At 64.3% G+C, this 55,379-nt stretch carries 56 protein-coding genes (2 of these 56 running past the window's edge); 13 read left to right on the forward strand and 43 right to left on the reverse strand.

Annotation, left to right across the window (positions count from 1 at the left end; genetic code table 11):
• Together BLT98_RS14450 and BLT98_RS14455 are read left to right on the forward strand one after the other, a co-directional pair.
• Positions 1-623, forward strand: partial view of an autotransporter assembly complex protein TamA gene (locus tag BLT98_RS14450; RefSeq protein WP_092608952.1) — the final stretch only. Its footprint begins 1,291 nt before the window's first position; the window shows 623 of its 1,914 coding nt (coding positions 1,292-1,914); its start codon lies beyond the left edge, outside the window; it ends in the stop codon at positions 621-623.
• Positions 623-5,047 carry a translocation/assembly module TamB domain-containing protein gene (locus BLT98_RS14455; protein ID WP_092608955.1) on the forward strand — a complete coding sequence of 1,475 codons (4,425 nt, stop codon included), beginning with the start codon at positions 623-625 and terminating at the stop codon, positions 5,045-5,047. Before BLT98_RS14450 ends, BLT98_RS14455 begins: the two co-directional genes overlap by 1 nt.
• Before the next feature lie 106 nt (positions 5,048-5,153).
• On the opposite strand, the gene BLT98_RS14460 is transcribed toward BLT98_RS14455, so the two are convergent.
• Together BLT98_RS14460 and BLT98_RS29205 are read right to left on the reverse strand one after the other, a co-directional pair.
• Entirely contained in the window at positions 5,154-5,393 is a 240-nt protein-coding gene (locus tag BLT98_RS14460) for a hypothetical protein (protein WP_034753464.1), read from the reverse strand.
• A gap of 24 nt (positions 5,394-5,417) precedes the next feature.
• On the reverse strand, positions 5,418-5,570 hold the full coding sequence (locus tag BLT98_RS29205) for a hypothetical protein (protein WP_168208500.1): 153 nt from the start codon (positions 5,568-5,570) through the stop codon (positions 5,418-5,420).
• A gap of 221 nt (positions 5,571-5,791) precedes the next feature.
• On the opposite strand from BLT98_RS29205, the gene BLT98_RS14470 reads away from it, so the two are divergent.
• A complete protein-coding gene (locus BLT98_RS14470; RefSeq protein ID WP_092608961.1) occupies positions 5,792-6,310 on the forward strand; it encodes a CcdC protein domain-containing protein in 519 nt (172 codons plus the stop codon).
• A gap of 9 nt (positions 6,311-6,319) precedes the next feature.
• Here the strand turns inward: BLT98_RS14470 and BLT98_RS14475 are convergent, their stop codons facing one another.
• The 8 genes from BLT98_RS14475 to BLT98_RS14510 all read right to left on the reverse strand — a co-directional run bounded on the left by BLT98_RS14475 (position 6,320) and on the right by BLT98_RS14510 (position 16,039).
• Positions 6,320-7,129, reverse strand: a complete 810-nt coding sequence (locus BLT98_RS14475; RefSeq protein ID WP_092608964.1) for a hypothetical protein — start codon at positions 7,127-7,129, stop codon at positions 6,320-6,322.
• A 61-nt stretch (positions 7,130-7,190) separates the two neighbouring features.
• On the reverse strand, positions 7,191-7,796 hold the full coding sequence (locus tag BLT98_RS14480) for a nucleotidyltransferase family protein (RefSeq protein ID WP_348272732.1): 606 nt from the start codon (positions 7,794-7,796) through the stop codon (positions 7,191-7,193).
• Between the two features lie 149 nt (positions 7,797-7,945).
• Positions 7,946-8,971, reverse strand: a complete 1,026-nt coding sequence (locus BLT98_RS14485) for a DUF4424 family protein (RefSeq protein WP_034784350.1) — start codon at positions 8,969-8,971, stop codon at positions 7,946-7,948.
• The gene (locus BLT98_RS14490) at positions 8,971-11,802 is read right to left on the reverse strand and encodes an ATP-binding protein (protein ID WP_092608967.1); all 2,832 of its coding nucleotides are present in this window, start codon (positions 11,800-11,802) and stop codon (positions 8,971-8,973) included. The genes BLT98_RS14485 and BLT98_RS14490 overlap by 1 nt, the downstream gene beginning before the upstream one ends.
• Before the next feature lie 8 nt (positions 11,803-11,810).
• Entirely contained in the window at positions 11,811-12,557 is a 747-nt protein-coding gene (locus BLT98_RS14495; protein ID WP_070257725.1) for a hypothetical protein, read from the reverse strand.
• Entirely contained in the window at positions 12,550-13,920 is a 1,371-nt protein-coding gene (locus tag BLT98_RS14500) for a hypothetical protein (RefSeq protein WP_092608970.1), read from the reverse strand. The genes BLT98_RS14495 and BLT98_RS14500 overlap by 8 nt, the downstream gene beginning before the upstream one ends.
• 224 nt (positions 13,921-14,144) lie before the next feature.
• Positions 14,145-14,909, reverse strand: a complete 765-nt coding sequence (locus BLT98_RS14505) for a DUF3108 domain-containing protein (RefSeq protein WP_070257724.1) — start codon at positions 14,907-14,909, stop codon at positions 14,145-14,147.
• Positions 14,906-16,039, reverse strand: a complete 1,134-nt coding sequence (locus BLT98_RS14510; protein ID WP_244517497.1) for a DUF3108 domain-containing protein — start codon at positions 16,037-16,039, stop codon at positions 14,906-14,908. Before BLT98_RS14510 ends, BLT98_RS14505 begins: the two co-directional genes overlap by 4 nt.
• Before the next feature lie 149 nt (positions 16,040-16,188).
• Here BLT98_RS14510 and BLT98_RS14515 point away from each other — a divergent pair, with 149 nt between their 5' ends.
• On the forward strand, positions 16,189-16,893 hold the full coding sequence (locus tag BLT98_RS14515; protein WP_092608973.1) for a PhaM family polyhydroxyalkanoate granule multifunctional regulatory protein: 705 nt from the start codon (positions 16,189-16,191) through the stop codon (positions 16,891-16,893).
• A 21-nt stretch (positions 16,894-16,914) separates the two neighbouring features.
• Here BLT98_RS14515 and BLT98_RS14520 read toward each other — a convergent pair whose 3' ends face one another.
• From BLT98_RS14520 to BLT98_RS14570, 11 genes are all read right to left on the reverse strand, one after another.
• Positions 16,915-17,205 carry a hypothetical protein gene (locus tag BLT98_RS14520; RefSeq protein WP_244517498.1) on the reverse strand — a complete coding sequence of 97 codons (291 nt, stop codon included), beginning with the start codon at positions 17,203-17,205 and terminating at the stop codon, positions 16,915-16,917.
• Positions 17,195-18,925, reverse strand: a complete 1,731-nt coding sequence (locus BLT98_RS14525; RefSeq protein WP_092608976.1) for a response regulator — start codon at positions 18,923-18,925, stop codon at positions 17,195-17,197. The genes BLT98_RS14520 and BLT98_RS14525 overlap by 11 nt, the downstream gene beginning before the upstream one ends.
• Before the next feature lie 11 nt (positions 18,926-18,936).
• Positions 18,937-19,656 carry a sensor histidine kinase gene (locus BLT98_RS14530; protein WP_070279002.1) on the reverse strand — a complete coding sequence of 240 codons (720 nt, stop codon included), beginning with the start codon at positions 19,654-19,656 and terminating at the stop codon, positions 18,937-18,939.
• A gap of 156 nt (positions 19,657-19,812) precedes the next feature.
• On the reverse strand, positions 19,813-21,606 hold the full coding sequence (locus BLT98_RS14535) for a family 2A encapsulin nanocompartment cargo protein cysteine desulfurase (protein ID WP_092608978.1): 1,794 nt from the start codon (positions 21,604-21,606) through the stop codon (positions 19,813-19,815).
• Entirely contained in the window at positions 21,581-22,510 is a 930-nt protein-coding gene (locus BLT98_RS14540) for a family 2A encapsulin nanocompartment shell protein (protein ID WP_034784363.1), read from the reverse strand. Before BLT98_RS14540 ends, BLT98_RS14535 begins: the two co-directional genes overlap by 26 nt.
• A gap of 227 nt (positions 22,511-22,737) precedes the next feature.
• The gene (locus tag BLT98_RS14545; protein ID WP_034784364.1) at positions 22,738-22,962 is read right to left on the reverse strand and encodes a helix-turn-helix domain-containing protein; all 225 of its coding nucleotides are present in this window, start codon (positions 22,960-22,962) and stop codon (positions 22,738-22,740) included.
• 7 nt (positions 22,963-22,969) lie between these two features.
• Positions 22,970-23,965 (reverse strand): serine O-acetyltransferase EpsC, encoded by a 996-nt coding sequence (gene epsC, locus BLT98_RS14550; RefSeq protein WP_052140296.1) that lies wholly within the window; start codon positions 23,963-23,965, stop codon positions 22,970-22,972.
• A gap of 19 nt (positions 23,966-23,984) precedes the next feature.
• Complete coding sequence (locus BLT98_RS14555; RefSeq protein ID WP_080753547.1) at positions 23,985-24,482, reverse strand: rhodanese-like domain-containing protein; 498 nt, start codon at positions 24,480-24,482, stop codon at positions 23,985-23,987.
• A 213-nt stretch (positions 24,483-24,695) separates the two neighbouring features.
• The gene (gene mnmC / locus BLT98_RS14560; protein ID WP_092609918.1) at positions 24,696-26,327 is read right to left on the reverse strand and encodes an FAD-dependent 5-carboxymethylaminomethyl-2-thiouridine(34) oxidoreductase MnmC1; all 1,632 of its coding nucleotides are present in this window, start codon (positions 26,325-26,327) and stop codon (positions 24,696-24,698) included.
• The gene (locus tag BLT98_RS14565) at positions 26,327-26,890 is read right to left on the reverse strand and encodes a DNA-3-methyladenine glycosylase I (protein ID WP_034784387.1); all 564 of its coding nucleotides are present in this window, start codon (positions 26,888-26,890) and stop codon (positions 26,327-26,329) included. Before BLT98_RS14565 ends, mnmC begins: the two co-directional genes overlap by 1 nt.
• 38 nt (positions 26,891-26,928) lie before the next feature.
• Positions 26,929-28,413 (reverse strand): MocR-like pyridoxine biosynthesis transcription factor PdxR, encoded by a 1,485-nt coding sequence (locus tag BLT98_RS14570; protein WP_092608981.1) that lies wholly within the window; start codon positions 28,411-28,413, stop codon positions 26,929-26,931.
• Positions 28,414-28,519: 106 nt separating this feature from the next.
• Here BLT98_RS14570 and BLT98_RS14575 point away from each other — a divergent pair, with 106 nt between their 5' ends.
• Both BLT98_RS14575 and BLT98_RS14580 read left to right on the forward strand, forming a co-directional pair.
• The gene (locus tag BLT98_RS14575; protein ID WP_092608984.1) at positions 28,520-28,981 is read left to right on the forward strand and encodes an OsmC family protein; all 462 of its coding nucleotides are present in this window, start codon (positions 28,520-28,522) and stop codon (positions 28,979-28,981) included.
• Positions 28,982-29,635, forward strand: a complete 654-nt coding sequence (locus BLT98_RS14580) for an FMN-binding negative transcriptional regulator (protein ID WP_092608987.1) — start codon at positions 28,982-28,984, stop codon at positions 29,633-29,635. It begins immediately after the preceding gene.
• Here BLT98_RS14580 and BLT98_RS29210 read toward each other — a convergent pair.
• The 4 genes from BLT98_RS29210 to BLT98_RS14595 form a co-directional block, all read right to left on the reverse strand.
• On the reverse strand, positions 29,619-29,759 hold the full coding sequence (locus tag BLT98_RS29210) for a hypothetical protein (RefSeq protein ID WP_170846390.1): 141 nt from the start codon (positions 29,757-29,759) through the stop codon (positions 29,619-29,621). The two genes, BLT98_RS14580 and BLT98_RS29210, sit on opposite strands and share 17 nt — an antisense overlap.
• A gap of 144 nt (positions 29,760-29,903) precedes the next feature.
• Positions 29,904-30,857 (reverse strand): AEC family transporter, encoded by a 954-nt coding sequence (locus BLT98_RS14585; protein ID WP_034778494.1) that lies wholly within the window; start codon positions 30,855-30,857, stop codon positions 29,904-29,906.
• 100 nt (positions 30,858-30,957) lie between these two features.
• Positions 30,958-31,395: a CHRD domain-containing protein gene (locus BLT98_RS14590; RefSeq protein WP_092608989.1), complete on the reverse strand. Its 438-nt coding sequence runs from the start codon at positions 31,393-31,395 to the stop codon at positions 30,958-30,960.
• 166 nt (positions 31,396-31,561) lie between these two features.
• A complete protein-coding gene (locus tag BLT98_RS14595) occupies positions 31,562-32,119 on the reverse strand; it encodes a winged helix-turn-helix transcriptional regulator (protein ID WP_034753667.1) in 558 nt (185 codons plus the stop codon).
• 254 nt (positions 32,120-32,373) lie between these two features.
• Here BLT98_RS14595 and BLT98_RS14600 point away from each other — a divergent pair, with 254 nt between their 5' ends.
• Positions 32,374-32,610 carry a hypothetical protein gene (locus BLT98_RS14600; RefSeq protein ID WP_034778491.1) on the forward strand — a complete coding sequence of 79 codons (237 nt, stop codon included), beginning with the start codon at positions 32,374-32,376 and terminating at the stop codon, positions 32,608-32,610.
• On the opposite strand, the gene BLT98_RS14605 is transcribed toward BLT98_RS14600, so the two are convergent.
• From BLT98_RS14605 to BLT98_RS14620, 4 genes are read right to left on the reverse strand one after another with little or no spacing between them, the layout of a single operon-like run.
• Positions 32,607-33,614, reverse strand: a complete 1,008-nt coding sequence (locus BLT98_RS14605) for a Csu type fimbrial protein (protein WP_034778489.1) — start codon at positions 33,612-33,614, stop codon at positions 32,607-32,609. The two genes, BLT98_RS14600 and BLT98_RS14605, sit on opposite strands and share 4 nt — an antisense overlap.
• On the reverse strand, positions 33,614-35,965 hold the full coding sequence (locus BLT98_RS14610) for a fimbria/pilus outer membrane usher protein (RefSeq protein WP_139179266.1): 2,352 nt from the start codon (positions 35,963-35,965) through the stop codon (positions 33,614-33,616). Before BLT98_RS14610 ends, BLT98_RS14605 begins: the two co-directional genes overlap by 1 nt.
• A 57-nt stretch (positions 35,966-36,022) precedes the next feature.
• Positions 36,023-36,751, reverse strand: coding sequence for a fimbrial biogenesis chaperone (locus tag BLT98_RS14615; protein WP_244517499.1), 729 nt, complete (start codon positions 36,749-36,751; stop codon positions 36,023-36,025).
• Positions 36,752-36,763: 12 nt separating this feature from the next.
• On the reverse strand, positions 36,764-37,294 hold the full coding sequence (locus BLT98_RS14620; protein WP_034778485.1) for a Csu type fimbrial protein: 531 nt from the start codon (positions 37,292-37,294) through the stop codon (positions 36,764-36,766).
• Positions 37,295-37,643: 349 nt separating this feature from the next.
• Between BLT98_RS14620 and BLT98_RS14625 the strand changes: the two genes are divergently transcribed.
• Positions 37,644-38,447 carry a response regulator transcription factor gene (locus tag BLT98_RS14625; RefSeq protein WP_092608998.1) on the forward strand — a complete coding sequence of 268 codons (804 nt, stop codon included), beginning with the start codon at positions 37,644-37,646 and terminating at the stop codon, positions 38,445-38,447.
• On the opposite strand, the gene BLT98_RS14630 is transcribed toward BLT98_RS14625, so the two are convergent.
• Both BLT98_RS14630 and pnuC read right to left on the reverse strand, forming a co-directional pair.
• Positions 38,444-41,002 carry a TonB-dependent receptor gene (locus BLT98_RS14630; RefSeq protein ID WP_170846391.1) on the reverse strand — a complete coding sequence of 853 codons (2,559 nt, stop codon included), beginning with the start codon at positions 41,000-41,002 and terminating at the stop codon, positions 38,444-38,446. The two genes, BLT98_RS14625 and BLT98_RS14630, sit on opposite strands and share 4 nt — an antisense overlap.
• Positions 41,003-41,333: 331 nt before the next feature.
• Positions 41,334-41,924: a nicotinamide riboside transporter PnuC gene (gene pnuC, locus BLT98_RS14635; RefSeq protein ID WP_034778474.1), complete on the reverse strand. Its 591-nt coding sequence runs from the start codon at positions 41,922-41,924 to the stop codon at positions 41,334-41,336.
• Between the two features lie 229 nt (positions 41,925-42,153).
• On the opposite strand from pnuC, the gene BLT98_RS14640 reads away from it, so the two are divergent.
• The gene (locus BLT98_RS14640; RefSeq protein WP_244517500.1) at positions 42,154-42,909 is read left to right on the forward strand and encodes a substrate-binding periplasmic protein; all 756 of its coding nucleotides are present in this window, start codon (positions 42,154-42,156) and stop codon (positions 42,907-42,909) included.
• 6 nt (positions 42,910-42,915) lie between these two features.
• Here the strand turns inward: BLT98_RS14640 and BLT98_RS14645 are convergent, their stop codons facing one another.
• Together BLT98_RS14645 and BLT98_RS14650 are read right to left on the reverse strand one after the other, a co-directional pair.
• Entirely contained in the window at positions 42,916-43,617 is a 702-nt protein-coding gene (locus BLT98_RS14645) for an isochorismatase family protein (protein ID WP_208672447.1), read from the reverse strand.
• 66 nt (positions 43,618-43,683) lie between these two features.
• A complete protein-coding gene (locus BLT98_RS14650; protein WP_092609005.1) occupies positions 43,684-44,550 on the reverse strand; it encodes a pirin family protein in 867 nt (288 codons plus the stop codon).
• 119 nt (positions 44,551-44,669) lie between these two features.
• Between BLT98_RS14650 and BLT98_RS14655 the strand changes: the two genes are divergently transcribed.
• Positions 44,670-45,575, forward strand: a complete 906-nt coding sequence (locus BLT98_RS14655) for a LysR family transcriptional regulator (protein WP_092609008.1) — start codon at positions 44,670-44,672, stop codon at positions 45,573-45,575.
• A 46-nt stretch (positions 45,576-45,621) separates the two neighbouring features.
• Entirely contained in the window at positions 45,622-46,425 is an 804-nt protein-coding gene (locus BLT98_RS14660; RefSeq protein WP_092609013.1) for a metallophosphoesterase family protein, read from the forward strand.
• On the opposite strand, the gene BLT98_RS29215 is transcribed toward BLT98_RS14660, so the two are convergent.
• Together BLT98_RS29215 and bla are read right to left on the reverse strand one after the other, a co-directional pair.
• Positions 46,422-46,595 (reverse strand): hypothetical protein, encoded by a 174-nt coding sequence (locus tag BLT98_RS29215; protein WP_167468624.1) that lies wholly within the window; start codon positions 46,593-46,595, stop codon positions 46,422-46,424. The genes BLT98_RS14660 and BLT98_RS29215 overlap by 4 nt on opposite strands.
• A 301-nt stretch (positions 46,596-46,896) precedes the next feature.
• Positions 46,897-47,841 carry a subclass B3 metallo-beta-lactamase gene (gene bla, locus BLT98_RS14665; RefSeq protein WP_092609016.1) on the reverse strand — a complete coding sequence of 315 codons (945 nt, stop codon included), beginning with the start codon at positions 47,839-47,841 and terminating at the stop codon, positions 46,897-46,899.
• 85 nt (positions 47,842-47,926) lie between these two features.
• On the opposite strand from bla, the gene BLT98_RS14670 reads away from it, so the two are divergent.
• Entirely contained in the window at positions 47,927-48,784 is an 858-nt protein-coding gene (locus BLT98_RS14670; protein WP_244517501.1) for a metallophosphoesterase family protein, read from the forward strand.
• On the opposite strand, the gene BLT98_RS14675 is transcribed toward BLT98_RS14670, so the two are convergent.
• The gene (locus BLT98_RS14675) at positions 48,781-49,308 is read right to left on the reverse strand and encodes a dihydrofolate reductase family protein (RefSeq protein ID WP_092609022.1); all 528 of its coding nucleotides are present in this window, start codon (positions 49,306-49,308) and stop codon (positions 48,781-48,783) included. The two genes, BLT98_RS14670 and BLT98_RS14675, sit on opposite strands and share 4 nt — an antisense overlap.
• Positions 49,309-49,349: 41 nt before the next feature.
• Here BLT98_RS14675 and BLT98_RS14680 point away from each other — a divergent pair, with 41 nt between their 5' ends.
• Complete coding sequence (locus BLT98_RS14680) at positions 49,350-49,937, forward strand: TetR/AcrR family transcriptional regulator (RefSeq protein ID WP_092609927.1); 588 nt, start codon at positions 49,350-49,352, stop codon at positions 49,935-49,937.
• A gap of 7 nt (positions 49,938-49,944) precedes the next feature.
• On the opposite strand, the gene BLT98_RS14685 is transcribed toward BLT98_RS14680, so the two are convergent.
• From BLT98_RS14685 to BLT98_RS14715, 7 genes are all read right to left on the reverse strand, one after another.
• A complete protein-coding gene (locus BLT98_RS14685; protein ID WP_092609025.1) occupies positions 49,945-50,622 on the reverse strand; it encodes a type 1 glutamine amidotransferase domain-containing protein in 678 nt (225 codons plus the stop codon).
• Positions 50,623-50,644: 22 nt separating this feature from the next.
• Positions 50,645-51,802 carry an iron-containing alcohol dehydrogenase gene (locus BLT98_RS14690; protein ID WP_092609028.1) on the reverse strand — a complete coding sequence of 386 codons (1,158 nt, stop codon included), beginning with the start codon at positions 51,800-51,802 and terminating at the stop codon, positions 50,645-50,647.
• Between the two features lie 89 nt (positions 51,803-51,891).
• Entirely contained in the window at positions 51,892-52,491 is a 600-nt protein-coding gene (locus BLT98_RS14695; protein WP_034778440.1) for a TetR/AcrR family transcriptional regulator, read from the reverse strand.
• A gap of 151 nt (positions 52,492-52,642) precedes the next feature.
• Entirely contained in the window at positions 52,643-53,422 is a 780-nt protein-coding gene (locus BLT98_RS14700; protein ID WP_034778437.1) for an enoyl-CoA hydratase, read from the reverse strand.
• Positions 53,423-53,495: 73 nt separating this feature from the next.
• Complete coding sequence (locus BLT98_RS14705; protein WP_034778434.1) at positions 53,496-54,692, reverse strand: acetyl-CoA C-acyltransferase; 1,197 nt, start codon at positions 54,690-54,692, stop codon at positions 53,496-53,498.
• Positions 54,693-54,752: 60 nt separating this feature from the next.
• Entirely contained in the window at positions 54,753-55,199 is a 447-nt protein-coding gene (locus tag BLT98_RS14710; protein ID WP_034778433.1) for a PaaI family thioesterase, read from the reverse strand.
• A gap of 62 nt (positions 55,200-55,261) precedes the next feature.
• A protein-coding gene (locus tag BLT98_RS14715) for a 3-hydroxyacyl-CoA dehydrogenase/enoyl-CoA hydratase family protein (protein WP_092609031.1) crosses the window boundary here: on the reverse strand, positions 55,262-55,379 show its 3' portion. 2,282 nt of this gene lie beyond the right edge of the window; the window shows 118 of its 2,400 coding nt (coding positions 2,283-2,400); the start codon falls outside the window, past its right edge — the gene reads right to left on this strand; its stop codon occupies positions 55,262-55,264.

Consider the following 55,379-nt stretch of genomic DNA (forward strand, 5'->3'; position numbering starts at 1 on the left):
TCCTCAGCGAAGACAAGACCGTCGTCGGCCTGGAACAGACGCGCAGCAAGAGCTTGCCGCTGACCTATGCCATCACCAAGCGCAGCCTCGACAGCCTGCTCTTTCCCACCAAGGGCTATGTCATCAACGCCCAGGTGGGCGGCGCCCTGCTGCCCGTGCTGACGGACGAGCGCTTCGTGCGCGTGGCCGGCAAGGCTGTGTATTACCGTCCGCTCGGTGAAAAAGGCGAACTGATCGTGCGCGGCGAAATGGGCGCGCTGGGCTCGAAGGAAAAACGCGGCGTGCCGGCCGTCTACCTGTTCCGCGCGGGCGGCGACCAGTCGGTGCGCGGCTATGCCTACCAGGAACTGGGCGTCAAGGAAGGCGACGCCACCATCGGTGGTCGCTACATGCTCACCGGCAGCGCCGAATACCAGTACTGGTTCAAGCCGAAGTGGGCCATCGCCGCCTTCTATGACGCCGGCAACGCGGCCGATACCGTGAAAGCGGCCATGACGCCGAAATCGGGCTATGGCCTGGGCGGGCGCTACAAGAGCCCCGTTGGCCCCATCAATGTCGACGTGGCGTATGGCCACGCCGTCCACGCCTACCGTTTGCACTTCTCTCTGGGATTCACTTTCTGATGTCCGATATTACTACCGAGTCCCACGACGCCGCGCCGCCACCGCCGGCGAAAAAACCGCGCCGCTGGGTGCGCTATGTGCTGATCGCCGTCGCCAGCCTGGCCGTGCTGCTGGGCGGCGCCTTCTGGTTCCTGGGCCGCGAATCGACCTTGCAGATGCTGGTGCAAAAAGTGGCCAGCGCCAGCGGCGGCGAAATCGAAGTGTCGGGCGTGTCCGGCTCGCTGTACAACCGCATGCACCTGGGCCACGTCAGCTACCGCAGCAAGACGCAGCACATCACGGCCGACAACATCGATATCAACTGGTCGCCATTCCAGTTCTTCTCGGAAGGCATCGCCATCAGCGAACTGCACGTGGCCAGCCTGTCCGTGGAAAGCACGGCGCCGTCCGAAGAACCATCGACCATGCCTGCCAGCCTGGCCTCGCCGTTCAAGATCGGCATCAGCGACGCGCGCCTGGACAAGGTGACCCTGGTGAGCGCGGGCGGCAACACGGTGTTTGAAAAGATCCATTTCAGCCTGTCGGGCGACAAGACGCAATGGCAGCTGGAAGACGCTTCGGCCCTGACGCCCTTCGGCCAGGCCACGGCCAGCGCGACGATTGCCGCCACACAACCGTTCAAACTGTCAGGCAAGGCCGGCTTGACGCAGCTCACCCCCGCCGCCGGTGAAAAACCCGCCGCCCTCGCCTTGCAACTGAGCGGCGACCTGAATGTGCTGAACGTGACAGCCAAGGGCAGCGCGGGCGCGGCCACGGCCGACGCCCAGCTGGCGCTGGCGCCATTCGACCCTGTCATCATCCTGCGCTCGGCCAGCATCAAAGGCCGCAACATCAATCCGGGCAAGTTCGACGCCACCCTGCCGCAGGCGGACCTGAGCCTGGAACTCGATGCCGCCATCGATACGCGGCCCAACGCGCAAACCGTGTCCGGCAAGCTGGCCATCCTCAACCACGCCACGCCCGGCCCCATCGACCAGCAAAAGCTGCCGCTGCGCCAGTTCGAGGCGCGCCTGGGCGGCACCCTGACGGCCACCACGCTCGAGTCGGCCATCATCGATTTCGGCAACGCGGGCAAATTCACGGGTAGCGGCAAGCTCAACCGCGACGCCGTCGACGGCCCCATCGGCAACGCGCAGCTGACCTTGCACACCGACAAGATCGACTTGCAACACATTTACAGCAGCATCAACAGCACGAAGATCGTCGGCGACATCGTGCTCGACAGCGATGGCAAGACGCAGACCCTGCGCGCCAAGCTGGGCGAAGCCAAGCTGCGCCTGGACGTGGAAGCCACCCTGGCCGACTCGCTCGTGCAATTGCGCAAGGCAACCTTGCAAGCAGGCAAAAGCAGCGTGAATGCGACGGGCCAGATCAGCCTGAAGGACGATCAGCCCTTCAAGGCCGTGGCCAATGCCAGCCGCCTCAATCCCGCCGACTTCGGCGCCTTCCCCGTGGCCGACCTGAACCTCGACGTGCGCGCCAATGGCCACGTGGCGCCCCAGTGGCTGGCGAATGCGGACTTCACCGTACGCCCCAGCAAGCTGCTCGACCAGCCCCTGTCGGGCAAGGGCAAGCTGACGGCCGATGCGGCCCACTTCAGCGGCATCGACGTGCAATTGGCGCTGGGCAAGAACAACGTGACGGCCAAGGGCAACTTTGGCGGCGCCGGTGAAAAGCTCAACTGGAATGTCGATGCACGGCAACTTTCCGCCCTGCAGGGCGACTTGCTGGGCACCGTGCTGGCCAGCGGCGTGGTGCAAGGCACTATGCAGCAGCCGCGCACGAGCTTTGTTGCCGATGCAAAAGGATTGGGCCTCACCAGCGGCAAGCGCCCTGCGCCGGACAGCGCCATCCACGCCAGCGGCGACGTGGGCTTGACGGGACCGAAAAAGGAAGCGGAACTGAAAATGACGGGTTCCTTGCAAAAGATCAACCCAGCCACGTTTGGCGCATCACTGCCCAACGGCAACGTCAATGCGGATTTCAACGGCAACGGCCGCCTGAGCGGCGACTGGCAAGTGGCCCTCAACCTGGCCCTGCGCGAATCGACCCTGCAAAACGCCCCGCTGGCCGGCTACGCCAAGCTGTCGGCCAACGCGAAACGCATCGACAGCGTGGATACGGAACTGCGCCTGGGGCCGAACAGCCTGCTGGCCAAGGGCGCGCTGGGCGGCGCCACCGACAAGCTGACGTGGAAACTCGATGCGCCGCAACTGTCGACCCTGGGTCCGCGCTTTGCCGGCGTGCTGCAGGCAGCCGGCTCCGTCAGCGGCAAGATGGACGCGCCCGCCGCGCAACTGACGCTCGATGCCCGTGACCTGACCTTCTTTGGCGACCAGCAACTGAAATCCATCAAAGGCAGCGCCAGCGTGGGCGCCGGCCAGGGCGCGCTCGACCCCATGGTCAGCAGCCTGGACATCACGGGCTACAGCACGCCCACCTTCAAGCTGGCCAGCGCCCGCCTGGGCACGACGGGCACGCGCGGCAGCCATACGGTGAGTTTGGCGGCGCGCAATGACGATTTCGACGCCACGGTGCAAGTCCGCGGCAGCCAGAGCGGCGCCGGCTGGACGGGCACCATCGACAGCCTGCAAAACAAGGGCCGCTATGCGCTGGTGCTGCAAGCGCCCGTGCCCGTCAAGGTGGCCGGTCCTGCCGGCAGCGGCGTGGCGGGCCTCGGTCAGCCCGAGCAGATCAGCGTGGGCAACACCGTCATCAAATTGCCAGCAGGCAGCATCACCATGCAAAACCTGGTCAAGAACGGCCCGCGCTGGACCAGTTCCGGCCAGGCGGCCGGCGTGGCGCTGACCTACCTGGCGCAAGTGATCCCCGCGCTGCAGGCCAATGCGCGCAGCGACCTGACCCTGGGCGCGCAGTGGTCGCTCGACATGCAGGTGCCGACGGCCAAGCAGAAAGATCCGTCCCTGGCCGGCATGCTGCATATCTACCGCGAAAAAGGCGACGTGACGGTAGGCGTGGAACAGCCGCTGGCGCTGGGCTTGCGCACCCTCGATGCCCGCGTGGATGTCGCCAACCAGCAATTGCGCCTGGCCGTGAAACTCGATGGCGCGCGCGCGGGCCAGAGCGACATCAATGCCACCGTGCAAATGCTGGGCGGGCGCATCAGCAACGACAGCGCCCTCTCGCTGACGGGCACCACCAGCATCGATTCGCTGGCGTGGCTGGCGCCGCTGACGGGCCAGCCGGGCCTGGAACTGGGCGGCGCCCTGAAAATCGCGCTGGCCGGCAGCGGCACCATCGGCGCGCCGCAATTGAATGGCGACATCAACGGCAGCAAGCTGCTGGTGAACTGGGCCGACCAGGGCTTGAAGTTGCGCAATGGAGTACTGCAAGCCAAGCTGGCCGGCGATCAATTGCAATTGCAGCGCCTGAGCTTTGACGGCGGCGATGGCAAGGTGCAGGCAGATGGCTGGGTACGCTTTGCGAATGGCGAAGCGAGCCTGGAACTGAAACTGATGGCCGACCGCCTGCAGGCGCTGTCGCGCCCCGACCGTACCTTGATCCTGTCGGGCAACAGCACCCTGGTGCGTAACGACAAGCGCTTCAGCTTCGAGGGCAAGTTCAAGGCCAACCGCGCGCTGATCGAACTGGCGCCGCAAGACACGCCGACGCAAAGCAGCGACGTGGTGGTGCTGGGCAAGGAAGTCAAGGGCGGCAAGGAAGCGCCTTCGCTCCCCCTGAATATCGACCTCGAGTTCGACCTGGGCAATGCCTTCCACCTGCGCGGCATGGGCATCGATGCGGACCTGGCGGGCAATGTGCGCGCCAGGGTCATCAACCGCGCCGCGCCGCGCGTGACGGGCAGCATCCGGGTCGTCAATGGCCTGTATGCGGCGTATGGGCAGAAACTGGCCATCGAACGGGGCTTGATCGCCTTCACGGGCGCCTACGACAACCCGTCCCTGAATATCCTCGCCGTGCGCAAGCGCCCCGAAGGCGAAGCCTTGTCGGAAACGAACGTGGAAGCGGGCGTGGAAGTGCGCGGCACGGCCCAGGCGCCGACGGCCAAGCTGGTCTCCACGCCCAGCGTGTCGGACAGCGACAAGCTGGCCTGGCTCATCCTCGGTCACGGCGCGGAAACGGCGGCCGGCGATGAAATGGCCCTCTTGACGACGGCTGCGGGCGCCCTCTTCGGCGGCTCCGGCGGCGGCTTGCAGGGCAAGCTGGCCAGTTCGCTGGGACTCGATGAAGTGGGCCTGTCGCAGGCGCAAGGGCTGGAAAGCACGGTCGTCACCGTCGGCAAGCGCCTGTCCTCGCGCGCCTACCTGACGTTCGAGCAAGGCACGAGCACGGCGACGAGCCTGGTCAAGCTGCGCTACAAGCTGAACCGCCGCATCACCCTGCAATTCCAGACGGGCACGAACAATGCCCTGGACGTTTTATATACGTGGGCATTCGACTAGATCGAGCGTAGGTCGGATTAGCGGCGCAGCCGCGTAATCCGACGCCACCAGAAACAACAAAGGGCGCCTCGGCGCCCTTTTTCTTTGCTCTGCCGCAAAGGCGAGCTTACTCGGCCACGTCGAGCCCGCGCTCGATCATGCCTTCGACGTACGCGCGCAGGTATTGTTCCAGCGCGGGGCCGGACAGCACGTTGGCCGTCAGCGCGCCGTGCGGCGAGCCTTTCAGCACGCCGTCGTGGTACACGCGCGCAATCCAGGCCACGTCCGCGCCCTGGGTGTAATCGAGTTCATAGTCGAACGATTCTCCGCTGACTTTGCGTGTGTAGACTTCCTTGACAATTGCCATCTAAAACAGCCTTTCTTGACGAGATTAACTGGGATGCGGGTGCGGCACGGGATCGTCCTGCGGCACCGGATGCACGGGCCCCGGATGGTGCCCGGGCGCTTCTTGCGGCTCCGGCGCCGGCATGGGTTCATCGACGGGCGCCGGGTCGGGCGCGCGGTGGGCATGGATGACGGACATGGCTGGCCTCCCGGTGGACAAAAGAAGACCATACCACGAGATGCCCGCCGCCTGTCCATATTTGCCTGCCGGCCTGGCGTCCGCGGCCACGGCATGGCGTGACAGGGCATAGTGCTTGCATGCCATGTAAATGTCAACATGCAACTTTACCGTTTGACAAGCATCGCCGCCCGTCCCCATCTGGCTTACAATCGCTGTTTTACCCGTACCCGATTGCATACATGGAAACCACCACCCTCGCCCTGCTGTTACTGGTCCCGCTGCTGGTCTGGCGCATTTATTCGCGCCTGAAAAAACTGGTGGCGCGCCAGAAATCGCAGCTGTGGCGGCACTGGACCGTGGCGATCGCGTTTCCCGCGCTGCTGCTGTTCCTGGCGACAACGACGAAATTCGACATCCTGCCCCTGTCCAGCCTGGGCGCCGCTGCCCTGGCCGGCGGCTGGCTGGGCGTGCTGGGCTTGAAGCTGACGCGCTTCGAACACGTCGGCAAGGACTTTTTCTTTACCCAGCACCGCTACCTGGGCCTGACCATCACGATGCTGTTCATCGCCCGCTTGCTGTACCGCGGCATGCAAATCTACCTGAACTCGCGCCTCGACGTGCCCGTGCCGCCGCCACCGTTTGGCCAGAGCGCGCTGACCATGGCCGCCTACGGCCTCGTCATCGGCTACTACGCCGTGTATGCGTGGGGCCTCGTGCGCTGGCGCCAGCGCAACCAGCCGCTGCAGGCGCCCGAGTAAGTCATCCCGTCAATAGTACTGGCACAGGCCGGTACACGTCGTCACCGACAGCGCCTGGCGGATCGTCGCCAGCGCCGGCGCCAGGGCCGGATCAAGGTCCTTGTCCGCATCCGCCAGGCTGTTCAGCAGACGTTCGCGCAAGGGCGGCGGCATCAGGCCCGCGTTCGCCGTGGCGTGCTGCGCGGCCGCTTCCAGCATCATTTTCTTTTGCGCCACGTTCCAGAACGCCACCTGCACGAACTGCACCACGCCGGAGTAAGCCGTGCTCGATCCCTTGCTGAAGGCGCGCGCGCGCATGCGCTCGGCCCCGCTCACCTCCTGCCCCGGCTGGTGACTGAATTCCTGCTCCATTAGACGGATCAAGTGCGCATGGCAATGCAGGCCAAAGGCGAACATGGTGCTCATCTCATCGCCATAATTGGCCAGGTTCTGCGTCACTTGCTCCTTGCGCGCCTGCTGCAATTCGGCGCCCGACAGCGGCAGCGGCAGCGCGAGGCCAAATTGGTAATAGGCCTTGCCCACGTTGGTGGCCCGCTCGCACAGGGCCACGCTCTGGTTCATGTCCTGCAGCGCCGCGACGGGCGCCTGGAACAGGCGCGGCGCATCGGTCATCCGGGCAAACAACGCGGCCACGTCAGGGTCGCCCAGGCGCGGCAAGCCGCCTTGTGGCGTCGCCTTGGCCATCATCGCTTCCAGGCGCGCGCTGGCTTGCTGGAAATCGGTATAGCTGTCGGCCCAGGCGGCGGGCGCCACGAGGGCGGAGGAAAGGCAGAGCAGGCGGCCGATGCGGCGCAGCGGCGGGGAAATCGATAGGGACATCAGATCAGAAGAATACTATTGGATAATTGGTAATTATAGGCAATCTGTATCCATAGTGCATTTAATTGCGTTTTACACCATCATTTGCTTGGGAGATGATGGTGACGCGCGGCCAGCGCGCCGCATAGTCCTTGCTGGCCAGCCGCTGCGCATAGCCATCCAGGCTGATGCGCGCCGGGTTGCGCCGCACCACCATATTGAACAGGTCATCGAGGCCATGCGGCGCGACGATGCCGATCTCGCCGTCAGGCTGCAGATAGATGCCAACCGAGGTGGCAAACTCGGGCCAGGTAGCGATGGCGTCGTCGAGCGACAGCAGGGGCGGCACGGCGTAGCCAAACTCGTCTTCGAACCACAGGTGCACCCTGGCCTGGTTGCACACCTCCCACGGCACGCCCGGCAGCAAGGTGGCCAGGCGCTGGCGCAGCTGCGTTTCGCTTTCCGGGCTTGAATCATGCGCATCGAAATACGCCACGTCGACATCGCTCAATGCCGATGGATGCGCATAGCCGTGCAAGGCGTCCCACACGAGATTACGCACGGCGCCGGCGCCGATGCAGCAGTCAGGCAAGCCCAGCTGCGCCACGGCGTGCAGGGCCTGCATGCACCATGGCGTGCTCCTGACGATGGCGCGCAGCCGCGCTGCCAGTGCCGGCTGCGTACTCACGCGCGGGTCCAGGATCGCGTCCAGGCGCGCGCCGGCTTGCTGGAATCGGCATCACTGCCGGCCCGGGCGGCGGGCACGGCAAGCAGCACGCCCGGGAACAGCATACGCAGTGGGTGCTGAAGAGCAGCAGTTTCCAAGGCGCGGTCTTTCTATTTCGTCAGCAAGTAATTGCTACGCAACGCAGGCGCCTCGCCCGTATTCCCGCTGCCATTCTCGACATTGCCGAAATATACGTTCAGATCCTGCTGCGGGCGGAAGTTGCGCAGCTTGACTTGCAAGGTGGTGGGATTGATCTTGGTGAACGTGCCGGGAAAGCACAGGCTGATCAGCTCATCCGGCTTGCCCTTGACCAGGTTCAAGGTAAAGTCTTCGATGCCATTCTTCCAGGTGTTGCCCGTCTTCAGGATGTACGAGACCCATTTGGCATTGACGAAGCCGCTCTCGCCTTGTTGCGCCGCCAGGCGGTTCCACGTCTTGTAGAAAGCCTTGTCGCCACAATACTTTTGTTCAAACTCCTTGCCGTCGCCCAAGTAAGAGGCACCGGGGCCGGCGGCCACGAAAGGCGCATATTGATGGCGCACGCGCACCGTTTTGCCGGCAGGGAATTTCTGCCGCCACTGGTAAACCACCGTCACGGACCAGGCCGGCACCCATTCTTCGTCTTCGGACAGCTTGGCCAGCAAGCCTTCGGCGATCATGGCTTTTTGCTGCGCGGCGCTCAAGGGCGCCACCTTTTTTTCGAACGGGCTGAACGACGGAAAATAAGCGACTTGCGCGTCCGACAGGCCAAGCTGCGCCAGGCGCGCCGTCACGTCACGGCTGTCGAGTTTGGCGACCAGCACGGTCTGGTAATCCTTGCGCTTGCCATCGACCTCGATCGAGAACTGCTGCGGCTGGCCGTAATACGTGGGCGACTGGTGGTAGCCGGCCTCGTAGGCAGGCAGCGGAAAGATGATGGTCTCTTCCACATCGCTTTTCGATTCATTGAGAAACTCGTACTCGACCTTGATCAAGTCCGGGCTGACCGTCAGCACCTCCTTTTTCATGGCCACGGCGTCGCTCTTGCCGACGATAATGCCGCCGGTACCGACCGAGCCGATGCCGTCGTTGGCCATTGCCGGCGCCGAACACGCCAGCGCCAGCGCGGCAGATGCCAGCAAGGTGCGCACCAGCATCACGCCGCCTTGCCCGAGACGGGATCGACCCGGCGCTGCAGCACGAAAATCGGTTGCGCCCATTGGGTATCCTTTTTCTTCTTGCTGGTGATCAAGGTCAGCTCCGACGGATCGTAGACATCCGTGTTGTGCGTCAACGGCGTCGTCATCAGGTATTGCGCTTCCGTGTTTTTCAGGAACTCGCCGACCAATTGGATGTTGCGGATATCGAGGTGGGCAAACGGTTCGTCGATGAAGACGAAGCCCCCGGAACCGTCTTCCGATTTCAGCAAGCCGATCAACAGCACCAGCGACTTCATGACCTGCTGGCCGCCCGACGCTTCGCCGTCATTCATGCCGATCACGCCCTTGCCATCGAACTTGAAGCGCACATGCAAGCCCGCCTGCGACAGCTGCACATCGTCGTTTTCCAGGCGCACGGGGTCGGCATGCACTTCGATGCCGGCCAGTTCGCCCAGCTCCTTGATGTTCTTGCTGTACGTCTTGATGGTGTAGCGCAAGCGCTCCATGTAGGCGCCGCGGGCATTGCCCGTCGCTTCGATGGCCCGGTTGTTCTGGTAGCGGCGCTCGTCCGTTTCCGACTGGCGGCCATGCAGCTGGTCCGACAGGCGGTGATGCTGGTCGATGACGGTGGCGTCGAGTTCCCAGTCGTCGCGCGCCAGGCTGTTTTGCAGGCTGGCCACGCGCAGATCGACCTGGTGCGCATTCTGGTGCTCGGCGACGAGCGCCGCGCGTCGGCCCGGCCTGCGCCAGCTTTTCGGCAAGTGGCGCCATGCATGGCGCAGGGCCAGCAAGGCGCGCGCGTGCTCGGCGCGCTGTTCGATCTGCTTCTTGTAGCCAAGCCGCGAGCCCGCTTCCGCCTCGGACAGGGCCAGGCGCGCGTTTTGCCACACGGTATCGGCACGCGTGCGCGCCACGGTGGCGTTCTTCGTCAGGTTTTGCAGCTCGCCCAGGCGGCCGCCCACTTCCAGGCGCTCTTCCTTGAGCGGCTTCGAGTTGCGCAGCGCTTCGGCGAATTCTTCCTGGCGCGCACTGAGTTCCTTGGCCGCGTCGACGCCGGCGATGCGCGCTTTCAAGGCGCCCACTTCGGCCGCCAGTTTCGAGATCGCCAACGTCAGTGTGTCTTCCTGGCCTTCCAGGCCCGGCAGGGAGCGCAGCAGCGCTTCCAGGCGGCCGCTGCGGCCAGCCTGGCCGAAGCGGTAGCGCGACGCTTCCACGAACAGCGAGCGGCCGCCGCGGCGTTCGCGGTGGTACGCCTCGGGCGTGATCCACTCTTCGTGGTTGCCCAGCTTGAAACCCGCTTCGACGGAATCGACGCGGGAAATGCGCGACAGCTGCTCGATCAGCCAGCTAGGCACGGGCGCGGAAAATTTCACCACAGCCAGCAAGCTTTCGTCTTTTGCGACGGGCGCCGTGACCAGGTCGGGCACGATGAAGTGGCGATAGCGTTCCTTCTCGGCCAGGCGGTAGGCGGCAGCCGCATCCTTGGCCTTGTCCAGCAGAACCACCGAGGCATAACCGCCCAGCACGCCTTCGACGGCGCCCTGCCAGCGGCTGTCCGTCACTTCGACGATATCCGACAGCATGGCGTGGCTGATCCCCGCGTCGCGCAGCGCGCGGCGCATGCCGCGCACATTGTCCGGCTCCGGCATGGCCGTCTTGCCTTGCAGCGCGGCAATCGTCGCCTGCTCAGCCGCGATACGGGCCGACAGGGCGTCGCGCTGCTGGCGCTGGCGCAGCAATTCCGCTTCCTTCTGTTCCAGCTGGGCCGCCACTTCGGCGATGTCGCTGCCCGAGTCGGCCGCCAGCTTGTGCAGACGGTCCTTCTGTTCCAGCAGGCTGTCCAGCGGTTTCAGTTTCGCATTGATCAGGGACAAACGGCTCTGCAGACCAATGGATTCCTGCTCCAGCAGGGTCTCGTTCATCTGCGCGTCGGACAGGGCCTTCGCTTGCGCGGCCAGCGCATTGCGCTTGTCCGTCAGTTGCTGGTCGGCCTGCGCCATCGGTTTGCGCGCATCGCGCAATTGCCGGCTGGCGATGGCCGCCTTTTCGCGCGCCTCGTGGTACTGCAAGCTGGGCAGCACTTCTTCCAGCAGGTTGCGGCGCTCTTTATGCAGCCCTTCCCACTGGTGGTAATTGGCCACGCGCAGGCGCAAGCCTTCCAGGTTGGTTTTCGACGCCTCGAGTTCCGTCTCGAAGCGTTTCAGCTCCACTTCCGTATCGCGCTGGTGGCGCTTGGCTTCGTCGTAGGCGTCCAGCACTTCCTTGTCGCCAAACACCTGGAACACCAGGTCGAGCAGCTGGCGCGGCGCGTATTCGCACAATTTGTCCGTCTCGCCCTGCTCCAGCGCCAGCACTTTCGACATGGCGGGCGACAGGCCCGCATTGGCCAGGCGCTTGCGGTAGTTTTCCACGCCCAGCCAGTCGTTGGCATCCGTGATGTCCTCGATCTGCACATTACCCGGACGCATCAGATACTGGCGCTTCCAGTCGCCGCCGTTCTTCTGGATCTGGCAAAACAGCGTCACTTCATCGTCGCTGAAGAAGCCGGAACTGCGGAACGGGCGGTTCGACAGCTGCTTGCCCACGTTCTTGTTGTCGACCACGGCGCGCAGCCAGGCCGTCTGCTGGCCCGAGTGGCGCGCATAGTGTTTATACGTGCGGCCCATCGAGCAGTCGAGGCCGAACAGGGTGCGCAAGGCGTCGAGCAAGGTGGTCTTGCCGGAACCGTTCTGCCCCGCGATGGTGATGATCTTCGCGTCGAGCGGAATATTCTTGATGCGCTGCCAGTAATCCCAGTGCACCAGTTCAAGTGATTTGATATGAAACATGGGCGCTTTCAGTGAGGGAGGTCGGACGCGGGCTCGTCGCCGGCGTCAGGCAGGTCGCCGATGTCGGCGGACAGGTCGTCTGCCAGGTCGGCGTCGAGCAGTGAATCGCCGCTGACGGCCACCAGGCGTGCCGGCGCCCGCTTGAACACGTCGGCCAGGGCGCCATTGATGATGCGCTCTTTCAAGACGTCCGTGTCCATCATCAGGTCCAGCAGCGGACCTTCCAGGATGAAGTCGCCGCGCCGCTCGATAAAGCCCAGCTTGGCCAGGGTGCCCAGGTTCATGTCCATGCGCGTCTTCTTGCCCAGCTTGTCGCCGAAGTCGGACAGCAGCGCCTTGTAGGAAATGCCGATCGACGCGTCTTCCGCGCGTGGCAACGGCTTTTCCGTGCCGAACATATCGTTCTGGTCGTCGTCCGCGTGCTGGTGCGTTTCCTGGCGTTCGCGCTTGGGCAGGATGATCTGCGCCCACAGCACTACCAGCAAGGCCACGCCATCGCGCGCCAGGCCGAAATTATTGTTTTGCCACACGTCGCGCGCGCCGAAGATCTTCGGCTCGATAGTGCGCGTCAGGGCCAGGGTGACATGGTCGGCATACACGTTGTCGAGCAGTTTCAGGCCGCAGGCCAGCAGGCGCGCATCGATCTCGGCGCGGAACAGCTCGTCGGACAGCACGCGCTTGACGAGCTTGTCGTCGCGGCGCAGGGTTTGATGCGTGAGCAGGCGCGCAATCAGGATTTGGGAATCGTCATTCATCGGCGGTGCCGCTATCTAAATCAAGTGAAACATTCAGTGAAAGCGAGGCGATCGACATGGCCGCCACGTGGGGGTCGGTCAGTTGGACCATCTCGTCGGTCGGTGTAAAGGTAATCGGCAGACGGGCCAGTTCCGCCGTGGATCCCTGCAAGCTCGCTTCGGACACGTCGCCCAGAAGCGGCAGCATCGAGGCGCGGTACGAGGCCACGGCAAAGCTGGCCGGCAGCAGCGAATCCTGCACGGGCACCGATTTCGGCCCCTCTTCGCCGATGCTGGGGAAATTGCCCAGGCTGGCGAAGTTCGACAGGCGTTCGAGCAAGTCATCGAGTTCAAGCTGCATGGCGGGTCCGTCGCTGATGGTGGTGGGCGCGTCCTCGCCGCTGGGCAGGCCCGTGTTGATGACGCCTGCCGCCCGTTCGGACAGCAGTTCCGTTTCGGCCACGTCGATCATCTCGGCCGGCGTGGAGAACAGGGGCACGACGGGCTGGTCAATGGCGCCTTCGGCCAGGCTGGCCAGGTCGTCATGCAGCAAGAGCCAGCGCTTGATGTCCGTGGTCGACAGGCCCGACTGGCCCAGGTGCACGCGCTGGCGCTCGATCTGGTTCAGGGCGCGCGAAAACATGCCTTGCATGTTCAACAATTTGCTTTGTGCGCGGCCAATCGCCTGCGCCGCCTTGTGCGTGGCGCTGTCCGCGTTTTCGTCGGAAGTAATCGCCACGAGAATCTCGGAACCCTTCTCGACCCAGTCGCACGCCATGTTCCACTTCGCCTGCGCCGTGCGCAAGCGGAACTCGGAACCGGAGGCGATGGCGTCGGAGAACTCTTCCGTCAAGTCCACCAGGCGCCCCAGCAAATGCTGAAGTTGCTCGACCGACACGCCGCCGACGGCTTGCGCGCCCGCCACCTGCGACAGCAGGAAACCCATTTCCGCTTCATCTTCCGTCTGGCCCAGGCCCAGCAGGCTGTCGATGGCGGACAGCACATTGCGCGCCATCGGCGTGACGCGGTACACACCCTGCTGCGCATCCCAGGCCAGCAACTGGTTCGAGCGCAGGCGCAGCAAGACCGTTTCCAGGCTTTCCGGCAACAGATACGCCAGTTTCGTATTGATATCGGCGCGCGTATAGGCGGACGTGGCCGCATCGGACGCGAGTTCGCGCAACACCAGCAGACGCACCAGCACGCCATCGAAACCGCCATGGAACAGGGCCGTAAACACTTGCAGCAGGGGCTGCGCCCGCTTCAAGTGAAATACCTGCTCGATCTCGTCGGCCGAAATATTGGGCTGGAAATGCGCCTGCAAGGAATCGTGATGCTCTTGCTCTGTCTGATTTGCATCCGTAGCCACGGCTGCACTTGCCATTATATCAATCATTCTTTTCCGGATGAGTGTTCAGCGGGCGGCGCTGCGGGCTAACGCGGCGCTGCGGGGCGGGGGCGTCAGTATATCAGTTCTGACATGCAATTTAGCGCATGGGAGGGGGCGGTGCGGACACGGCGCAACACGACCGGTGCGCCGTGCCGGGCCAGGAGGATGAAATGGGGAACCAAACACGGCATGCCTGGCCCCAAACCATTAGTGAACACTTACTTCTTGACGATCTTTTGCAGGGTTTGCTCGACGTAGTCGCCGTCTTCATCGGCGAACGTCACCTTCACCGGATACCATTCCAGCGACGGCGCCAGCCACAGGTCCACTTGCTGGCCCTTCTTGTCCGGCGGCGGCGCCTTGACCAGGTGCACGGCCTCCACCAGACCCTGGCCGGTGGCGACGGTCTCCTGCTTGACGACCTTGAAGGTCCACGGTTCGGCGTCGTGGCGGCCGGCAACGAAGAAGCTCCATTCCGAACCGGGCGTGAATTTTTCGGGCGCGGCGCGCGCCACGCTGACCAGTTGCCAGACGGTGCTGTTGCGGTCCTGCTCGCCGCCTTTCAGCGGATAGCTGTCATCGCCCTCGCTGAAGACGATGGTCTTGCTGTCGCGCTTGAAGGTGGTGGTGGCCGCTTCCTTGCGGAAACGCTTTTCCACGAACTGCGCCGGCGCCAGGCCGAAATCGTCGACCGTGCCTTCGCTGCGCTGCTCGAGGATCTTGCCAAACAGGGCGGCCTTGGTTTCGGCCAGCAGCGAGTACTTGCCGTCGCCGGCGCGCCAGTTGCTGACCGATTCGCCCGACAGCGCAATGCCGCGCTGCTTGGCCTTGATCGAATACACGAGGTCGGCCGATGGCGCCAGCTTGTACGGGCGTTTGATGACGGGATGGTCCACGGGCTCGTCCGCCGCCATGGCGGGCGTCAGGGTGGCGGCCAGCAGGCTGGCAGCCAGGATGCGTTTCAAGGTAGTCAAAGTGGTCATTTATTTTCCTGTGATGTCGGTGCAGCATTTACGGAGATCTTGGTCACGGTTTGCGTGGTCAGCGCCCCGTTCGCTTCGGTATTGCGTATTTGTACCGGATACCATTGCATCGATGGCGCCAGCCAGATATCGAGCTGCGACGAATACGTGCCGGGCTTCGGCGGCCGGCGCAAATGCCAGGTCACCAGCCGCCCCATCTTGGTCTCCAGCTCTTCCTCGCCCACCAGGTGGAAGCGGAACACGGTCGCTTCCTTTTCCTCGCCGACGAGAATGTCGATATTGCCCACCAGCTGGTTGACGTCGGCGCGGCCGATGGCGGCCAGCTGGAACGGCACCGTGGCCTTGTCTTGCACCCCTTCCTGCCATGGCGCCGTGGCCGTCGTGGCCGAAAACGTGATGGCCTTGGCGTCGCGGTTGAAATGCGTGGCCGTTTGCGCGCGGCCCTTGCGTTTCTCCGTGGCCGTGACGGGCACGATGCCGCTGCCATCGATCACGCCTTCGCTGGTCAGCACCAGCAGGTTGATGCGCGTGATCAGCATGCTCAAGCCCACCTCCAGCTTCAGCTGATACGCGTCGCCCCGGTTTTCCCACGCCATCGCGGCCACGCCCTGCCACTTGGTGCCGTCCGCATCGCGCCGGTCCACGTGCAGGTCGAACTGGGCCGACGCGGGCGCATTCGTCTTGTAGTGCCGTGCCTGCTCGACGGGCGGTGGCGGCGGCGCGCTGGCCGGCACGGGTGCCGCTGCCACGGCCGGTGCGGGCGCCGTGATGGCCGGCGCAGCCACCGCGGCCGGCGCGGTCGTGGCCGGGCCTTCCGGCACGTCGCTGACAGGCGCCGTCAACTGCGGCGTTTCGCTCGACGCCAGCTCCGTCAGCGGCGGTGGTGGCGGCGGCCTGGGCTTGGGCACGGGCCGCAGTTCGGGCGGCGGTGGCGGCGGCGCCACCGGCAGGGGCTGGATCGGCTCGGCGATCAAGGCCATGCTGACCACCTGTGCATGATCCTGCCCCAGCGGCACCATGCTGGCATGCGAGGTGAGCCATTCCAGCGCCACGTAATGCAGTGCGCCGATGACCGCAACAAAGATGACGGTACGGCGGCGCGGTGACGAAAAGAAGGAAGCAGGCATCATGAGGCGTAGTGTAACGCTTCCGCCCCGCTTCCCGCTTCTTGCCCGTGCTCAACTCTTAATGTTTTATGTAAGAAAATGTTGGCGGCATTGCGTCAGTTGCAAGCCGATATCTGCTACGCTAAGCCTATCCATCTACCAGGAGATTTCGCATGGCAAACCCGCAAATGCCCCAAATTCCGGGCGCAGCAGTTGTGACCGATACGCTCGACTTCGTCAAAAACCTGTGGGGCAGCATGAGCGTGCCCGGCATGGGCGTGCCTGGCATCACGGCGCCCACCATGTCGGTGGAAGAGCTGGACAAGAAAATCAACGACTTGAAAGCCGTCGAAGCGTGGCTGAACCTCAATACCAGCATGCTGCGCGGCAGTATCCAGGCGCTGGAAGTGCAGCGCGGCACCATCGCCACATTGAAATCGATGGGTGCATCACTGGCGGCGGCCATCACGCAACCGGGTGCCAGCGAGAAAACCGTGTTTGAATCCGTGCCCTACGCTTCCGCGTTTTTCCAGCAAGCCGCGCCTGCGGCGCCTGAACCGAAACCGGCGCCCGCACCTGCGCCCGCACCGGAACCCGCTGCGGCGGAACCCGGCGATGCCGGCAGCCAGTTGGCCAATCCAAGTGCTTGGTGGAATTTGTTACAAGATCAGTTCAAGCAAGCCGTATCGACGGCCATGTCGCCCGATGCGGCCAGTGCGGCAGCGGCCAGCTTTGGCAGCGTGAGCAAAACCAAGCCAGCGGCCAGCAAGCCGGCCAAACCTGCAGAGGCAGGCACGGCAGCCAAGGCCAAGGCCCCGCTGCGCAAGGCGCCCGCGAAGCGCGCGGCACCCAAGGCTAAAGCGCCAGGCAAGGCCTGATGCTGCAAGCCGGCGATATGATCAGGCGATACGATGAATGCGGATCGCCTCGATCATGTTGTCGGCCTGGCGTTTTACGTCACCGATCGTGATCAGGCCTTCGTCGGCCAGCGCCTTGGCGTGCTCGTACGAAGACTGGAATGTTTCCAGCGTGTCTCCCTTGGCGGCGACCGGGCGTACCCAGGCAATACTGCCGACTTTCATTTTTTTGTACACTTCATTGACCACATCACGCATAGTTTCTTCCTTATTGTTGTAAAGCAACTCAAGCACGGGCGAACCCACGCTGGCCCCTAGTTTATCATCCAGCACGCTCGCGCATGGATTTTCCGCCTTTTTCCAGCGCCGGCGGCGCTTTTTCCGCGACCACGACGGCCTCTTCCGGCCCCGGCGGCGGCGTCAGCTGCACCAGTTGCTCCATCAATTGCGCGAAGCGTTGCTGCCCTGGTGCAATTTTGTCTACATACAACAACACTTCCATGGCCTCGGCCGCCAAGTCGGCCTGAAACCCGCGCTGCTGCAGGAAGGACACGATGATTTGCGCGGAATTGAACAGGATGCGCAAATTGTTCGGCAGTTTTTCGCGCGCCGCGCGCATCCAGGCGACCGCTTCGTTGAGCTTGTCCGTCTTCCACAGCAGCACGCCCTTGTTCATCAAGTCCGACGCTTCCTTGCGCGAAGCGATGATCAGGCTGGTGCCTTCGTCGCCCATCTTCGCCTTGTCGAAAATCTTTTGCACTTCGTCCTGCACCACCTGGTTGTCGTGGTTGTTCTTCACCACGTAGCACAGCAGGCCGGCCGGCGCATCCTTGACGCCGACGGCGAACAGCAAGGTGGCCAGTTCCATGCAAATGCTTTTCTCGGGCCGCGCCGGGTCTTCCAGCAGCATGGCTTCGAGCTCGTCGCCGCACTTGCGGGCGCGCCGGTAATCGCCCGTTTCATGGTGCACCATGCCTTCCGTGATCTTCGCGCGCAAACCAATCTGCTCGGGCGAGAATTCGCGCTGTGCCAGCAACAGCCATTGCAGCGCCTCCTTGGCATCCTTCTTCAGGCCGCACACGCGCGCCAGGCCCAGATAGGCGTCCGGCGTCTTCATGACGGAAAACTCGCCGATGGAAATACACTTGCGAAAGGCCTTTTCCGCCATGCTGACATTGCCGACCTTCAAGGCCGCCAGTCCCAGGTTGCGCTGGCGCGGCACGGAATTGGGCGACAGGCGCGCCGCCTTTTCCAGCACGCCGCATGCTTCCTCGTGCTGGCCCATCAACTGGTAGGCGACGGCCATCTGGTCGTAGGCGTCGATGTAATACTTGTTTTCAACGATCACGCCCTGGAAGATCTGCCGCGCCGCCTCGTGTTCGCCGTTATTCATGCGGATCTTGCCCAGACCCGCCTTGGCCCAGCTGTAATCGCGCTCGGCCAGCACTTTCTCGTACACGGCACGGGCCTTTTCCGGTTCCCCGCTCTTCAGCAGCAAACTGGCCTTCATGCGCAGCAGTTCCAGCTCGTGCAGCTTGTTGAGCTCGATCTGCGCGTCGCACAGCTTGGCCGCGCGCAGATAATCCTTTTCCATGCAAGCCTGGTCGATCTCGCGGAATACCTGTTTCTTGTGCCATACGCGGTTCAGCCGCGTCAGCAGCACGCCTTCCGTGATCGGCTTGATCAGGTAGGCGTCGGGCTGGTGCTCGGCCGCGCCCATCACGGATTCCACGCTTTTCTCGGCCGATACCATCAGCCAGACGCTGGACGGCGCCGTCAGATTGCGCACGCGCGTCTCTTCCAGCACTTGCTGGCCATTCTTGCCTTCGCCCAGGTTGTAGTCGCACAGCACCACGTCGTAGCGCGTCTTGGCCAGCAGCTTCATGGCTTCGCCGCCGCTGGCCGCCTGGTCGATATGGCGCGCGCCCAGGTTGCGCAGGGATTCGCGCAGCAGGATGCGGATGCCGATGAAGTCGTCGACCAGCAGATAATGTTTGTCGGCCCAGTCGGTGCTGCCCGCTTCGGCGGCGGTGGCGTGGCTGTCTGTCGTCATGGATTCCTCGTTCAGGGCAGGCGCAGGATGAAACAGCCGCCGCCCAGGGCGCCGCCGTTTTCCAGCGCGATGCTGCCGCTGCTGCCCCTGTGCTTGTGCATCTTTGCCACTTCGCTGGAAAAATACAGACCCAGTCCCGTGCTGTTGGTGGAAAAGTTCACGCCGGCCGCCATGCCATCCATGGCCGCGCTGCCCGCGTCGAGCAAGGCCTGCGTATAACCGTCGCCATTGTCTTCCACGCGCAGCTCGAGCAAGCCATCGGCCTCGCAGACCGACAGGCGGATCGTGTCCTTCGTGTAGCGGATGGCGTTGTTGATGGCGTGCGCGAGCACGCCGATGACCAGGTCTTCATCCAGGGTCCAGATCAGCTCGGGCGGACAGGCCGTCTCCAGCCGGATGCCTTTCGAGGCCAGCAGGATCTTTTCCTGGTCCACCACCTGGTCGACCACCTGGCTGACCAGCTGCGGCTGCACATCGAACGGGTAGCCGGGCTTGCCCACTTCCTTGTACAGGGCCAGCAGCTGGATCAGGTTATCGTTGAGGCGCTTGGTCTGGTACAGCATCTGCGCCATCTGCAGGTAGGCGGGGTCGGCCTGGGGCGAGGGCTTGGCCTGCTCGGCCGCCAGCAGCGACTCCAGGGTGCCGCTGACAACGCTGATCGAGTTTTTCATGTCGTGCACGGTCGACGCCAGGAACAGGAAAAGCTCGGGCGAGCTGTGTTGATCTTCCACCGGATATCTCCTTGGGCCGCAGCTTGAATATTGCCAAGGATAAATTATACCGCCAGCATGCGCGCGCCTGCCAGCCGCGCGTAAAGTCCCTGACTTGACGCAACAATGCCGCCCCCGCTTGCGCAAGGGCGGCATTGGATGGCCAAGCCGGCAAGATCAGCGGCGTGCGGCCGCCAGGCGTTTGACCACGACGATCATGCGGTCGATTTCCTCATACGTATTGTAGAAGGCGAACGATGGCCGCACGGTCGCCTCGACGCCGAAACGGCGCAAAATCGGCTGGGCGCAGTGGTGGCCCGAGCGCACGGCGATGCCCTCGTCGTTCAGGGCCCGCCCCACTTCCGCCGGCTCGTAACCGGCCAGCACGAACGAAGCCACGCTGGCCTTGTCAAACGCCGTGCCGATCAGGCGCACGCCGGGAATGGCCTGCAGGTGGTGCGTGGCGTATTCCAGCAGCGCGTGCTCGTAGGCGGCGATGTTTTCCAGGCCGATGCGCTGCACGTAATCAATGGCAGCGCCCAGGCCCACGGCATCGGCGATATTGCCCGTGCCCGCCTCGAAACGGTTCGGCACGCCCTGGTAGACGGTGCGCTCGAACGTGACGTCGGCGATCATGTTGCCGCCGCCCTGCCATGGCGGCAGCTGCTCCAGCAAGTCCGCCTTGCCATATACGGCGCCGATGCCCGTCGGGCCGAACACCTTGTGGCCCGAGAAGACATAGAAATCCGCGCCCAGCGCCTGCACGTCCACGCGCAAATGCGACACGGCTTGCGCCCCGTCGACCAGCACGCGCACGCCGGCCGCGTGCGCCAGCGCGATGATCTGCGCCACGGGCGTGACCGTCCCCAGCGCGTTCGACACCTGCGTCACGGACACCAGCTTGGTACGCCCGTTGAGCAGCTTGCGGAATTCATCGAGCAGTATCTGCCCGCTGTCGTCGACGGGAATCACGCGCAGGGTCGCGCCCTTTTCCGCCGCCAGTTGCTGCCACGGCACGATGTTGGCGTGATGCTCGAGCTGCGAGACGATGATCTCGTCGCCGCTGCCGATGTATTTGCGGCCAAAGGTGTTGGCGACCAGGTTGATGCCCTCGGTGGCGCCACGCACGAAGATGATTTCATTGGGCGAAGCGGCGCCGAGGAACTGCGCCACCTTGGCGCGTGCCGCTTCATACGCATCGCTGGCGCGCGCCGCCAATGCGTGCGCCGCGCGGTGGATGTTCGAATTTTCGTGCGCATAGAAATACGACACCCGGTCGATCACCGACTGCGGCTTGTGCGTCGTGGCCGCATTGTCGAACCAGGCCAGCGGCTTGCCGTTGACCCGTTCGGCCAGCACGGGAAAATCACGCCGCACGGCATGCACGTCGAACGGCGCCGGCGTCTGGTGCTGGCCAGGCTTCGCCGCCGAAGGCAGCTCGGTCTGGAAATAGAACGCGGGCTGGCTGTTAGCCGGCGATACGGGCAGCTGGCGCGCGGGCGTCTGCTGCGGCGTGGCAAACAGTCCCCGCACATCGTCGGGTGCCGCTTGTCCCAGCCCCTGCTGCGCCAGGCCGTCGAGCTTGCCGTTCGACGCGGGATAGCCATGCGCGCCGCCGACAAAATAATAGGGCGACGGCGCACTCAGGGCGGACAGGCGTGGCGTCGGCACGGAGGCCGGCGCCGGCGCAATCGGCGACTCCAGCGGCGCCGTCACGGGCGGCACCTGCGCCGTCGCCACGCCGGGGGCGATGGCGGCAAACGAAGGGCCGGGCTGCGGCGGCGGCCGGTTCGCATAGCGGGGCGCCGCATCGAGCACGCTGCCGGAACCACCGAGGCTGGGAGATTTATCCACGCCCGGCAGGCGGGCAAAGAATTCACCGGCCAGGCGGTTCAGGGTCGCTTCATCAGGTAAGAACGGGACGGCAGGCAAGCCCGCCGCGCCATCACTTGTAGGTGTCTGGGTAGTCATGGTATTTACCGATCTCCACGTCTTCCAGTACGGCCAGCGCATCGTCGGTCAGCACGGCCAGCGAGCAATACAGCGAAATCAGATAGGACGATATCGCATGGCGGTTGATGCCCATGAAGCGCACGGACAGGCCCGGGCTTTGCTCGCCCGCCAAGCCAGGCTGGAACAGGCCGATCACGCCCTGCCGCTGTTCGCCCGCGCGCAGCAAAATGATTTTCGTCTTGCCGTCTTCGATCGGCAGTTTGTCCGATGGCACCAGCGGCACGCCGCGCCACGTGAGGAACTGGGAGCCGAACAGGCTGACGGTCGGCGGCGGCACGCCGCGGCGCGTGCATTCGCGGCCAAAAGCGGCAATGGCCAGCGGATGCGCGAGGAAAAAGCCCGGCTCCTTCCACACTTTCGTCAGCAGTTCGTCGAGGTCGTCCGGCGTGGGCGCGCCCGTCAGGGTGAAGATGCGCTGGTCGTCGTGCACGCTGGCCAGCAGGCCGTAATCGGGATTGTTGATCAACTCGCTTTCCTGGCGCTCCTTGATCGTCTCGATGGTCAGGCGCAGCTGCTCCTTGATCTGGTCGTGCGGGCTGCTGTACAGGTCCGACACGCGCGTGTGCACGTCGAGCACCGTGCTGACGGCATTGAGGAAATACTCGCGCGGCTGGTCGTCGTAGTCGACGAAGGTTTGCGGCAGTTCCGACTCGTCGCGCTGCGAACAGGCGACGCGCACGTCCTTCGGATTCTTTACGCGGTTCAGGCGGTAGATACCCGCTTCCACGGGCAGCCATTGCAGCAGGTGCACGAGCCAGCGCGGCGTGATCGTGGATAACTGGGGGACGCTCTTGCTTGCATTGGCCAGCTGGCGCGCGGCGTTATCGCCCAGCGCGAACTGGTTCTCTGTTGCTTCTGCCATGACTACTCCTGATGAGAAAAGTGAATATGCTTATCTGAAAAACGAATAAAGTATCGGACGTCTCCCCTCTTCTCTCAACATGCTATCGCCACCAAAACACGCTTAACCAAACCTACTGCGCGTCGCGATTTGCAGCCTGCGATGCTCACTGTGCATTCGCACAGCTGCGCTTCTCGGCCACAACTCACTGCCGCTCGCTACGGTTTTGTTATGCGTTTTACCTGTTTTTAATCCACCAATTCCGGCTCGCAGCGCGCCATCAATCCCGCCAGGCCGATGCCCAGCGCGCCGGCCAGCTTTTCCACCGTCAGCAGCGACGGCGTGGCGGCGCCCCGTTCGATCTCGCCGATGAACGAGCGGTTCAAGTCGGCCGCTTCGGCCAGGCGCTCCTGCGACCAGCCATGCCCTTCGCGCAACTGGCGCACGGCCAGTCCAAACTGTTTGATCAACATGCTGTCCTCATGGGTGGTGGGCAAAAGCGGGGTGGGATGGCGCCGGCAACTCCGGCAACTCCTGCGCCTCCTGCTGGTTATGCGCTTGCGTGACATGGCTGCCGGGCGCCACGCTGCGGGTCAGCCAGACATTGCCGCCGATGACGGAGCCCTGGCCGATGGTCACCCGTCCCAGGATCGTCGCGCCCGCATAAATGACCACGTCGTCCTGCACGATGGGATGGCGCGCCAGTCCCTTTTTCAGCACGCCGTCGGCGCCGGCGGGAAAGCGCTTGGCGCCCAGGGTGACGGCTTGATAAATGCGCACCCGTTCGCCGATGATGGCCGTCTCGCCGATCACCACGCCCGTGCCATGGTCGATGAAAAAACTGCTGCCGATGATGGCGCCCGGGTGGATGTCGATGCCCGTCTGCGAATGGGCCACTTCGGCGATGATGCGCGCCACCAGCGGCGCGCCCAGCGCATACAGGGTGTGCGCCAGGCGGTAGTGGATGATGGCCAGGATGCCCGGATAGCACAGCAGCACCTCATCGACGCTGTGCGCGGCCGGGTCGCCATGGAAGGCGGCCGCCACGTCCGTGTCGAGCTGGGCGCGGATGCGCGGCAGCGCGCGGGCGAAGCGCTGCACGATGGCCAGCGCCTGCTGTTCGATGGAGACCGTCTGCTGCAAGCCATGCTGGCGCGCGTGGTAACTGAGTTCGCGCCGCACCTGTTCGTGCAGCCCCGTCAAGGTCGTGTCGAGCGTATGGCCGACAAAGAAATCCTCGCTCTCCTGCTGCAGGTCGAGAGGGCCCAGGCGCATGGGAAACAGGGCTGCGCACAGGGCTTTGATGATGTCGTGCAAATGCTGGCGCGACGGGAATTCGCGCGCGCCGCACTCCTGATTGCTGGCCAGTCCTTCGCGCCACTGCTCGCGCACGGCGCGCAATTCATCGACGATCTGGCGCAGTTCCCATTGCGGCTGCGCGGCAAGGGAGACAGGGGGAATGGCTCGCTGGTTCATGGTGGTCCCGGGAAGAGAGTTAATCTTGCAGCCAAGGCAGCGCATGCCAGCGCCAGCCACCGCTGTGGCCACGCTGCTGCTGCTCGTCGAGGTCGCCCTCGAAGCCTTGCGCGATATTGAAGACATGCGTGAAACCCGCCTTGGCGGCCGCTTCGGCGGCTGCGGCCGAGCGCTTGCCGCTGCGGCACAGCAGCACCACGACGGCATCCTTGCCGCCCACCTTCGCTTCCAGTTCGCGCGTAAAGCGGGGATTGCGGTTCATGGACGTGCCGGTCGCCCACGCCACGTGCAGCGAGGCCGGCACGTAGCCGACGAAGGTGCGTTCCTCGTTGGTGCGCACGTCGACCAGCACGGCTTTGCCGGCCTGCACCAGCTGCCACGCATCCTGCGCGCTGACGATACCCGCATACGGCAAGCCCTGCGCCTGCGCCTGGGCGCGCGCGAGATTGAGTACTTCGTCAAAGGCCGCCTCGCCGTGCCCGGCGCGGGGATCGAAAATCAGTTCTGCAGCAGCCATCTTTCCACCTCTTTATTCCGTCGTCAAAAACCAGCACGAGTCCACTGTAGCGAACTTATGTTGTTCGGAAAACAAATTAAAAAGAGTTTGGAAAGCTGAAAAACGTATATGGGGTCGGTGTATGGGGTCAGACCCTCACACGCGCTGGCGCCAGGCTTGGCGTCAGCGCGTGTGAGGGTCTGACCCCAGCCCTCGCCTGCCCTGCGCCTACGCTCAAGCAGCGCGGCGGCGTTCGCGAAGTAAAAAACGGGCAGGATCGAGCGCCTCTGCCAACTGACGTTCCAGCGGCAGCGGCTCGCCCTCCAGCTGGCATGCCAGCAGCTCGGCCGCCAGCGGCGCCCAGATCAGGCCGCGCGAGGCATAACCGAGCAAACCAAACAGCCCGGGCCAGCGCGGTACGTCGCGCAGGCGCTCGCAGCGGCCTGGGACGCCGGGGTCGGGCAAGGCGCCCGCCAGCGGCAGGCGGTCCGGCGCCATGCAGCGAAAGCCCGTGCGGCCCGCCAGCGGCGCATCGAACGGGGCGACGCCCAGGATGTCGGCGATCTTCCCGATATTGTCTTCCTGGCTCGATGGGCGCAAGTCGGTGTCCGCGTCGGCATCGTAGCTGGCGCCCACGCAGACGACACCCTGGTGCGCCGGCGTCATGTAGGCTTCGCGGCAGACGACGAACGGCAACGAGGGCAAGCTGCCTTCGGCCAGGTGCGTGACCTGGCCGCGCACGGCGTCCAGCGGCAGGCCCGCCGCCTGCTCGAAATCGACGGCCCCCGTGCCGGCCGCCAGGATGACGGTGGGCGCGGCCGCGATCAAGGTGCCTTGCGCATCGCGCACCAGCCATTCCTCATCGCCACGCTCCAGGCGCAGGGCGCTGCTGGAAAAGCGCCGCGTGAGCGAGGCGCCGCAGGCGTCCAGCATGGCCGCGCAGACGGAAGACGGGCGCGCCCAGCCGCCCTGCTCGAACCACCAGGCACCATCGGGCGCCGGCGCGCCCAGCATGGCGCTCGCCTCGGGCGCTTCCAGCCAGCGGGCGAATTCGCGCGGATACAGGCCACTGGCGGCGATCTGCCGCTGCACCTGCGCATGCGCGCCGTCGCGCGCCAGGTGCAGCACGCCGCTTTGCACACCCTCGATGGCGGCGCCGATGCCGCCCAGGTCTTTCCAGCGGCTCAGCGAGTACAGGTAGGCGGTGCGCACCAGGCGCGTGGCGATATTATCGTCCTTCGACATCAGCGGCATGAAGATGCCGGCCAGGTTGCCCGACGCCTCGCTGGCCGGCTGCGCGTGGCGTTCGATCAAGGTCACCTTCCAGCCGCGCGCGGCCAGCCGTTCGCAGGCGGCCGCGCCGGCCACGCCCGCGCCGATGACGATGGCGCGCCGCTCGGGCACGGTGACGGCCGCGTATTCTTCGCGCCGCGCATAAAACACGGCGCGCAGGCGGCTCTCGTCGAAGACAAACCCATTCTTTTGCAGGGCGGCGCGCTGCGCCTCGTCCAGGTGCACGGCCTGCAGGCGGGCGCCGTCCATCATCAGGCGCGCCAGCACCGGCGTGGCTGCGGGCACCCAGGCCAGGTGTACTTCATCGACGCGCGCCGACAATTGCGCCAGGCAGGCATCGGGCTCGCCGATCAGCACATCGAGCGTGACGAGGCCATCGTGCGACACCATGCGGTGCAGGCCCGGCACGCAGGGCGGCCACTGTGCACGCCACTGCTCGGGCAAGTGGCGCGCATCGACGGGACGCGGCGCCAGCGCGATGTAATGGAGGCGGCGGCCGCCATGCGCCGCACAGGCGGCGCGCAAGCGGGCGCCGTCAAAATCCGTGTCGAGCAGGACGAGAGCGCGGCGCATCAGCGCCCCGCCCGGCAAAAGCAGGTGGGCGCATGGTCATTGACCATGCCGATGCCCTGCATGTAGGCGTAGATGATGGTCGAGCCGACGAACTTGAAACCCCGCTTGAGCAAGTCTTTCGAGAGTTTGTCGGACAAGGCCGTCTTGGCGGGAAACTCGCCCGGCTGCCAGCTGTTGACGATAGGCTGGCCATCGACATACGCCCACAGGAAGCTGTCCAGGGTCTGCCCTTCCGCGCGCAGGCGCAGGTAGGCTTGCGCATTCGTGATGGCGGCCGCCACCTTCAGGCGATTGCGCACGATGCCGGGATCGAGCAGCAGCTGCGCCACCTTGTCCGGGCCATACGCGGCGATTTTTTCAGCATCCCAGCCGTCGAAGGCGGCGCGGTAGGTATCGCGCTTGTTGAGGATGGTTTCCCAGCTCAGGCCCGCCTGCGCGCCTTCCAGGTTCAGCATCTCGAACAGCCGGCGCTCGTCGTGGCAGGGCACGCCCCACTCTGTATCGTGGTAGTCGAGATAACGGGGATTGGCCGGGTTGGCCCAGGCGCAGCGGGTAATATTCATGGTCGTGTTCTTCATGTGCAGGCAAGTCCCAGTATAGTTTATCGGCCGCGCAGGATGCGGCCCAGTTCCTGCAAGCCGTGCGCCATCTCGGCCGGGGGAATCGCCGCAAAGCCCAGCAGCAGCCCGCGTGGCGTGGCACATTCCGGGCCCGCCGCCGGATCCGCATAGTGGCCCAGCGGACGCAATTCGATGCCATGCTCCAGCCCTGCGCGCGCGACGGCTTCCTCATCGTGGCCGGCGCGAAAATACGCGCACAGCTCCAGGCCGCTGTCGGCCGGGCCGCACGCGAGCTGGTCGCCGAGTTCGCGCGCGATGCCGCGCACCAGCAGGTCGCGCCGTTCGGCATTGCTGTCGCGCGTGCGGCGGATATGCCGGCCAAAGTGTCCTTCGGCGATGAAGTCGGCCAGCGCCATCTGCGGCACGATGGCCGTGTGCCGGTCCATCACGGCCTTGGCTTGCACCAGCGCGTCGGCCAGCGCGGGCGGCGCCACCATATAGCCCAGGCGCAGCCCCGGGAACAGCACCTTCGACAAAGTACCCACGTACACCACGCAGCCGGCCCGGTCCAGGCTTTGCAGCGAGGCCAGCGGCGCGCCCGTGTAGCGGTATTCGCTGTCGTAATCGTCTTCCACCAGCCAGGCTTTATTGTGCGCGGCCCAGGCCAATAAGGCCAGGCGGCGGGGCAAGCTCATGCTCACGCCCAGCGGCATCTGGTGCGATGGCGTCACGTACGCCAGCTTCGCCTGCGGACAGTGCGCCACGCCATACGCCACGTCCAGCCCCTGCGCATCGACGGGAACCGGGAAGACGCGCGCGCCGGCCGCGCGCAGCGGGCCGCTGGCGCCCCGGTAGCCGGGCGACTCCATCCAGGCAGAGTCGCCCGGCGCCAGCAGGATGGTCGACAGCAGGAACAGCGCCTGCTGCGAACCGGAAGTGATGACGATCTGCTGCGGCGTGCACTGGACGCCGCGCGAGGCTTTCAAGTACACGCACAGCAGTTCGCGCAGCGGCAGGTAGCCGGCCGGGTCGCTGTAGCCGAAATGGTGGTCGGGCCGGCGCCAGCGCCGCGCTTCCAGGCGGTTCCACACGTCGAACGGGAAGTGGTCGATGCGCGGCATGCCGACACGGAAAGCGCGCAGCGGCCCCCGGTGGAACGCCACCTGGCGCATGGCCGCCACCACGCCCTGCCCGCGCGCCGACAGGGGCCGCAGCAGGCCGGGCGCGTCCGCCCTGGCGGGCGGCGCTGCCAGGGGGACATAGATGCTGACAAAGGTGCCGCGCCCCACGGCGCCGTCGAGATAGCCTTCGGCCGTCAGAAGCGCATATGCATTGAGCACCGTCTGGCGCGACACGGCCAGCAGGCGGCAAAACTCGCGCGTGGGCGGCAACTGCATGCCGGGACTCATGCGGCCATCGAGGATGGCCGCCTTGATGGCCGCATACAGCTGGCGAAACAGCGGCTCGCTGGCGCCGCGCTGCAGCGGCAAGGCGGCGATGATCTGGTGCAGGTGGGAAGCTGGCATGGCGGCGCTCTTAAATTGGTAGCTTAAAGATAGCACTTATTGGCTGTTTTAAATAGCCAAGACTGGCGCTAAGATGGCGCATCCCTTCTACTCTTGCGGAGCACCCATGCATCAGTTTTTCGCCACCGTCGCCTGGCAGCGCGACGGCCAGGATTTCGCCAGCCAGCGCTACAGCCGTGGCCATGCATGGCAGTTCGACGGCGGCCTGACGGTACCCGCCTCGTCGTCGCCCCTGTCCGTGCCGTTGCCCATGTCGGTGGCGGAAAATATCGATCCGGAAGAAGCGCTGGTGGCCGCCACGTCGAGCTGCCACATGCTGTTCTTCCTGTCGCTGGCAGCGCAGCGCGGCTACGTCGTCGACGACTACCGAGACGATGCCGTCGGCGAACTGGGCAAGAATGCACAAGGCCGCCTGGCCATGACGCGCATCGTGCTGCGTCCTCACATCGCCTTCGCGGGAACGCCACCCTTGCCCGACGCGCTGGCGGCCCTGCACCACGACGCGCACGAGCGCTGCTACATCGCCAATTCGCTGACGGCCGACGTGGTCGTGGAAGGAGCGCACTAGATGTACACGCCCGCCAGCTTTCGCGAAGAGCGCCTCGACGTGCTGCATGGCCTGATCGCCGCGCATCCGCTGGGCGCGCTGGTGCGCCATGACGACTATGGCTTGTGCGCCGACCATCTGCCGTTCGAGATCGCCGCACCCACGCCCGAGGCCCCGTTCGGCATCCTGCGCGCCCACGTGGCGCGCGCCAATCCGCTGTGGCGCGCGGCCGGCGGGAACGATGAATGCATGGTGATTTTCCAGGGGCCGCACGCCTACATCACGCCCGCCTGGTATGCGGAAAAGCAGCGCAGCGGCAAGGAAGTCCCTACCTTCAATTACGCCGTGGTGCATGCCCACGGCCCCTTGCGCGCCATCGACGATGCGGCGTGGCTGCTGGGATTGGTGGAGCGGCTGACGGCGCGCCATGAAGCGGGGCTAGCCACGCCGTGGCGGGTGGCCGATGCACCGGCCGGCTATATCGAGAAACTCTTGAAAGCCATCGTCGGCATCGAAATCCCCCTCACGCGCATCACGGGAAAGTGGAAGCTAGGGCAGAACCGCAGCATGCAGGACCAGGCCAGCATGGCGCATGGCCTGGCGCTGGACAACCAGCCCGGTGCGGCGCAGGCCCTGGGCGCGCTGATCGCCACCAACGTCACGCCAGCCAGTTGACGGCCGCTGAAAACGTCAAAAACGACAGCGCCGTCGAGAGCAGAATGATGCGGGCGATGCGCGCTGTCGCAGTGCTCACGATGATGCGCAAGGCGCGCGGCGTGGCCCGGACCAACGAGTCCACCCTCACGCCAGCCAGCTGACGGCCGCCGAAAACGTCAGGAACGACAGCGCCGTCGAGACCAGAATGATGCGGGCGATGCGCGCCGCGCAGTGCTCACGATGATGCGCAAGGCGCGCGGCGTGGCCCGGACCAACGAGTCCACCCTCACGCCAGCCAGCTGACGGCCGCTGAAAACGTCAAAAACGACAGCGCCGTCGAGACCAGAATGATGCGGGCGATGCGCGCCGTGTTCGCGCCGAAGCGTTCCGACAGCAGCGAGACGTTGCTGGCGCTGGGCAGGCAAGCCACCAGCACCATGCAGGTCAGCGCGAACGGATCGAGCGGCGCGCCCAGCGCGATGGCCGCGTGGCCGATGCCCCACACCAGCAGCGGATGCAGCAGCAGTTTTTTCAGCGCCACGGGCACATATTCTCCCAGCGGCGCGGGGTCGCTCGTGCTCATTTGCGAACGGGCCAGCACGGCGCCGATGGTAAACAAGGCGACAGGCGAGGCGGCGTCGGCCAGCAGGCCCACCGTCTGCATCAACGGCTTGGGCAAGGCCAGTTCCAGCCACGACGACAAGGCACCGAGCACGATCGCCCACGGCATCGGATTGCCGGCCATGCCTTTCATGGCATTGACGACGGCGGCGCGGCTGCCGTGCGCGCCGCCGCTGCCGATGCGCGACAGGGCGATGCACAGCGAGCTGGTAATCAACATGTCGACGACGATGGTGACGATGACGGGACCAGACGAACGGGGGCCGAGCAAGGTCAATAGCAGGGGCACGCCCATGAAGCCCGTATTCGGGAAGGCAGCCACCAACGCACCGAAGGCGGCGTTGTTCCAGTCGATGCGGTGGCTGAGGGTCATGGCCATGGTGACGCCCACCATGATCAGCGCGCACAGCAGGTAGACGCCGAACACGCTGGCGTCGAGCAGCTGCGCGATGGGCGTGGCGGCGCCGAAGCGGTACAGCATGCAGGGTAGCGCGAAGTACAGGACAAAACTGTTCAAGCCGCCGATGGCGGCCAGCGGCAGCAGCTTGCGCCGCACGGCCAGGTAGCCGCACAGCACCAGGGCGAAGAAGGGAAAGGTGATGGCGAGGATGGTCAGCATGGAGCGCCATTGTAGCGCGCACCGTGCAACCGGCCGCCTGGCGCAAAAAAAGGCCGCTCGCGCGGCCCAAGGAGGTTTCGGGGATAACGCCGCTGGCCGGCTAGGGCTTGAGCTGGGCGCGGATCTCGCCTGCCGGATAGGCGGCGCTGTGCACGTTCACGTACAGGTTGCCGGCCTGGTAGCTCGCATACTGGGGCGGCGTGAGCATGGCGCCGGCCGGCACGGCAAACATGCCTTCGGCGGTTTTCACCAGCGGCACGATGACGGGACCATTGGCGCCGGCGGGCGCTTCATGGATATGCGCGACGGTCGCCGCCATGCCCGTGTAGCGCACGCCGCCGCTGACGCTGCGGTCGCGGGCGACGCGGAGATTGCTGCTGCCGCTGGCCGTGCTGGTATTGGCAGGCACTTCCTGCGCCCCCGTCAAGGTGACGTCATGGCCGCCCGGCTGATGCGGGCCATGGGAACAGGCGCCCAGCAGGACGGCCAGCGCCAGCACGCTGGCGGCGCGGCAAGCGTGTTGTTGCAGTGTGCTCATCGCAGTACTCCTTTCACGGACATCGGCTCACGGCTGGCGCCCTGCCCCGCCCACACAGCCGGGCCGGGCTTGCGCCGCACTTGAGTTGCATAGTGCGACAGTAACGCCATGCCGCCGTGTCCGCTTTGCTGTACGCCAAACTTGCTGCTCGCGTGCCAGCGCGTCCTCAGGCAAGGTGGCCTTCCGCCACCCAGCCGCGGTTGGCGGCCGGCGCCTTCGGCTTGGGTGCGATGCCGCTGCTTTTTTCCGCGTCGAGGATGATGCTGCGCATGCTGTCGCTGGCGGCAGGTCCGGGCGCGAATGCGTAGTACTCGTCATTGATGGGCAAGCCTGTCGTGGCGTCGACCAGTACCGGATCGGCTGCCAGGCCCGTGTCGCGGCTGGCGATGACGAGGCTGGCGCCTTCCGGCGCGAAGTTTTCATTACCCCAGGCAATAAACGCCAGCAAGACGGGCTTGAAGGCGCGCCCGGACTTGGTCAGCACATAGTCGTAGCGGGGCGGCTTGGCGCAATACAGGCGGCGCGTCATCAAGCCCCCTTCCACCAGGTCGGCCAGGCGGCGCGTCAGGATGGTGGGCGCGATCTTGAGGCTTTTTTCAAATTCGTCGAAGCGCGTCTTGCCATAAAACGCTTCGCGCAGGATGAGGATGCTCCACCATTCACCCACCTTGCCCAGGCTGCGAGCAATCGGGCAAGGCAAATTATTAAAGTTGGTATGTTTCATGGCCATCTCCTCACGTTGATTCAACACAACAATCGAAAAAGTATTTCAGTTGCAATACGGAAACTTAGTTACTATCATCTTGAAAGCTACGCTCACCCCATGATGGCGGCCTGAAAATACGCACAAACTCACACTTTTCTTGTTCCAGTACAATCATGGCTCGTTCTGTCCCCCTCAACCCGGTACGAAAAACGGTGTCAGCCTTGCCATGCGGCGTCGCTGACCACGCCCGTTTTTCGCCAGATGCATCCAAGATGACTCCTTTGAAGCTTGCCGTACTGCCAGCCCTGTTTGCCCTTGCCGTTTGCCAGACCACCACCGCCGGTACCGTCTCTTCCGCATCGTTCCAGGCCACCTTCGTCGTCCACGATGCGTGCACCATCGTCTCGCAGCGCGGCGGCGCCCAGGTACGCTGCCAGCACAACACGCCCTATCTGCTGCTCCAGCAGGCAACGCCATCGGGCAACGGCCTCGTCACCGTCACGTTCTAAAAATAAATCGTTGCCGTCACCGTGTCCTTGTAGTCGCCGGGGCGCGGCGACACCTGCGCCGGCACGCGGCCGTAAATCGTCAGCGGCACGCTGGCGCCCGTGCCCGTGCCTGTCACCATGCTGGTGCCAGCCGTGCCATCGCCCCATGGCGCACCATCGAGGGTGGCTGACAGCAGGTAACTGACCTTGTCCGTGGTGACGGTGTTCTTCATTTGCCGGTTGGCCACATTGAGCGCCACGCTGCCGCCGTTGAGGGCAATCTGGTAGGCATTGTTGTTCACGCAACGCACGGACAAGGTGCTGGTGCTGCGCAGGTTGCCCGTCAGGATGGAAGCGTTCGCAAACGCCATCGGCGTGGCCGTGATGGTGCAATCGTTGATGGCCGTGGCATTCACCGTGAAACCGAAGCTGCCGCTGCTGGCCGTGCACCCCTGCAGGTTGATGAGGCCATACGTGGTGTAGGTATAGGTGCCCACGCCGGCAAAGCTCGACGTGTAGGCGGTATTGGCGTTGGCGACCGTGGGCACGGCGGCCAGGGCCGTGCCGGCAGGAATCTTCGCGTACACGGTAAAGGTGGTGGAATACGTGCCGGGCGGCGCCAGCAAGCCGGCCGACAGGATCATGCCGAAGGTCGACGGCGCGCCCGCCACGCCAGCGCCGCCCCAGATCTTCGCCGTCGCATACGAATTGTCCACGTACACGTTGTACTCCATGCGATTGCTGCCATTGCCCAGCTTGCGCGGCAGGGCCGACGTGGAATTCGTGCCCAGCCCCAGCGAGATGCACACCTGCGCGTTGGGCGTGAGCAACTGCCCCAGGTTCAGCGACGAAAACAGGCAGCTGAAGGTGCCCGTTGCCTGCGCCACGTAATCGGTGCCGGAAATCGGGCTGACGGAGCCGAAATCGATATTCGTCATGCTGACCGTGCAGGTGTCTGCCGCCTGCGCCACGCTGCCCCAGGCGCAGCCCAGCAGCAGAGTCAGCGATAACAGCAGGCGGCGCATCAGCGGCCTGCCCCGGCGCCGGCAGCAGCGCTAACGCAGTGCAGCGGCCCGATCACGGGCAAGCCGCCCGCCGCCGGACGCGCATAGGCAAAACGCACCGTGCAGGCGCTGTCGCCCTCGCCAACTTGCAACTGATTCTGCTCAAGCAGATCATCGACGAAAACGATGCCGTCAAATCCCACCACCGTCTGCTTGCCGCTTTGCACGTGCAACACGGGCAAGCCCGTGGCCAGCGGCCTGCCCTGCGTATCCTGGACGATGACGGTGGCCGCGCTGTAGCGCTCGATGGGAAAGGCCGCCAACACGCCCGCCAGGTGTTGCGGCACGACATTGATATTGCTCACGGGTACCCGCGCGTCAACATCGAGTTCATCCGTGGCGATGCTGATCTGGTTATTGCCATAAGGATTCAAATTCGGCACCAGCAGATAGCCGCTCCTGCCCGTCACGCCGATTTGGCGGTTTTCATGCAGCACCGGAATATTGCCCACGCCACCCGTGGAGACCAGCGCAAAACCGTTGCCCACCTGGCGCGCCGTCTCGATATGGCCATCCATCAGCACCAGCGCGCCAGCCGCGCCCAGCGAGGAGGCATTGCCCATGCTGCTGCTTTGCGTGCGCGCGCTCACGCGGCCGTCATTGCCCAGGTATTCCACCTGCGCCTGGCGATAGGCATTGCTGCCCGCCGTACCGGCCTGCAAGTTCCAACCGAAGCCGCCGCCAAAGTCCGCCGCGCGCTGTGCGCTGATGCTGCGGCCGCTCTCGCCGTTCTGCCGGCTGGTGTTTACGCTGATGGCCAGATTGTTGTCGAAGGCCATGCTCAGGCCAAAGTAGAAGCCCCGTTTCTCGCGTTGCCGCAAGTCCTGGAACAGGCTGGCGTTGAAGAACAGGCCGTGAAACAGGGTGGCCGAATAGCCCAAGGTGGCCAGCTTCGATGGCGGCGCGCCAGGCGTGCGGTAGCTGATGTAGCTGCTGCTGATGCTGCTTCCTGCCGGCAATGGCAGGCTGACGGTGAGCCGGTCCGCCGCGTGCACCACGGGGCTGCCGTCGCGCGAGGCCAGGTCGCCAAACCCGGCGCTGGCGCGCACGCTTTGCGCATCCACGCTGAAGCGCGGCCCCATGTACTGGTAGCCGGCGCCCAGCTGCACGCCACGGCTGCGGCCGGCGCTGGCCGACAGCGAACCGTTGAGCACGCCCGCCTGGCCCAGCCGCACCAGTGCGCCCGCCCCCGCCTGATACAGGCCGGCGGCCAATTCCGCATGGCCTTCAATCGTCAAATTGTCGCTGACGCCGTGGCGGCCGGAAGCGCTGGCGACCAGTTGCCGTTCATAGCCGAACAGGCGGCGGCCATAGTCGCGCCGCACGGCGCCCGCCTCGACCGAGTAATCGCTCAAGCCGCCGGCCAGCATGCGCGTATCGACATACAGGGGCAGCACGGTCGTCACGCTGCGCCCCAGCGCATCGCGCGTGATGATGGTGGCTTGCCCGGCGCCATTGATGCCGGCCACCTGGTTCAGCACAAATGGACCGCTGGGCACGCTGGCAGCATATTGCTGCACGCCGTTGACATACAGGCTCAGCGACGAAGGCACGAGCGCCGTGCCATCGACGGAGGCGACAGGAAAGGTCAGCAGGTCAGGGCGCAGCTGGAAATTCTTGCGCCACTGCACGCCGCCGACGCGCACGGCGCGGCTCCAGCTGAGCGACGAGGAAATCAGGTCGCCCACCTGCCACGTTTGCAAGGTCTCGGGGTCCGCGTGGCTCCAGAAGGTGTCAAAGCGCATGTATTTGCGCTGGTCCGACCCCAGGTTCAAGGTGCCGGTATTGCTGAAGACGCCGCTGTCATTGAAATAACGCAAATCGTTGAAGATGGCGGCGCGCCGCGTCTGGCCCAGCTCCGCATACGCTTCGTAATTGAGCACGGCGCCGGGCGTGACGCGCGATGACGGCGTCTGCGCCGTCGTGCGCGCGCTGATGCGGTAAGGCGAGCGCAAGTCGTCCGCCACCTGCAGCGACACGCTCTGGCGCGCCGCGTCATAGTCATAGCGAAGCCCGGGAATCGCATCGAGCGCGACCTCGGCCTGACCGGATGCGCCCAGGCGCGCCGGGTCCAGCCCCAGCTGCTGCAGGTTCGCCACACTGCTGCGCAAGCCTTTGCCCACCTGGGTAAAGCGCAAGATCAGCCCGGTTGATTCAGCATTCACAGTGACCTCCAGATACAGTTCATTCGGCGCCGCCGGATCGCTGGGCAAGCTGGCGGGGCCCGGATCGGCGCCCGTCACGGCCGCCGCATCGGCCCTGGCCAGCGGTGCCATGGCCAGCAGCAGCAAGGATGCCAGGACGCATTTCATGGTTTCGCCGCTTGCGCCCAAGGCGCGCAGCAAGCCGGCCCGTCATGGCAGCCATGTTCAAGGTGTCGAATTCTTGGCAATGAGTGCCTTGGCATTCACATTTACCGCAATACTCAACGGCCCATCCAGTTCAGCCTCCCTGGCAACGGGCAGGCGCCATACGCGCATGCGTGCCGCCAGGACATAACCAAACAGCCCCTTGCTGATGACAAACTCCTTGCCCGCCTGATTCGTCAATGTCATCGCACCGATCTGCGCATGGAAATTGCCGCTGTTCTTGACACGCAACATCCACTCGCCCTGTTCGCGGAACACTTGCCAGTCGAGCACTTCCTTGCCCGGCGCACCGGCCGGCAGCACGAACACGGGCACCGAGTAGCGCAGGCGGATATCGACGCCGCTGCGGCCCGCCTCATCTTCGCGGCTGACTTCATCGATGAGCACGCGATACGTCTTTTCCTGCGAGACAGGGCCAGCCTGGGCACGCACCAGGCGGATCGTCTGCCGGCTGTTGGCGGCGATTTCGACGATCGGCGGACTGGCCACCAGTTCCTGCGTCGGCGCCAGCGTTTCCTCGCCATCGCGCTGATCCCAGACGAACACGCGCACCTGCCCGTAGATGGGCTGGTCGCCGAGGTTTTGCAGGCTGATGCCGGCCGCACTCTGTGCGGCGCGCAAATTGAGCGTCACCGGCGAAATCTGCAGGCTGGCGCCGTGCGCGCCCGCAGCGCAGCAAGCCAGCAATGCCAGCACGCCTTTCATCAGGGAAGCAGCACAGGCCTTCACGCAGCGCCTGGCTTAAAAGTAAACGGTAGCCGTGATCGTCGACTTGTAGGTATCGGGGGCCGGTGTCGCTTGCGGCGGAATATTGCCGTACACCGTGATCGGCTGCGATGAGCCATTGCCGGTGCCGCCGACGGTATTCGTGCCCTGGGTATCGCCCCACAAGGTGCTGCCTGCCGTCTGGTACAGATTGAATTGCACCGTCCCCAGGTTGCCGCCCGTGCCGCTCATATAGCGCGTCGTGCCGGTCGAGCCGGTACCCGAGCCGGCCGTCAAGCCCACGTTATACAGCGTGGTATTGGTGCAGGTGACGTTCACGGTCGTATTGACGTTCACGGCAGTAGCCAGTACGCCCTGACTTTGGCCAAAGTCGAGATTGGCCGCCGCGATGGTGCAATTGGCGATGATTTTCAGGGTGACGTCAAAGGTGGTGCTGGCGCTGCCATTCAGATACACGGCTGCGTCGGCGCCACGAGGCAGAAGCGCCGTGGCGGCAATGGCCACGCTGGCAGCAACGATAAGGCGGGGAAAAATAACTCGCAACATGATACCTCCTGATGATGAAACATCATTAATGAGCCCGCCAATATGGAGGGCGTCGAGGATAGTCACGGTATTGCCGGCGTTTTCTTGGGCACGCAAACCAGGACGACAAAATACTTGCGCCGGGAGTCAGGAATCAAGGGACTCCGGCATTATTTGCAGCATTGGCAAAACAGATTTTTTGGCAATCGACATTGCTTAAAATCAATGCATGAGTGAATTATTGGCGATCTGGGAAATCCGCGCTTCTTCTCGCGGAGAAACATCTTTTGAAATACGAGAAAAGCAGAAAAAAAAGAAAAAGCGAGGCATAATAAGCCACAACTTGCTTTTTGGTTAAGTCATCCATGCCATGCCATTGACCAGCGAAACCATCAAAAAAAACATCTTGATCGTGGATGATTCCGCGTTCGAGCAGCGCATGCTGATGGAGCTTCTCAGCGAGCAGCCCTACCGTTTCAGCATTGCCTTCAACGGCTACCAGGGCTACCAGCTGGCATTGGCCACGCATCCCGACCTGATCCTGCTCGATGTGCGCATGCCCGAGATGGATGGCTACACGGCATGCCGTCTGCTCAAGGCCAATCCCGAAACGGAAGAGATTCCCGTGATCTTTCTCAGCGGCGCCGATGCCGCCAAGGAGCGCATCATGGGCTTGCAGGTGGGAGGCGTCGACTACATTTCGAAGCCGTTCACGCCGGAAGAACTGGCCGCGCGCATCCATATCCACCTGGGTTTGATGCGTAAAAGCAACAGTACCTTGCCAGCAACGGCGCCGATCAGCGACAAGCTGCAGCATCCCGACCTGGTGTTCGTCAATGCGGTCAAACAGCTGATCCTCGACAACCTGGGCAGCCTGCCGAACCTGTCCGAAATCGCCCGCAGCGTGGGCACCTACCGCGAAAAGCTGACCCTGATGTTCCGCGAGCAAACGGGCATGACGGTCTTCGCCTTCATCCGCGAAGCGCGCATTGCCCGCGGCGTGGAATTGCTGCAGCAGACGGACATCGACGTGCAGGATATCGCCCTGCTGATCGGCTTTCACAACGCGGGCAACTTCGCCACCGCCTTTCGCGAACGCATGGGCGTTCCCCCCAGCGCCTACCGCCAGCGCCTGCAGGAGCAGACGGGGCAGCGGCAGGCGGCGAGTGGTTAGAACTTGTAGTTCAGCTTGAGCGCCGCAACGCGTCCACGCGGATCGGCCTGGGTAAAGTCAAAGCCGGTGGAAGCATAGTCCCAGGGCGCGCGCTTGTTGGCCAGGTTTTGCACGATGAAGGTGACGTTTGCTGCCGGCGTGACTTGCCAGCTGCTGGTCACGTCAAACGTGCTGAAGGCAGCCACCGATTCATCGAGGTGCTGCTGCTGCGCATAGCTGCCCACGTAGTTCCATGTGAGCGTGGACGACCACTTGCCCTGCTCCCAGGTGGCCGAGCTGACGCCGCGCCATTTCGGGATGGAGCCGAAGTAGTTGGTGCCGGCGCCATCGGTCAGCGGTGCGCCATCGGACAGCGGTTCGGCAAAGCGCAGCACGCGGCTCAGCTGGCCGGCCAGGGTCAGCTTGCCCCAGTCCTTGTCGACGAAGCGCTGGCGCAGGTCCAGGTCGATGCCCGACACTTCGCGCTGGCCCTGGTTGCGGAACTGGCGGTACAGGGTCGTGATGCGCCCATCGGCGCCGCGCGTGATCTGTTGCGGCGCCGTGCTTTCATTCTCGAGGATGGTGGTGGCGCTGGCCGTGCCGATCACGCCATCCTGCTTGATACGGTAGTAATCGAGGCCGATGCTCGAACTGCTGGTGGGCGACACCACCACGCCCAGGTTCAGGTTTTTCGACCGCTCGGGGCGCAGGTTCGGATTGGCGATGGTCATGACCGTCACGCCGCGCGACTGCGTCGGCGTCAGGGGATCGCGGGCATCGATCACGCCGGTATAGCTGACGGCCGTGCTGTCGGTGATTTCCGGCAGCGATGGCGCGCGGAAGGCGCGTGAAACGGTGCCACGCAGCAACAACCATGGCGCCGCCTGGTAGCGCGCGCTGGCCTTGGGCGAAAACGCATTGCCGAAGTCGCTGTAATGGTCGGCGCGTCCCGCCACGTTGACGGACAGGTCTTTTACGACGGGCACATTGAATTCGGCAAACAGGGCCGACACATTGCGCGAGCCGTTGATGATATTGAGTGCGGGGCGCAGCTCCGTGCCCGACAGCACGGCCGTCGAAGTTTGCGAATCCATCTTTTCGCGGCGCCACTGGGCGCCGGCGGCAAATCCCAGCGGGCCAGCCGGCAGGTCCCAGATATCCTTGGCCGCCGAGAAGTCGAGCGTGTCGAGCGTCGATTCGGCCGGGCGCAGGGTCGACAGGCGCAGGCGGTTGCGCACGGCTTCGCTGTTTTGCGACTGGTCAAAGAAATTGTAGCTGCCGTCGGCCAGCACTTTCTGGAATTCGTAGCGGTTGACGAAGTTCTGCACCGTTTCCTCCAGCTTGCTGCTGGAATGGGCCACGGCCGTATCCCAGTCCCAGCCCGCCCAGGTACCCTTGGCGCCGGCCAGCGCGCGGTAGAAGGTGACGCGGTCCTGCTTCAGGCGCGGTCCCAGGTCGAACAGCGTGGCGGTAAATGGCAAGGGCGTCGTGCCCGGATTGTTCGGATGGCCCACGGGTAGCACCACGGGAATGGTATCGAGCAGCTTGGTGCTGTTGTTCCACACGCGCGTGGCGTTGTTCACCGTCAGCGGCGCGCTAAAGGTCTGGTCGGCGCGCGAATAACTGTGCAGCAAGTCGACATAGGCTTCCGTGTCCGCGTTCAGCTTGAGGGTGCCGCGCAGCGACGAGTGGATGCGCTGGATGCCCGGGATCAGCGTTTTATACGGCGCCGGATTGTAGGCCAGCACCTGGCCGCTGCCAGTGGGATTGATGTCCTTGTACGGCACCAGCTGCAGCGGGCCGCGCACGCCGCCCAGGGACTTCGTGGGATCGTTGCCGGCGTAATTCGTGGCGGTCCAGCCCAGGCTGCCGCGCTGCTGCTGCCGGTAATCGGCATCGCGCAGCCATGCCACGTCGCTTTGCTGCAGCTTGTCGCGCTGCTGGGCATCGACCGAGAAGACCACGCTATAGCCATCTTCCTCGAGCTTGCCGAAACCCGTTTGCAGCGCCGCGCTCTTTTCGTGCTGGCCCGTGCCTTGCGTCGAGCCGCCCCATTGCGCCGTGATATCCGTGCCCGTGAATTCCTTGTACAGGATGATGTTGACCACGCCGGCCACGGCGTCGGAGCCATACACGGACGAGGCGCCATCCTTGAGCACCTCGATGCGCTGCACGGCCGCCATCGGCAGGCTGTTCAGGTCAACGAAGGTCTGCTGCAAATCCTGCGCCGTGGCATAGCTGGCCACGCGGCGGCCATTCACCAGGATCAGGGTATTTTGCTGGCCGATGCCGCGCAGCGACAGGCCCGAGGTGCCGGCCGAGAAACTGCCCGTATATTGTTCGTTGTAGCTGTTGCCGCTATTGGCGGAGATGGCGCGCAGCACGTCCGACACGCTGGTCTTGCCGCCGGCTTTCAATTCCTTGGCCGTGATGACCTGCACGGCGCTGGCGCCCTCCTTTTCGCTGACGCGGATATTCGATCCGGTGACGTTAACACGCAGCATGTCGTCCTCGGCATGGGCGAAGGCAGGAAAGGCGGTGGCGATGGCAAGACTGATGGCGAGTGGTTTGAACATGGTTTCCTCTTATTGGGATTGCAGCCTTTTTCCGATAAAAAAGGCCGAGCAGGGGCACGCGGACCGGGTGGGCCAGCGGGCAAACGACAACGAAATGGATGGAATGACTTAAGGGATGCGTGGACGGGCACGCACCGGCATCCACTGCGCCATGCATTGCATGGTCAGCTGGTGCGGGGCGGCGGAAAAACAGGCAGAAATGGCAAAACGCAACATAAAAAACACCGGTAAGCGGGGAAAGGCCACTATATCCCGGTGTCTTTAGCGCGTGAACGAATTAAAAATTGATTGTATATATGATTTGAATCTAAGGACTTGGTATATGGCAATATCAAGCGTCGGCAATCACCGCAGGCGCCTGCGCCGCGCGGCGTGCCTGCACGCCCCACCAGTACCAGGAAATCAGGGCATTGATCCAGTAGGCCGCATACAGCACGGCCGTCAGGTGCAGGCCGCGGCTGTAGTAGAGCGGCACGGCCACGGTATTGACCAGCAGCCAGAAAGCCCAGGTTTCGATGCGCCGGCTCATCAGCAGGAATTGCGCGATGATGCTAAATACCAACACTGCCGAATCGATGAAGGGCGCGTAGGCATTCGTAAAGCGGTGCAGCAGCATGCCGTAGATAGCCACGGAGGCGATGCCGGCCGGTACCACCCAGGCCAGGCTGCGCCAGCCCGTGCGCGTGATCGGCAAGGGCTTGCCGTTGGCGCCGCGCCGCCATTGCAGCCAGCCGATGACGCAGGTGACGATGAAAAACAGCTGCAGCATCACGTCGGCGTACAGGTTGACCTGGAAAAACAGCACGGCAAACAGCACGCAGCCGACCATGCCGATCCACCAGGAATGAATATTATTGCGTCCAGCCAGGATGATGGAGGCAGTCATCAGCACATTGGCGGCGATCTCGAGCGGGGCAGTCAAGCGGTCTTCCTTTGCGGGGCAGTGGTGGCACCGCGCCACTATAGCCGATTACACTGCACGGTGTTCGCCGCGCCGGAGGCGGCACCCATGGGGGAAAGCGGCAAAAAACGCGCAAACATCGAGGAAATGCGAACCAGGCCGGCCTTCAGCGGCCGCGGCCCTTGACTTCCCTGGCCATTCTGGCAAATTGACTATCAAGTTGAAACTCCAGGGAAGCTCCCATATGCGCATGCGCCATCTCCTGTTTGCGGCAGTGCTCGGCGTATCTGCCCTGCCCGCCGTGGCTTGCCGCATGACGATGGCGCTGGAGCAGTGGCCGCCGTATGTCTACCGCGATGCCCAGGACCGCTATACGGGCCTGGACCTGGAGTTGCTGAAAGCCATTTTCAAGCAAGCCCGCTGCACCCTGGTCACCTTGCCGGAACTGCCCACGGCGCGGCGCCAGCTGCTGTTCCAGAAAGGGGGACTGGACCTGATGCTGGCCGCCTCGGAGACGCCGGAACGCCAGTCCTATGCGCGCTTTTCCATCCCGTATCGCGACGAAGCCGTGGGACTCTTCAGCAAATCCGGCGCGCCCGGCAGCCAGCGCCAGATCGCCAGCTTCGCGCAGCTCGCGCGCGGCAACTCGACCTTGCTGGCGCCCAAAGTGGGCTGGTATGGCGCGCAGTACGCGGCGGCCCGGCCGGTGCTGGAAAAGGCTGGCCGCCTGAATGCGTTCGGCAGCTTCCAGCAAGGCGTGCGCATGCTCGATGCGGGCCGCGCCGACCTGCTGCTGGGCGATGTGCTGGCCGTGCGCCACGAAGCGCGCCTGCAGGGCGTCGCCTTGAGCACCCTGCCCTTCCTGGCCCTGCGCGCCCCCGTGCACCTGATGCTCAATGCGCGCACGACCAGCGCCGCCGACCTGGCGCGCCTGAACGCCGCCATCACGCACCTGGAGCAGCGCGGCGTGCTGGCGGCGATACGCAACAGCTACGAAGCACCGTAGCGGAGGTCAGCCCTTCGACGCCGCCTCGAGGATTTCCAGCTTCGTTTCGCGGCCATTCTTTTGCACGCCCTGCGCCTTGTCGTAGCTTTCGATCAGGGCGCGGTACGGCGGCACGATATGGTCGGTCATGATGGCGGCGAATTCCATCGCGTCGGCGCGGTTCCAGGTGCTCATCACTTCAGCCAGCACGGCATACGTGTCGATCGGCACGGCGCCGGCCTGCGTCACGCGCGCCATGGTGATATCGGTGGCCATCTTCGACCAGTTGCCCGAGGCATCGATGATGGCAAATACCTTGTAGCCGGCCGCCAGCGCGCTGATGGTGGGAAAAGCCATGCACACGCTGGTGAGCGTGCCGGCGATCAGCAGGGTCTTGCGGCCCGTCTTTTCGATGGCGTCGACCCAGGCCGGATTGTCCCAGGCGTTGATCTGGCCCGTGCGCGGGATGTAGACGGCGTCCGGGTTGAAATGGTGGATTTCCGGGATCAAGGGGCCGTTCGGGCCGTCCGGCACGGAAGCGGTGGTAAACGTCGGCATGTTGGCCAGGCGCGACAGCTTGGCCAGCGCCGTGACGTGGCCGCGCAGCACGTGCTGCTCGATGTCGCGCACCAGCTGGAACAAGCCGCTCTGGTGGTCGATCAGCAGCATGACGGCATCGTCGGGATCGATCATCGGTGGCAAACCTTGGAAGTTGGCGGGGGTGCTCATGGTGGTCTCCTCAAAAAACCATGCCGCGGGATGCGGCATGGGTACTGCACAAATTAATGACGCACATTACGGCGCGATACGGGCGAAGCGGCCGCTGTTGAAATCCTCGAATGCCTGCACGATTTCCGCTTCGCTGTTCATGACGAACGGACCGTGGCCGACGATGGGTTCGTCGATCGGCTCGCCGCTCAGCAGCAGAACCACGGCGTCGTTGTTCGCTTCGATGGTGATGCTGTCGCCATCGCGCTCGAACAGCGCCATCTGCGCTTCGCGCACCACGCTCTCGCCATTGACCAGCACCGTGCCGTGCAGGACGATCAGCGCCGTGCTCCAACCCCTGGTCACGGGCAGCTCCGTCAGCTTGCCCTGAGCCAGGCGCATGTCCCACACCTGCATCGGCGAAAACGTGCGGGCCGGGCCATGCTGGCCGTCGAAGTCGCCGGCGATCACGCGCAACGAACCGGCATCGTCCGGCAGCGCCACCGTGGGAATCGTGTCGCTGCTGATGGCCTGGTAGCCGGGCGCCGTCATCTTGTTTTGGGCCGGCAGGTTCACCCACAGCTGCACCATTTCCAGGGTGCCGCCCGACTGCGTGAAGGCAGGCGAGTGAAACTCTTCATGCAGGATGCCGGCGCCGGCCGTCATCCATTGCACGTCGCCGGGGCCGATCACGCCGCCCTGGCCCGTCGAATCGCGGTGCGCCACTTCGCCCTTGTAGACGATGGTCACCGTTTCAAAGCCGCGGTGCGGGTGCGAACCGACGCCGGGCGGACGGGTGCCGGGTGCAAATTCGGCAGGGCCGGCATAGTCGAGCAGCAGGAAGGGGCTCAGCTGCTTGCCATGGCCGTTATACGAAAACATCGAGCGCACGGGGAAACCGTCGCCGACCCAGTGCTGGCGGGGTGCGCTGTAGATACCTGTGACTGTGTTCATCTCGATCTCCTGTTGGGGTTTGCATTACGATGAAGACAGAATACGCTTGCAACGATGAAGCCGGTAGACGGTAAAATCCGCCATCAGCGTTCCAAAAATAGAACGATCAAGGAGATGGCATGCAGGACTTGAATGACTTGTATTACTTTGTGCAGGTGGTCGACCATGGCGGCTTCGCGCCGGCCGGGCGCGCGCTGGGCATGCCGAAATCAAAACTGAGCCGGCGCATCGCCCTGCTGGAAGAGCGCCTCGGCGCGCGCCTGCTGCAGCGCACGACGCGCCATTTTTCCGTCACCGACGTGGGCCAGACGTTTTACGAGCATTGCAAGGCCATGCTGGTGGAAGCGGAGGCGGCGCAGGAAGCGATCGAACTGACGCGGGCCGCGCCACGGGGCACGGTGCGCCTGTCCTGTCCCATCGCCCTGCTGCACTCCCTGGTCGCGCCCATGCTGGCCGGCTTCATGCGCGAACATCCACAGGTCACGCTGCTGCTGGAAGCGAGCAACCGCCGCGTCGACCTGGTAGCCGAAGGCATCGACGTGGCCATCCGCGTGCGCCCGCCGCCGCTGCCCGACAGCGACCTGGTGCTGCGCGTGCTGGCCGAACGCAGCCAGTGCATGGTGGGCAGTCCGCTGCTGTTCGCCGGCGCGCCCGTGCCGAAGGCGCCGGCCGACCTGGCCGACTGGCCCAGCCTGGCCTTGGGCACGCCGCAACAGCACTACCAGTGGGATTTGTACGGCCCCCATGGCGCGCGCGCCCAGTTGCGCCACGTGCCGCGCTTCGTCACGGGCGACATGCTGACCCTGCGCGACGCGGCCGTGGCCGGCGTGGGCGTGGTGCAGCTGCCGACCATGATGATCACCGAACAGGTGGCCGATGGCCGCCTGCTGCCGCTGATGGAGCAGTGGCGGCCGCAGCGCGAAATCATCCACGCCGTTTTCCCGTCGCGGCGCGGCCTGCTGCCGGCCGTGCGTACGCTGATCGACTACCTGGCGCACAGCTTCGCCGCGCTGGAGGAAGAGTGAGGGTTTTCAGGTACGATGGCATACCCTCCAATCGCCTGGATACCGCATGCGTTTATTGATTTTGTCGGACCTGCACCACGAGTTATGGCGCGACGAAGCGCCGCAGGGCGACCTCGCGCTCAGTTGCCCCGACGTCGTGATCCTGGCCGGCGACATCGACACGGGCGCCCGCGCCGTCGCCTGGGCCGCCAGCACATTCGCGGGCCTGCCCGTGCTGTACGTGCATGGCAACCACGAAGGCTATGGCCACCACCTCGACAAGGTGCGCCAGGAGCTGCGCGCGCTCTGTGCGGCCACTGACAACGTGCATTTTCTCGACGCTGATACCCACGTCATCACCGACAAGGCTGGCAACGCCGTGCGCTTCCTGGGCGCCACCCTGTGGACGGATTTCCGCCTGCTGGGCGACGATACGCGCCAGTCGGCCATGCGCGACGCGGAAGCCGTCATGAACGACTACAAGCGCATCCGCCTGGCCAGCATGGGCTTTCGCAAGCTGCGCGCGGCCGACACGGCCATGTTCCACGCGCAGCAAAAAGCCTGGCTGGCGCGCGAACTGGCGCAGCCATTCCATGGCGCTACCGTCGTCATCAGCCACATGGCGCCGTCGCTGCTTTCAGTCGATGATGCCTACGGCAGCGAAGGGTGTTCGCCCGCCTATGCCTCGCGCCTGGACGAGCTGGCCGCGCAGGCGGACCTGTGGGTGCATGGCCACATCCACGCCTCGCGCGACTACCGCATCGGCCAGTGCCGCGTCGTATCCAACCCCTGCGGCTACAAGACGCGCAGCGGCACGCCGCAAAATCCCCAGTTCAACCCGAACTTCATCGTCGAACTGGGCACGCCCTAGTCCTCGGCCTTCAGGCGCCCCGCCAGCAATTGCTGCAGGCGGTGCTTGCCGGCCCGGCGTGCCGCGCGCGGCGACGCTACCGACTGGTGCGCGCCGGCGCCGCCGCGCAGCCTGGCGGCCGCCACCAGCGGATTGCGCGGCTTGGGCGTGGCTTTTACTTTGATTTTCATGGTGCTTCCTTTCAATCCTTGATGCATGGGCATCACGGTATTTCCTGTCCTTATATGGGGTCGTGCAAAACAAAAAACCCCGGCGAGTTTCCTCACCGGGGTTTGAAGGACACCGGCTCGGGATCGGCAATGTGCCGATGGCCCCGAGCGTCATGCACGGGGCTAGTGGTCGTACTTGCTGCCAGCCTGTTCGAACATGGGTTTCCTTTCTTTTATCTGGTTAATCTGAACTGCGGACAACGATTCTGCACCTTATGCTGCAGTGCGTCAACCGATTTTCATGGCGAAGACGCCAACGTTGCTATTTTGTCGCAGCCGCTTTTTCTTTCGCGATGCGGGCATCGAGCTTGGCTTCATTTTTGGCCGCGTAATTGCTACACGCCTGAGTATCGATGAAGGGATTCGGCGTGACGCCTTCCAGCAATTGCGTCAGCTTCTGGTCGCCGCCGGAGTGGTCGGGGTGGGCCGAGATCAAGATATCGCACGGCAGCCGGGCAAAGTCCTGCATGACGCGGCGGAAGGCCGGCGTCAGGTCCGCATGGCGGTCATCGCCCAGGTAGTGAAAATCGTCGGCCGCCACCGGCGTGAGGCTCGCGCCGAAGACCACGCTCAGGCATTCCTTGCGCTCCGCATCCTCGCACGACACCCAGGTCCAGCTGGTGCTGCCAGGCGTATGGCCGGGCGTGTAGCGCGCCGTGATGGTCACGTCGCCCAGCTGCAGGGTTTCGCCATCGGCGATCTCGCGCACATTCTCCACGGCCGGCATGGGATCGATTTCGCCCGCTTGCGGGTCCATGGCGAGCACCGATCCCGCGCGCAGCGCCTGCGCGCCGAGCGGGCTGGCGATCACTTGCGCGCCGCTGTCGCGGGCCAGGGCGGCGATGCCGCCCGAATGGTCGAAATGCGCTTCCGTATTCAGGATGAACTTGATGTCTTCCAGGCGAAAGCCCAGCTCGAGGATATGTTCCTTGATGGCGGCCACCGATTGCGGCAACGCGCCATCGATCAGGATCAAGCCTTCGCGCGTGTCGATCAGCACCACGCTCAAGCCGCCCACGCCCACGTAATACGTGTCGCCGTGGATGCGCGCCGGTTGCTGCGGACGGTTCCACTGCGCCGCATACGGCGAGGCGATCGGCTGCGTCAAGGGATCGACGGCGGGCGTGGCGGCATGCGCGGCAAACGGCAGCGCCATGGCGGCCAGCGCGATACTGAGCAGGGTCTTGGGAAAGAAGAAAGGCGGCATGCGGCTCCAGTAATGAGTGTGCGGTATTCGATGCCACAGGGTAACGTCGCTACCCTCGCGCGGTCAAGCAGACGGACGCAGCGACATGCGCTACGATAGAGGCCCATTGACTGCCGTGCGCCTCGCCGCGCCTCCTGCCATGCGTTTGCTGATCCTGTCCGACCTGCACCTGGAAGTCTGGGGCGAAGACACGCCCGCCATCGATCTTGCCGCCTGCCGACCCGACGTGGTGATCCTGGCCGGCGACATCGATACGGGCAGCAATGCCATCGCCTGGGCCGCGCGCACCTTCGACTCCCTGCCCGTGCTGTACGTGCACGGCAATCACGAGGGCTATGGGCATCAGCTGGAACACATGCAGGACGCCGTGCGCGACGCCTGCGCCAGCGCCAATGCGCAGGGCGCCAGCATCCGCCTGCTCGACGGCGATGCGGTGGTACTCAACGGCGTGCGCTTCCTCGGCGTCACGCTGTGGACGGATTTTCTGCTGTTCGGCGCGGAGCGCCGGGACGAAGCCTTGAACGCGGCGCAAAGCTACATGCCCGACTACAAGCGCATCAGCACGGGCGGCGACACGCCGCGTCTCTTGTGCGCGGCCGACACGGCGCAGCTGCACGCGCAGCACCGCGCCTGGCTGGAGCAGCAACTGGCGCAACCCTTCGATGGCAAGACCGTCGTCATCACGCACATGGCGCCCTCGATGCTGTCGGTGGAAGAGCAATACGCGACGAACCTGGGCTCGCCCGCCTTCGCCTCGCAGCTGGACGCGCTGGTGGCGCAGGCGGACCTGTGGGTGCATGGCCACATGCACGCTTCGCTCGACTACCGCGTCCAGGACTGCCGCGTGGTCTGCAACCCCTGCGGCTACAAGCGGCCCGATGGCACGCCGGAGAATGAACGCTACGATTCCGGCTTCATCATCGACCTCTCCAGCGCGGTTTAATTTTTCCGATAGCGCAGCTGCGCCACGCCGCTGGGCAGCTGGCGCGTGCCGTCCAGGCGCCAGTCGCTGCGCGGCAAGCCATCCTCGAACAGGCGCACGCCCCTGCCCAGCACCACGGGCAGCACGGACAAGGTCAGGCTGTCGATGGCGCCTTCGTGCAAGCCGGCACGGATGACGGCGCCGCCATCGAGATACACGTGGCGGCAGCCCTCCTCTGCCAGCCCCTCCAGCACTGCACGCACGCTGCCTTCGCGGCGCTGCTCGCCATGGCGCGGCGCGAAGTCGCGGTGGCTGAGTACCACCACGCGCTTGCCCGCATATGGCCACGGTTCGAAGCCCAGCACAGCGTCATACGTGGTGCGGCCGATCAGCAGGGTATCGACTTGATCCATCAATGCCGTGTAGCCGGTGGCGTCGGGCGAGTCGGGGGCCAGTTCGGCCAGCCAGGACAAGTCTCCATTTTCTCCGGCGATGCAGCCGTCGATGCTGATACCGAGAAAAACGCTGACAGAAGTTTTTTTCATGGATATGCTTTCATTTAATTCTACAGTGTAGAATTATGCCCATGAAAACCCCAAAACTTCAAGTCATCGAATCTGCCGTGCGCCGCGCCGGGCGTCCGCGCCGCGCCCTCCCCGCACTGGACAACGCCAGCATCCTGCAAGCGGCCCTGGCCTTGCTGGAAGAAAAGGGCGAAGCGTTTTCCATGCGCGCGCTGGCGCAAAGCCTGGGCGTCGACGCCATGGCCCTGTATCACTACTACGCGGGAAAAGAGGAATTATTGCAAGCGTTGATGGTGCAGCGTTTTGCCGCGCTCGATCCGTGCCAGCCGCCGTTTACGCGGCGCCAGGCGGCGCCACGGCGTGTGCTCGCGCTGTGCGCGCTATACCTGGAACTGGTCAGCGCCACGCCGTATTTCGTGCGCCTGATGGCGCGCGGACTGGTGACGCAAGCCGATGTGGCCGAGCGGTTTGCGGCACTGTTCGAGCTGGCTGTGGAGAGCCTCGGCCTGGACAAGAAAACCCGTCTGCGCGGGCGCGATGCGCTTGTCGATTTCCTGCACGGCTATGCGCTGGCGGGCAGGCCCGCCAGCGACACAGCCTGGCATGCTTCGGTCGGCCTGATCCTGGCGGGCATGGCCGCCCGGAACTAGCCTGGCATCAGGCCAGCAGCTTGAGCAGCGCCTGCGCGGCCGCTTCCGACGACGCGGGATTCTGGCCCGTGACCAGCAAGCCATCGGTGACGGCATACGGCTGCCAGTCGCCCAGCTTCGAGTAGACGCCGCCGTTTGCCTTCAGCATGTCCTCGACCAGGAAAGGCACGATCGCGCTCAAGCCGACGGCGTCTTCCTCGGTATTCGTAAAGCCCGTCACCTGCTTGCCGCGCACCAGCGGCGTACCGTCGGTTGCCTTCACGTGACGCAGCACGCCGGGCGCGTGGCAGACGGCGGCGACCGGCTTGCCGGCGGCGATCATCTGTTCGATCAGCGCGATCGAGTGCGGATCTTCGGCCAGGTCCCACAGCGGGCCATGGCCGCCCGGATAGAACACGGCGTCAAAGTCAGCTGCCTTCACGTCGGCCAGCTTGCCCGTGTTGGCCAGCACGGCTTGCGCATCGGCGTCCTGCTTGAAGCGGCGCGTGGCATCCGTTTGCGAATCCGGCTCGTCGCTTTTCGGGTCCAGCGGCGGCTGGCCGCCCAGCGGCGAAACGACCGTCAGCTTCGCGCCCGCTTCCTGCAGCGCATAGTAGGGCGCGGCGAATTCTTCCAGCCAGAAACCGGTTTTCTTGCCGGTGTTACCGAGTTGATCGTGCGAAGTGAGTACCATCAAAATGTTCATGTTGCTTCCTTTTATGTCAGGGTTACAGTGCTGCTTCGAGGATACGGCGGCTGCGCGCGAGGTCGATATCGCGGTGTTCGCCGAGGGAGGTCATGCCATGTGCTTCCAATTGTTTCAGTACCGCTTCCACCGCTTCCTGGCCCAGCTGATAGGCCGATAAACGGGTCGGGATGCCCAGCCCTTCAAAGAAGGCGCGGGTGCGGGCGATGGCCGCGGTTATGCGCTCGTCGTCGCTGCCCTGCGCGATGTTCCAGACACGCTCGCCATACTGTAGCAATTTGCCGCGTTTCTGCTCGCGCTGCACGTCCAGCAGCGCGGGCAGTACCAGGGCCAGGGTGCGCGCATGGTCGATGTCGTACAGGGCCGTCAGTTCGTGGCCGATCATGTGGGTGGCCCAGTCCTGCGGCACGCCGGCGCCGATCAGGCCATTCAGCGCCAGGGTGGCGGTCCACATCAGGTTGGCGCGGGTGGCGTAATCGTCGGGCGATGCGACGGCCTGCGGCGCGATCTCGACCAGGGTCTGCAGCAAGCCTTCGGCAAAGCGGTCCTGCACCTTCGCCTGCACCGGATAGGTCAGATACTGTTCCGTGGTGTGCACAAAGGCGTCGACCAGGCCGTTGGCCACCTGCGTGGCCGGCAAGGTAAACGTTTTGCTGGGGTCGAGTACGGAAAATTGCGGATACAGCAGCGGGTTGCGAAAACTCAGCTTGTCATGCGTGGCTTTTTTCGTCACCACGCCGCCGCTGTTCATTTCCGACCCCGTGGCCGGCAAGGTCAGTACCGTGCCAAACGGCAGGGCGCGCTGCACATTGGCGCCGCCGCGCTCGGCGATTTCCCACGGCTCGCCGTCGTACAGGGCGGCGGCGGCGACGAACTTGGTGCCATCGATCACCGAGCCGCCACCGACGGCCAGCAGGAAGTCCAGCTTTTCGTTGCGCACCTGGGCCACGGCGCGCATCAGGGTTTCATAGCTGGGATTGGGTTCGATGCCGCCAAACTCCTGCACGCTGCGCTGGCCCAGCGCGGCGCGTACCTCGGCCAGAGTGCCGGTCTTTTCCGCGCTGGCGCCGCCGTACAAAATCAGCACGCGCGCATCGTGCGGCACCAGCGTGGACAATTTGGCGACGGTATCAAGACCGAAGACGATACGGGTCGGATTATGGAATTCAAAATTTTTCATGATGTCGCTCCCTATTATTAGACTGGTCGTCTAGAATGCAGTTCAAAAAAATGCGGACGAATCTCATCCGCGTACCTGGCGCCCGCTCATTAGTCTGGCGGCAGCTGCAACATCGCCAGGGTCGCCCGCCAGGCAGTTTGCAGGGCGCTGGCGTCGCGCCGCAGCTTGGTCAGCATCGCCGCGCCCAGCCACAGCTGGTACAAGGTGGCAGCCATCTGCGCCGGATCAGCCACCGATGGCAGCGAGTCGTCCACCCTGCCCCGCGCGATGGCCAGCGCCAGCCTGGCGATGATGCGGTGGGTGCCATCGAGCAGCGCCACGCGCATCGGTTCCGACATGTCCGCCACTTCGCTGCTGAGCTTGACCACCAGGCAACGGCAGTCGCAACCGCTGCCATCGAGGCTTTCGCTCGTCCAGCTGGCCCAATACGCCATCAGCGACTGCGCCGCGTTCTGGCCGGGCTGGCCCAGCACGAGCTCCATTTCATCCAGGTAGCCGGTGACGTAATCTTCCAGCATCGCTTCGCCAAACAATTCCTTGGACTTGAAGTAATGGTAGAACGAGCCCTTGGGCACGTCGGCGGCCGACAAGATCTCGTTCAGTCCCACGCCGGCAAAGCCCTTGCGCGTGATGATGGCCTTGCCCTGGTCGATAATGTGCTGGCGCACGTCGGTGTATTCAGCTTTCATGCGAGGCATTGTAGCACAATTAGACCAGTCGTCTAGACTAAATTAAACCCAGAAACAAATTCTGGGGTCGGACCCTCAAGGCCGCTAATGCAGAGGCTTGCGCCAGAGGGCGCGGGGGTCTGACCCCGGCAGCCGCAGTCGGCCAGCCAGCTTAGGCAAACTTCTTGAAATCCGGCTTCCTCTTTTCAAAGAAGGCCGTAAACGCTTCCTTCGCTTCGGCGCCGCCCAGCATGGCGCTGAACAGTTTGTTTTCGTCGGCGATGGCCGCCTTCATCGGTTCCATGCGGCTTTGCTTCATCAGGCGCTTGGTGGCGCGGATCGAGGCGGCCGGCAGGGCCACCAGCTTGGCCGCCTGGCCTTGCGCGAAGGTCATCAAGTCATACAGGGGCACGACCTTCGACACCAGGCCCATTTCCAGCGCTTCGCTGGCCGGGAACGCTTCGCCCAGCATCAGCTTTTCCGCCGCGCGCGGGTAGCCGGCCAATTGCGTGAGCAGCAGGCTGGAGCCGAATTCCGGGCACAGGCCCAGTTGCGTGAACGGCATCGAGAAGCTGGCATTGTCGGCCGCGTAGACCAGGTCGCAGTGCATCAGCAAGGTGGTGCCGATGCCGATGGCCGGGCCGGACACGGCTGCCACCACGGGCTTGCTGCTGCCGTACAGGGCGCGCATGAACTGGAACACGGGACGGTCATGGTCGAGCGAGCCATCCTTCGGGCGCGCCGTCTTCATGAAGTCATCGAGGTCGTTGCCGGCCGTGAAAATCTCGCGCTTGCCGCAGATCAGGATGGCGCGTACTTCATCATCCGTCTCGGCCGCCACCAGCGCATCGGCCAGGGTCTGGTACATGGCGCCCGTGATCGCATTCTTGCGTTCCAGGCGGTTGAATTCCAGGGTCAGGATGCCCTCGCTCTTGCTGCACAAAATATCCATGTCGTCTCCAAAAAGATAAAGGGCGCCAGAGTCATCCCACAGCGCCCTGTTTTATTGCTTTACTCAGCCAGACTTATACGCGTTCAAAAATTCCGGCCGCGCCCATGCCGGCGCCCACGCACATCGTGACCATGCCGTACTTCTGCTTGGTGCGCTGCAGCGCGTGGATCACGGTGGCGGCGCGGATGGCACCGGTGGCGCCCAGCGGGTGGCCCAGGGCGATCGCGCCACCCATCGGGTTGACCTTTGCCGGGTCCAGGCCCAGGTCGCCGATGACGGCCAGTGCCTGTGCCGCAAACGCTTCGTTCAGCTCGATCCAGTCCAGCTGGTCTTGCGTGATGCCGGCGGCGGCGCACGCTGCGGGAATGGCGAATTTCGGACCGATGCCCATGATTTCCGGCGGCACGCCGCGCACGGCGAACGAGGAGAATTTCGCCAGCGGGGTCAGGTTATGCTCGCGCAGGATTTTTTCGCTGACGATCAGCAGCGCGCCGGCGCCGTCGGACATCTGCGAGCTGTTGGCCGCGGTCACGCTGCCCTTGGCGGCGAAGACGGGCTTCAGCTTGGCCAGCGACTCCATCGACGAATCGGCGCGCGCGCCTTCGTCCGTGTCGACGGTGCGGCGGCTCACGTCGACCTGGCCGGTAGCCAGGTTCGGCGTGCGCGTGATGATTTCCACTGGCGTCGTTTCCGCCTTGAAGAAACCGGCTTGCTGCGCGGCGATGGCGCGGCGGTGCGATTCAACGGAGAACGCGTCCTGCTGTTCGCGCGACACTTTCCATTGCTGCGCCACTTTCTCGGCCGTCAGGCCCATGCCGTAGGCCATGCCGATGTTTTCGTCGCTGAACATGTCCAGGTTCATCGATGGGTGGTGGCCCATCATCGGCACCATCGACATCGATTCGATGCCGCCGGCGATCATCACGTCGGCTTCGCCCACGCGGATGCGGTCGGCCGCCATGGCAATGGCCGTAATGCCCGATGCGCAGTAACGGTTGACGGTGACGCCGCCGACGGTTTTCGGCAAGCCGGCCAGCAGCACCGAGTTACGCGCGATATTGAAGCCCTGTTCCGCTTCCGGGAACGAGCAGCCGATGATGGCGTCAGTGATCAGCGCAGGGTCGAGGCCAGGCGCTTGCGCCAGGGCCGATTGCAGCACGCGCACCAGCAGGTCGTCCGGGCGGGTGTTCTTGAACATGCCGCGCGGCGCCTTGCCGATCGGGGTGCGGGTTGCAGAGACGATGTACGCGTCTTGAAGTTGTTTGCTCATTTTATGCTTTCAAAGATGTTGAACGAGGTTCGTGTTCTGTCGAATGTCCGGGATAGAGGCTTATCGCTTCTGCGACAAATACCAGTCCACCGTCACCTGTGCCGCCAGCGTGCCTTCGGAGTCGAAAATATCGACTTCCACGGGAAACGCCACCTTGCCGTCCTGCGCCAGCCGCGCCTTCAAGGCAGCCAGGTCGCCCGGTACCCGGCCTTCGGCGCGCGTCGCGCCCCGGGCCACCTTCTGGTACTGGATGCGCGACTCCTTGGCCACCGGGCGCAAGCCCAGTATCAGCTCGGCGAAGCCGCCAGCCATGGCCGCGCCGGAAGCCGTTTCGGCCAGGGTAAACAAGGCACCCGCATGCTGCGTGCCCAGGTGATTATTCAGTTTTGGATCTTCCGGCATCGACACCTTCGAGGTGCCGGCGCCGATGTCGTCGATGCTGATCCCCAGCAGCCGCACGAAGGGCAAGGTGTCCATCATCTGTTGTTTGATACGGTCATACACCATGCTTGGCCTCACGCGCAGTAATACTTTAAATACCAACGGCAGGATCTTCATCGACGCCAGGCTTAGTTGCGGACCGGCTTACCGGTCTGCATCATGCCCATGATCCGTTCCTGGGTTTTCGGATGGTTCAACAGCTCCAGGAATGCCTTGCGTTCCATATCCAGCAGCCACTGTTCGCTG

The sequence above is a fragment of the Janthinobacterium sp. YR213 genome (genome assembly GCF_900099875.1).
GTDB lineage: Bacteria > Pseudomonadota > Gammaproteobacteria > Burkholderiales > Burkholderiaceae_D > Janthinobacterium > Janthinobacterium lividum.

Excerpts from the sequence above, each read along its gene's own strand:
- BLT98_RS14455 (WP_092608955.1), top strand. The coding sequence starts at position 623 with ATGTCCGATATTACTACCGAGTCCCACGACGCCGCGCCGCCACCGCCG.
- BLT98_RS14460 (WP_034753464.1), bottom strand. The coding sequence starts at position 5,393 with ATGGCAATTGTCAAGGAAGTCTACACACGCAAAGTCAGCGGAGAATCG.
- BLT98_RS29205 (WP_168208500.1), bottom strand. The coding sequence starts at position 5,570 with ATGTCCGTCATCCATGCCCACCGCGCGCCCGACCCGGCGCCCGTCGAT.
- BLT98_RS14470 (WP_092608961.1), top strand. The coding sequence starts at position 5,792 with ATGGAAACCACCACCCTCGCCCTGCTGTTACTGGTCCCGCTGCTGGTC.
- BLT98_RS14475 (WP_092608964.1), bottom strand. The coding sequence starts at position 7,129 with ATGTCCCTATCGATTTCCCCGCCGCTGCGCCGCATCGGCCGCCTGCTC.
- BLT98_RS14485 (WP_034784350.1), bottom strand. The coding sequence starts at position 8,971 with ATGCTGGTGCGCACCTTGCTGGCATCTGCCGCGCTGGCGCTGGCGTGT.
- BLT98_RS14490 (WP_092608967.1), bottom strand. The coding sequence starts at position 11,802 with ATGTTTCATATCAAATCACTTGAACTGGTGCACTGGGATTACTGGCAG.
- BLT98_RS14495 (WP_070257725.1), bottom strand. The coding sequence starts at position 12,557 with ATGAATGACGATTCCCAAATCCTGATTGCGCGCCTGCTCACGCATCAA.
- BLT98_RS14500 (WP_092608970.1), bottom strand. The coding sequence starts at position 13,920 with ATGGCAAGTGCAGCCGTGGCTACGGATGCAAATCAGACAGAGCAAGAG.
- BLT98_RS14505 (WP_070257724.1), bottom strand. The coding sequence starts at position 14,909 with ATGACCACTTTGACTACCTTGAAACGCATCCTGGCTGCCAGCCTGCTG.
- BLT98_RS14510 (WP_244517497.1), bottom strand. The coding sequence starts at position 16,039 with ATGATGCCTGCTTCCTTCTTTTCGTCACCGCGCCGCCGTACCGTCATC.
- BLT98_RS14515 (WP_092608973.1), top strand. The coding sequence starts at position 16,189 with ATGGCAAACCCGCAAATGCCCCAAATTCCGGGCGCAGCAGTTGTGACC.
- BLT98_RS14525 (WP_092608976.1), bottom strand. The coding sequence starts at position 18,925 with ATGACGACAGACAGCCACGCCACCGCCGCCGAAGCGGGCAGCACCGAC.
- BLT98_RS14535 (WP_092608978.1), bottom strand. The coding sequence starts at position 21,606 with ATGACTACCCAGACACCTACAAGTGATGGCGCGGCGGGCTTGCCTGCC.
- BLT98_RS14540 (WP_034784363.1), bottom strand. The coding sequence starts at position 22,510 with ATGGCAGAAGCAACAGAGAACCAGTTCGCGCTGGGCGATAACGCCGCG.
- BLT98_RS14545 (WP_034784364.1), bottom strand. The coding sequence starts at position 22,962 with ATGTTGATCAAACAGTTTGGACTGGCCGTGCGCCAGTTGCGCGAAGGG.
- epsC (WP_052140296.1), bottom strand. The coding sequence starts at position 23,965 with ATGAACCAGCGAGCCATTCCCCCTGTCTCCCTTGCCGCGCAGCCGCAA.
- BLT98_RS14555 (WP_080753547.1), bottom strand. The coding sequence starts at position 24,482 with ATGGCTGCTGCAGAACTGATTTTCGATCCCCGCGCCGGGCACGGCGAG.
- mnmC (WP_092609918.1), bottom strand. The coding sequence starts at position 26,327 with ATGCGCCGCGCTCTCGTCCTGCTCGACACGGATTTTGACGGCGCCCGC.
- BLT98_RS14565 (WP_034784387.1), bottom strand. The coding sequence starts at position 26,890 with ATGAATATTACCCGCTGCGCCTGGGCCAACCCGGCCAATCCCCGTTAT.
- BLT98_RS14570 (WP_092608981.1), bottom strand. The coding sequence starts at position 28,413 with ATGCCAGCTTCCCACCTGCACCAGATCATCGCCGCCTTGCCGCTGCAG.
- BLT98_RS14575 (WP_092608984.1), top strand. The coding sequence starts at position 28,520 with ATGCATCAGTTTTTCGCCACCGTCGCCTGGCAGCGCGACGGCCAGGAT.
- BLT98_RS14580 (WP_092608987.1), top strand. The coding sequence starts at position 28,982 with ATGTACACGCCCGCCAGCTTTCGCGAAGAGCGCCTCGACGTGCTGCAT.
- BLT98_RS14585 (WP_034778494.1), bottom strand. The coding sequence starts at position 30,857 with ATGCTGACCATCCTCGCCATCACCTTTCCCTTCTTCGCCCTGGTGCTG.
- BLT98_RS14590 (WP_092608989.1), bottom strand. The coding sequence starts at position 31,395 with ATGAGCACACTGCAACAACACGCTTGCCGCGCCGCCAGCGTGCTGGCG.
- BLT98_RS14595 (WP_034753667.1), bottom strand. The coding sequence starts at position 32,119 with ATGAAACATACCAACTTTAATAATTTGCCTTGCCCGATTGCTCGCAGC.
- BLT98_RS14600 (WP_034778491.1), top strand. The coding sequence starts at position 32,374 with ATGACTCCTTTGAAGCTTGCCGTACTGCCAGCCCTGTTTGCCCTTGCC.
- BLT98_RS14605 (WP_034778489.1), bottom strand. The coding sequence starts at position 33,614 with ATGCGCCGCCTGCTGTTATCGCTGACTCTGCTGCTGGGCTGCGCCTGG.
- BLT98_RS14610 (WP_139179266.1), bottom strand. The coding sequence starts at position 35,965 with ATGAAATGCGTCCTGGCATCCTTGCTGCTGCTGGCCATGGCACCGCTG.
- BLT98_RS14620 (WP_034778485.1), bottom strand. The coding sequence starts at position 37,294 with ATGTTGCGAGTTATTTTTCCCCGCCTTATCGTTGCTGCCAGCGTGGCC.
- BLT98_RS14625 (WP_092608998.1), top strand. The coding sequence starts at position 37,644 with ATGCCATTGACCAGCGAAACCATCAAAAAAAACATCTTGATCGTGGAT.
- BLT98_RS14630 (WP_170846391.1), bottom strand. The coding sequence starts at position 41,002 with ATGTTCAAACCACTCGCCATCAGTCTTGCCATCGCCACCGCCTTTCCT.
- BLT98_RS14640 (WP_244517500.1), top strand. The coding sequence starts at position 42,154 with ATGCGCCATCTCCTGTTTGCGGCAGTGCTCGGCGTATCTGCCCTGCCC.
- BLT98_RS14645 (WP_208672447.1), bottom strand. The coding sequence starts at position 43,617 with ATGAGCACCCCCGCCAACTTCCAAGGTTTGCCACCGATGATCGATCCC.
- BLT98_RS14650 (WP_092609005.1), bottom strand. The coding sequence starts at position 44,550 with ATGAACACAGTCACAGGTATCTACAGCGCACCCCGCCAGCACTGGGTC.
- BLT98_RS14655 (WP_092609008.1), top strand. The coding sequence starts at position 44,670 with ATGCAGGACTTGAATGACTTGTATTACTTTGTGCAGGTGGTCGACCAT.
- BLT98_RS14660 (WP_092609013.1), top strand. The coding sequence starts at position 45,622 with ATGCGTTTATTGATTTTGTCGGACCTGCACCACGAGTTATGGCGCGAC.
- BLT98_RS29215 (WP_167468624.1), bottom strand. The coding sequence starts at position 46,595 with ATGAAAATCAAAGTAAAAGCCACGCCCAAGCCGCGCAATCCGCTGGTG.
- bla (WP_092609016.1), bottom strand. The coding sequence starts at position 47,841 with ATGCCGCCTTTCTTCTTTCCCAAGACCCTGCTCAGTATCGCGCTGGCC.
- BLT98_RS14670 (WP_244517501.1), top strand. The coding sequence starts at position 47,927 with ATGCGCTACGATAGAGGCCCATTGACTGCCGTGCGCCTCGCCGCGCCT.
- BLT98_RS14675 (WP_092609022.1), bottom strand. The coding sequence starts at position 49,308 with ATGAAAAAAACTTCTGTCAGCGTTTTTCTCGGTATCAGCATCGACGGC.
- BLT98_RS14680 (WP_092609927.1), top strand. The coding sequence starts at position 49,350 with ATGAAAACCCCAAAACTTCAAGTCATCGAATCTGCCGTGCGCCGCGCC.
- BLT98_RS14685 (WP_092609025.1), bottom strand. The coding sequence starts at position 50,622 with ATGAACATTTTGATGGTACTCACTTCGCACGATCAACTCGGTAACACC.
- BLT98_RS14690 (WP_092609028.1), bottom strand. The coding sequence starts at position 51,802 with ATGAAAAATTTTGAATTCCATAATCCGACCCGTATCGTCTTCGGTCTT.
- BLT98_RS14695 (WP_034778440.1), bottom strand. The coding sequence starts at position 52,491 with ATGAAAGCTGAATACACCGACGTGCGCCAGCACATTATCGACCAGGGC.
- BLT98_RS14700 (WP_034778437.1), bottom strand. The coding sequence starts at position 53,422 with ATGGATATTTTGTGCAGCAAGAGCGAGGGCATCCTGACCCTGGAATTC.
- BLT98_RS14705 (WP_034778434.1), bottom strand. The coding sequence starts at position 54,692 with ATGAGCAAACAACTTCAAGACGCGTACATCGTCTCTGCAACCCGCACC.
- BLT98_RS14710 (WP_034778433.1), bottom strand. The coding sequence starts at position 55,199 with ATGGTGTATGACCGTATCAAACAACAGATGATGGACACCTTGCCCTTC.